Origin of the sequence: Bacteroides sp. 4_1_36 (genome assembly GCF_003466325.1) — a bacterium.
In the GTDB taxonomy this organism is placed as follows: domain Bacteria; phylum Bacteroidota; class Bacteroidia; order Bacteroidales; family Bacteroidaceae; genus Bacteroides; species Bacteroides uniformis.
Genome location: NZ_QSOX01000001.1, coordinates 403,229 through 456,734, shown reverse-complemented (window position 1 = coordinate 456,734; position 53,506 = coordinate 403,229). Strand labels below are relative to the sequence as shown.

The following is a 53,506-nucleotide window of genomic DNA, read 5'->3' as shown; positions in this document are numbered from 1 at the left end:
GGCATTCAGAGAGTGGCGCGAACGTGCCCTCGAAGCGATACGCAAGGCCCTCGAAGCCGCCAAGCCCGAAGAACAGCGTGCCGAAGAGGAATGGCAGAGGGTCAAGGCTGATATCGACGACACGGCCGCCACCATCCGTGGCATTGATACGGGCACATCACGCGGTTATAGCCGCTCCCTTTTCGTCAGCAATCTTGCCGGACGGCTCTCCACATATGCCAACCATGGCAATGTCGAAATAATCGACCGTGCCGTCGCCCGCCTCCGCGAGTGGAACGGCAAGGGCGGGAAACCCGTCGTCACGGAGCGTCATTCCATCTTCAAATACCCCGAGATCGCCCGCAAGGTGCGGGAGAAACAGCAGGAACAGGCCGGTCGTGAGAACCGTGAAATACTGTTTGACGGCGGCAGACTGGTATGGAATTACGAGGAGAACCGACTGCAGATACTTTTCGACGGGAAACCGGACGAGCAGACCCGGACACTGTTGAAAAAGACCGCATTCAAATGGGCGCCGAGCCACCAGGCATGGCAGCGGCAACTGACACTGGCGGCAGAATCCGCCGCACGGCACGTATTGCGTATCGACTTCTAACATACCGGCATCATGAAATACATCATAGATTCACGTTATTTCGACGGGACATGCCTCACGTCGATGTCCGATGACATGCACAGCGACTACGGCGGCGAGACGCTGGAAGCACTGCGCGAAAGGGAGAAGAACCCGTACCTGGTCGCTGTATCACCGGTACGCATGACACTGCTTGTGAAGCGTTATACCCGGGCACTTTGCAAGCCCTTCCATGAAATTACGGAGGAACGTTATTACGAACTGCTGGAATGCCTGCCTCCGGCCCGCATGCAGAGCGACTGGTTCTTTGTCGGGGAACCGTATTACCGAAACCTGTACGCGCTCTGTTTCGAGTCGGACGGCAGGTATTTCCGGGCGGAACGTCCCATACGTCTTTCCAATGCGGAAATCTACCGCCAGATTCGGGAACACATGGAGAAAGTAAACCTGCATCCCGCCATCGTCAAGAAGGCTTCCTTTGTCAAATATGTCAATTGGTACAAAAAGACGGTCACCTACATACCGTACTATTTCGAGTATGGAGGTAAAATATATTTCCTGAAGAACCTCGCCACTCGGACGGGATCCGAATTTGGCGACCGCCGGGAACGGAACGAGATGGCGGCATTGCTGAGGAACCTGCGCGGAAACCGCTACGAATACTGCACTTTCTACTCCCAAAAGAAGGACATCTTCGAGTTTTTTGACTGGCTACGGAAGAACAAATACACGCTGGAAATCCAGGGCGACTTGTTCGACTTTGCGGATGACCGCTCCCACGTGGACTTTCACGGCAATGTATGCGAGTATTCGGCTGTGTTCCATTACCGCATCTATTCACGCGAGCTTTTTGGCCATATCATTAACCAGCTACGCACCGTGAAACGGTATCACGCGTGGCATAAAAGGAGGGAAATACGATGAAAATCTCAAATGAACCTACCCCATACCTCCTGCTCAAGGCAGGAACTGACAGTGCATGGGATTGCTGCGACTTTGCAATCGTGTACCTGTCAAAAGAGTGGAGACAGACACAGTCCGGCAGGCTGGAAGCCGTCAAGCCATTCAAGGATGACATCAGTTTCCAGTCTTTGAACTTTTATGACATATCGGTTGGTTTTTACCAGCCGGACGAGGACGGGATACTGGGCAGCGAGGACTTGCCGGAAGACAATAACTGGTGCTTCGTGGAACTGACCGAAACGGAACTGGAAAGGTTGGTTCCGCCGGACAATGTGCTGGTCAGCCATATCTTGGCGGTATTTGCAAACGGGGAAGCCAGATACCGGGCGTACGGCAAACATACCGACGAGCGATTCTATACTGAAAAATTCCCTTTGCAACAGATTTTGGATATACTGGCGAGTCATGAATCTTAAAATTTCAAAGCAACTATGACAGAAATCATCAAAACGGACGGAACACGCCAACCCGTGCAGCCAGCCAATGGCTCAGACTTCACGCTGGAGGAGATGCAGGCGATTGTCGGCGGCTACATCGAACTGGTGGAACTGGACGGGAGCACGACAATGGTCGTCAACGAGGAAGGCAAACTTATCCCTCTGTCCCTCAATCTTGAAGCGAGCAGGATATTCCGTGCTCATCACCCGGCGTCGAAAGACTTCATCGTTGGGGACGTACTTGTGTGCAATAACAATCAAATCAGATAAAATTATGGATAAAGAGAAAGCAAAAGCGCTCAGCAAGACCCTCGCATGCTACAAAGAATTACAAGAGAATAACAGTGTAAACCTGATCGAGTTCCATACCGCTGACGGGCAGAAACACGGTATCGGCAACCCGGAAGCCATCAAGCTGTTGCTTTCGGTGGCCGTCATCGAACTGGAACGCCAGCTCCGGACCGCACAGTTCGGTGATATTCCGGAAAGCCTGGAGAACAGCCGCGAGTACAAGGCGGCCAAACAGCTGGAATACGCCATGAACGATTTGGGATTCAAGTCCGAACGTTTCGCCCAGGCGCTTCCTTATTTCCACAAGACACTGGAACAGACATTCTTCAGAACTGTAAAAGCCGGTATTCTCGCCATGGCGGAGCGTGACCCGCGCTGTATCGACGGGCGCAACGAGGCTTCTTACGAAATGTGCCGGATGCTGGCCCCCATGTTACAGGATACCAGACTTCCATTCATCTAAAAGGACATGTTCATAGACGAGAGGACACAGAACCGGATCCATGCCATCCCCGGCGAGAGCATTTCCCATAGCACGATGCGTACGCAAGACCTGATCCCGGTGTTCATGGATGTTATCCGTGACACACCGGAGTACGTGCAGGTGATGGATGCCGTCCCCGCCCATGCCATGGAAGACAAGGATGCTGAATGGTGGAACAGCGATGACGCGGCCGGATTGCTGGAATCGCTGTTCGACACGCTTGACAGCTGCTCCCCGGAGGATTACTATTTCGGCGCCCACCCCGGTAACGGCTCCGATTACGGATTTTGGAAAATGGACTAATGAATGCCGGAACATGATACGGATTAAAAAAGACAAGTGGCATGGCATCCTCAAAGACGGGATTTGTATCGGGCAAATCTATCTTGCCCGTGCCGAAAGCAGGAAATTGAGATACTGGGCAATCTCTTGCGTGAGTGGAATCGGTTTCAACACTTTCAATGAAGCCCGCAGTTATGCCAAAAATTTCCTTTAATAAAAGAACCGCATGATAAATTGGATACAACAGATGCTTTTGTGCCGTAAAAAGACGGACAAAGGCAGAATGACACTCGGGAAGGTGCAGGAAGAGTATGGCGGGAACGATGTATGCATGGGAGAACTCCTTGATGCCCTTCCCGCCGACGGACTTTCCATAGAGGAAGCGTTCGGGCTGGCTATCGCCGCCAAGAAATGGGCGGACGGAGACCGTTTCTACCGAAGTATCAACGATGGAGAACCGGAAGAATTGTAAACAACAACAGAACAATGAAGACAAAGAAAAATGGACAGATATGATTTCATAAGATTCGGGGAACAGGTACGCTGGTACAACGAAAGTGAAGACCTGATGGAAACCATGCAGGTGTGCTGCCCCGTATATCCTCCCGTGCAGGGCGACACAAGGGTACAGCTGGTATCCGCCGGAATAGAGGCGCTGCAATCGGGATGCGGGTCGGAAAAGACGGTCAGGGCCTCGCAGCTCGTGCCCTTCATAAGCCACTTCGGCAGGGGATACTGGGAGGCTCTCACACAGGCAGCGGACAATGGGGCAGGCACGGACCTGCTCGAAGCGATGATCAGAAACAGCTGTCTGGGCCTGGGAGAACAGATATGCCTGCTTTGTGGCAAGGTGTCGGCAAGCGTGCACGCTGCATTCTGCAGGGTATATCCCGAAGAGGGAAGCCTGCTCGACGTCATTGAGTGGCAGGGAAAGGAGTACCCCATAAGGAAGCTGACACTGTTCCGGGGGACGGAACAGGAAATGGAAACAACCGTATCGGTCACCGCATTGCAGAGGAAGCTCATCGGACGCAGGAGCGGCGCACCCGTTTCAAAAGCCGCAGAAAGGATCGATGAAGGTATTTATTATTACTGTGAACAGGAAAAGGAGTTCCTCCTCCCGCAAGAAGGCCTCACCGCATTTGTAGAAAGGGGATGAGACAGGGAAATGATACGATATACACAGATAAAGACAATTGAAAATGAAAAAAGAACCGAGTAAAACGCAAGAAAACGGCATATCGGATACCGGCATTCCCATGCCGGACGACATCCTGCCGAGACTTGTCAAGGAAAAAGATGCCGGCAAAGAATATATGGCCGCTACCCGTGAAAAACTTATGCGCCTGCTCAAGGAATACCTTGGGCAAAAATACGGGCGGAAAGTCCGCTTCATCCTTCCGACGGGTGATCCGGCCGGTGACCTGCTGGACGGGAAGGGATTCTATCCCTGTTCGGTGACCATATACGACAAGTACGGTTTTGCAGCCTGCAGCAGTGCCGTATCGGTAGAGCTGACTGCGGAAGGAAAAATTCTCATCCCTACCGACGAGGCCGGAAAAATCCACGACGCGGAAGAGTACCTCTCAAATGACGACCTGCTGTCCTTGTGCGGAACGGTAGAAGAATACGAACGGCTGTTGCCTGAAATCCGCAAGGAACTGGCAGAAAACGGGAACTGGAAAGAATTTGCCCGAAGAATGCTGGAGGAAGAATTCCCGCAGGCAAAAGTTGAGGTACGGGAGGAGTTTATCCGGGACTGCTGGGAGAACCTGCAGACAGAAAGTTATAACCTCCAACACTTTGAACGGTATTGTCAGGAAAAATAATAAAAAATATACGAACCATGTCAGACAAGATATTACAGATGTTCTTCGACATCGGCCGGTGGAAAAAGGCCATTGAGAAAGGCGTGCTGAAAGACATCCGGAAAGACCAGCTTATCCGGCTGACCGACGAGCATACCCGTATGGCCATGGCCGATGCCATGATACAGGGGAAGTACGAAATCGCTCCCCCGCATACCGCACAGATACCGAAGGAGAACGGCGAGTTCCGTACGGTATACATCAACGAGCCCGTCGACCGGGTAGTGCTGGGCATTGCCAACGACCTGCTCTTTGAACTCATGCCGGAAATGGTACACCCCTCGTGTAAGTCCTACCAAAGCGGTATCGGCTGTGGCAGCGTAGTCACCGAGGCCAGCCGCCGGATAGCGGAAACGAGAGGCGGCGGCATTCTGGGCTGGAAGTCGGACCTGAGCAAATATTTCGATAGTGTGCCGATACGGTACATTGACGAGGCGTTCGACAAGGTCGAGGCCAGACACGGACGCTCCTCCTTAATTGACGTGCTCAGGAAGTACTACCACAACGATCTTTACTTCGATGAAGACAACCGCCTTCAAGCCAAGTACCAGTCCCTCAAACAGGGCTGTCCCGTGGCAAGCTGGCTGGCCGACGTGCTGCTCCATGATCTCGACGGGGAACTCTCAGGAATGACAGGCTACTACATCCGATACTCGGACGACATGCTGTTCATCGGGAAAGACTACGGGAAAGCAATGCAAGTGCTGGAACAAAGGCTCGGCGAGAAAAGCATGAAGCTCAACCCGAAGAAGGTGGAATACCTGATGTCCGACCGCTGGTTCAAGTTTCTCGGGTTCAGCATCAAGGGGGACATGATCTCCCCTTCGGCAAGCCGTATCAAGACTTTTCAGAAAGAGATTGAACGCCGCACGATCCGCAATCCCCGCACTACCCCGGCAAAAGCGGTCAATGCAGTCAACCGCTACCTGTATAAGGGCAACGGGGAGTTCAGCTGGGCGACCCAGGTGCTTCCGGTATGCAATGTCCGCAGAGACCTTGACGAACTGAACAAGTTCGTGATGGACTGCCTGCGGGCCGTAAGTACGGGCAAGCGGAAGGTAGGCGGTCTGGGATATGTCAGTACCGGGCAGGACGGCTGCATTGTCCGGGGCAAAGGGCGCAACGTGAAGGCGAACCGGGGCAAGACCCCGGGAATCATTCCGGGCTACCTGACCATAGGATGCATGCGCGGCGCCTTATTGACGAGCCGGGCGGTGTACAATACGCTGGTAGCATCGTTATAGGGCATGCCGGGCACACGGCAGAACGGGTGAACGGGCAGGTTATTCAACGTTACAGGCTTATAACCAGAATCCATATAGGAATTAACCGGTCTAACAGCCGGTTAATCCCACCTTGATTCTGGCTGCGCCTGTAATGTATCGGGAAATTAGAGTCATGTGCCGTCTGTCCCGCACCCGTTACCGGAGCACACCGGGAAAGTTCAAGGAATAGGTTTGGGCATCCCGCGTACCGACGTCTTCTTTCCGAGTCTGAAGGCGGCTGACCGTCGCCTTCGGACTCCGCAGAAGACCCATACGCGGGATACATCGGAAGCATAAAGCCATGTGCCGGTATTATGAGAACTTTCAGTCTTTTCCAGCACGGGAACGTGCGGTTCGGGGGAATGGATTCAGCCCGCTGTCTCCGATAAGCCCGTATCGCGCCGTCGTATCCCTAGCGTCATACGACGGCGCCATTCCGGCTTCCGCCACAGCAGACATCGGACCTGTAAAGGAACGTGCCGGCATTCCGGGAACCGCAAAAAGAACAGCACAGGACAAAGGGGGCAAGGCCGGGATTTCAACAGAGCCGCGATTTACACGGCTGGAACCTTTGTCATCTCCTGCTAACACGACAGATGACACAGGGTCCAGCCGTACTCGCGGCCCGTATCAGGTTTTTAAAGGGATGTGCCGTCCGGATGAGCCCCCTGAACAGAAGGTAGCGCGACCGCATATGCACGAGAGACCCAAATTCAAGATACAGTATTCAAGCTTGGTCCTGAGCCAGGCTACTACCTGGTTCAGGACCGAAGTCCTACTGTATTTATCAGGACTATAAAGATACGCGCCAGGGGTTTGAGTGCCATTAATTGTAAACAGGTGAGAAAATGGAAGATATTTACCGAGAAACCGTCACCGCCATAGAGAACGGCGCAAATTTCCGGATTGATTTCCAGTCCAGAAGTTTAAAAGTAAACGGGAGACACATGATACGGAACGGCAGGCATGATGGCGCTCCGTGGTTGCCGAAGTACGGCTGCGGGGATTTTTTCACGGATGTGGAGGATCTGTACCGCCGCTATAAACATTCGATACCATCGGAGCGCAGCCAGAGCAAGTCCCGCCGGTATTTCATGGCATTGCCCGAAAGTGACCTCGAGGACGGGGACATGCTGTATGGGCAACACCGGGACACCGCTCAATTCGAGCTGGAATTCTATATCCTCTGCCGGATTATGGGCGGGTTCACATGGAATCCCGAAACGATGGGCAAATGGTTCTGGCAAAGCGAAAAAGACAAGGACCTGGTGATACTCAGAGAATGGGTGGAGCCCGGAAGTAATCAACTATTAACAAATTCACAATGAGCAGAAAGAAACAAGAAACAAAAATCCTGTGCCCCGGATGCGGCACGGAATTCGCCATCGCGGACAAGGAATTTACCGCCACGGGCATCGTTATCGGCAAGAATTCGGGTTTGGGCACGGTCTATCCGGCGGTGGCCGGTCATAATCCCCCTGCCGGACTTCCCAAAGGGGCGCGCGAGCGTATCGAGGCGCTCCGAGGCGCCGGTGTGGACGTGAGCTGCCTGTTCGCCATGCAGGGAGCCGGGGGTGGCGAGTACGTCGCCTCCAACAAGGACGGGAAACTTACCATCCTGGATGACAACGACCCGATATTCGGCTGCATCATGGCACAGGGTACCGTTCCCAACAACCGCCTCTTCCGCCGGTGGGTCATGGCGCAGATGTTCCACATGATGTCATATACGCATCACTGCCGGAAAGAGCCGGCAGGGGTGACCGAGATGATCCACAGGAAAGGCTATGATTACCAGTGGAAAATGCTCCTGAACGAGCTACACGCCCAGATGAAGATGGAACACAAGGACATCACAGGTTTTGTAGAGAGAAACCGCTGGTTCAACCGTGATGTGGTTCTGGCCATCGCGAGCGACTATGTCAGCGCGCTGAAAAAACACGTGGGTAACCTGGAAACAAGAAAATGCAAGGGAGTTCCCTACAAGCGTGTATACGGCCGTAATATTTTCGTGGAGGACCTGCAATCCAAACTGTACTACCCGCTTTCCATCGCGATAACCCACATCAGGCACGCGCTGGACGCCGCACAGCTTTACAACGCGGTCAGACAGTTCAATGACCGCCGTATCCGGCTGCCATGGGATACTCCTCAAAGCAAGGCATGGATGGACGCCTATAAGGGCGCCGGGGCGTTCTTTACCATGCAGAACCTGATCCGTTTCCACGGCTGCACAGCCATTGACGATTCGGGGCGCAGGCTGGACAAGTACCAGTCACTGGCGTTCCTGTCAGCAAAAGCGGAAGAGTATAAAAACGGAGAAGGATGGCGGTTGCTGGCAGTCCTGAAAAAAATGCTGGCGGACAACAATATCAACATCAAGAAGAAGATGGCGGCATGGCGTAAGAAGTAGGCCGTCATCTCCATCCGCCCGGTAGGCGGCACGGTGTGGCGGGTCAGAATAAATCAGTACTCCCTCCATTGAAATGATGCTCATCCCTGTTAACACAAGATGAGCTTCTTTCAATGGAGGCATTACATCGAAAACGTAAAGAGATGCCCCCGTTTGACGACCACACCACTATTCTAATCAAAACGACATAATCCTTTATACGATGAGCAAGAAACAACTACGACGCAGGGCTTACCTGCTGTACCGGTTACGAAAACAGGGTATCCGATGCCTGACGCGCTGCCGGACCATCTTCTATCCTTACGGGGAGGATCCGAAATCAGTACCGTACATCCGCAGCCTGATAAGCGAGTTCCATTTCCTGGTCCAATTTGAAATATCCGCCTGACATGCAACCGGGAGACATTGCAACATTGAAAGTGCCCTACAAGGGCTATCGCCGCATAGAGCTGCTGGAACGGCTCCAATACACCTGGCTGGTACGCATCTGTGAGAGCGGGAAGGAAATCGAGGTCTATGAAGACGAGTTCGAAACGGATTAAAGGTACGGAACAATGAAAGGAGAACAACAGGAAGAACGCGTACCGAACTTCATCGGTAATGCCGTCATTATCCTCACGGCCAGCCATCTGGGCTGCAGGGTGGAGATGCTCGCCACCGCACAGGAGGTGTGGCGGACGAAACGCCTGCCCGAGGCGGTGCTGCTGGGCATGTACGAGAAGGCCGCACGCGAGGCCGTGTCGGCTGTCTGGAAGAGAGGCCTGGCGGAACAGGCGGACCGTCTCGGAGAGATATTTTACAAGACGGGGGAATTTCCTCCGGACAAAAAACGGGAACACTAAAAAAGACACCAGTATGAGAGCAAGAACCTTTCAGGAAATATACGACTTCTGTCGTACGGATGACACCTATCGGAGCTATTTCGAAGTATCGGACGAGTCCCGCATCACCGGGGCAAAGGCAAGAAAGTACTATTACGGCGATATTCGCCGCGGCCAGTGCCGCGTGGGAACATTCATCTACTGCCAGTCAATGCGGCAGCTTGAAAGGTTCCTCGGGGGCGCAAGGCAGGATCATTACATCCATATTGACCCGCTGACCTGCCGGGAAGTGAGTCTTAAGGACGATATGTTCCCCCACCGGACCGCCTATATCGTGGTACACGTCAGGCGGCAGGGCGTGCGGATTGAAATCGAGCATCCCCTGCACAAAGGATGGGTAGATTTCACGGCACGTTCCCACCGTCCCTTCACCAGGGAGGGAATCATAGCCGAGGCGAAGTCCTATATTGACAGGCACATCCTGCTGGCACCGGGCAGATACCGGGACTTGCAGCTGGAACATATGGTTTTCAGGGAACAGTTCCCCACATGGTACAGGCAGTATAAAAAGAGACTGCATGACCGGGCGGAAGCCGAACATCAGGACATGGTGGAGAGATACCGGTACAGGAATGACATCACCTACGGGGAAGCCCGTGACATGCTTGCGGCTTCAGGCATATTTTTCGACCTGAACTGCGACGAGTTCGAGCGGGATGAGATTACGGAACAATTTGTACAACTCTGTAACAGAACTTGAAATGGAAACGGACATAGTAAGAAAATGTATTGCGGACTATCTGCACAAGATAGACAGGTACAGGCAGCAACGGGATGAACTGCAAGGAAGGATTGATGCGACCCGCCGGAAAATTGCCTGGCATGAAAAGCGGATCATCAGGCTGTCAGAACAGCAGAAACGTATCGAAAGGCCGTGGTGGACGAAGGAAATCGTGGCTCCCCTCATGCGGGAAGTGGCACGCCTCACCCCGGAGGTGGCATGGAGTGCCGAAAACCTGTACACCCATGGGCTGAGGGCAGCATGTTCTGTTTACGGGGAAGCACAAAACGGCGGGACCGTCGGCCTGACTTTCACGTTTGACGGCGGTGTCCTCAGTTATGACACCGGGGAAGTCACACGCCGATTCGCTCCGGGTACGCTCGGTGATATCAACGGCATGAACAATGTCTGCGCCCCCGTGGAGAGTGTGGACACACTGGTTGCAAAAGTAAATGGACAAAGAGTGGAACTTAAAAGCCAAGCGGATGAACCTGTATAATCAAATCAAATATAACGGATACCACATCAACATCTACTATGATGACGATGCCGGAAGCCCGCGAAAAATGTTCGACAACCTCGGTACGCTCTACACGGCACACCGTCGCTACCGCCCGGAGAAGGAGTTCGATGAGCACTTTGATATCGACAAGGTTTTTGACGGGCGCATCGGAAATTTCCGGGGATCGTTCCTGAAGGAGTATATCGCCTTGCCGGTCTATCTCTACGAGCATAGCGGCACTACGGTATCCACCTCGCCGTTCAGCTGCCCGTGGGATTCCGGATTTTTCGGCATCATCGCGGTACCGTTGGACAAGGTGCGCCGGGAATACGGGTGGAAGAACATCACCGTGGAACGCAGGAAGCGGATCGAGGAATACCTGCAAGGTGAAATCAAAACCCTTGACGACTACTACACCGGAGAGGTCTTCGGATATTGCATAACACCGGAGGATGACGACTCCAACGAACTGGACAGCTGTTGGGGATTCTACGGAACGGACAGTCTGAAAGAGATGGAAGCCGAATGCAGGCATATCATCGACGGACTGGACAAGGCGGCAGCATAAAATAGAAAAAATGATTGACATGGAAGAAAAACAAGATTATAAGGAGATTAAGGTACGCCTGCATCATATAGATCGCGGGAACTGCACGGAAGTCTGGGAAGTACAGACGGAGGAAGGCAAGCCCGGGCGCTATCTGGGACGTGATGACGGTTATGGTCCGAAGGAGTGGTACACGCTCTGCGATGCCCCCTACGGATATTGCGAGAGGGACTGCCACGTAAGGACGGACCTCATCCTTGTCATATGTGACAAGAAATGGAACGAGGTACTGCGTGACGGAATGGACAGGGAACGCTTTCCCGAAAGTTTCCCTTCATTGGACGAGGCATGCAACGAGGCATGGGACAAGGTCGTGAAAGGGCTTCCGCATGTCACACGCAAAGGTTTCGGGCAGTGGATTACCAAACAGTCATTCCTTCCGCTCAGCCAGACCGAGGAGCTGAACTGGCGGGATTGCTACTGTGAGGAAGAGGCAAGCGAGATTCTCTCGCGTTTTACATGGATCAGTGAAGAGTACGCCATCTTCAAGGTCACCCGGCGGCACACCAAATGCGATGCACGGTGGTACGAGTATTACGCGGGCAAGACAAACCGGCAGGAACACGAAAGTTACGTCCGTTTTTTCGGATACGAGTTCCATGACCGACATGTCAGCGACGTAATCGGAACACTCGGCAGGCGGTGTGACGACATCTTCCGTACTGTGGTGGAAACCCGCACGGACCACTACTACGGGCGCACGGTTTCCTATTTCATGGACGAGATCATCGGTTACGACCTGTCCCATGAACAAGTCCGTGACGCCAAGGAATGCAGGTTACGAAAGGCACGGGAAGACTATGATGAGGCGCTCGCCTATTATCATTGGCTGGAAAAGAATGGGAACGGTATCCCACAGAACACAGAACAGGAAAAACAGTCACAATAACTAAAAATACAATTCAAAAGTATAACTACAATATAAAAAACATATATAATGAGAACATCATACGGACTTGAATTCAATACGGTAACAGAAATCAATCCTGAATGGAGCGATTATGACAAGACAATAGCGGAATGCCACCTGGCCAATACCGGTGTGGTCATCGTGGATACGGAGTACGGGCAACCGATAGACAACGAATATGACCTTGAAGAGATCTACCGCCTTCTCGAAAAGGAGAATAAAAAAAGCGCCGCCAGGGTAATCCGGTCTCCCTTCCAGCTTCTTGACGAGCTATGCCTGTTGGAACCCGGGAGCACCATCCACTGTACCTGTCTTCACGGGAAGGACATGGACAATCCCCTGACACTGAAGGAGAAAAACTGCCGCATCGGCGACTGTCCCACGTTCGTACTCGCACATAATGACGGGAGCACGGTCAGGGTTGACGGCGAGCAAATCATGGAAGGCAGCTGCCGTTTCGATCTTCCCGGATGGGAAACCCCTCCCGCCGGGCAACTGCGGTATGTAAACAGGACATACCCTGACGGCATTCCGGTACGGCTGGAAGTATTTTCCTACGATTCTCCCGGAAACCTTTACGTGGGACTTCTCTCACCGGAGAATGACAACGTGACATCATGGGGATCCTTCACCGACGTGACGGTAAACATGCGCCCCCTTCCTCCGTATTATGCCTTCGTCAAGGAGTACAGCGAGAACGAGGGAATGGGCGAGTTTCTCACCCGGAACGGCATCGCCTGCCGCTCCCATGTCATACCCGATATCCAGAACGGATTCGTCACGATGCACGCCTACCTGTTCGACAGGGAACGGCTCGCGCTGCTCGCGCCGGACACTTTTCCCGATTACGAAAAAAGCCTTGTGGAAGAATGATACCGACTACCATGGAAGTAAAGCAGGAAAATAAAGGCATCAGGGTACGCTTGAACCATATCAGACACGGGGAGTGTATGGAAGTCTGGCAACTACAGACACCCGAAGGCAAACCAAAACGCTACGTCTGCCGCGATACTTACGGTGAGAATTGCTGGTACTGGCTATGTGACGCCCCATCCGGCTGTTGCGAACGCGATTACGCAATCAATAACGACATCGCTATAACAGTGTGCGACCAAAGCTGGCGGGAAATCACGCGGGACAGCAATAACCGCAGACGTTACGCGAAAAGTTTTGCGACATTGGAAGATACCTACACCGAAGAGTGGAGGAAGATTGCCGGCAACTATCCGGGAGTGACACGGAACGGTTTCAAGGAATGGATTCTCAAGCAATCGTTCCGCCCGCTCAACGGGACTGAAGAGGCCAACTGGCAATATTGTCGGCATGAAACGGTGGCAAGCGAGACTTTGGCACATTTTACATGGATCGGTGAGAAGTACGCCATCTGCCGGGTCACCCAGAAACATACCGAATGCGACGCCCGGTGGTACGAATATTATGCGAGGAAAGTACAGGGAATATATTACGGACACACCCATTTTTTCGGTTACGAGTTCCATGACCGGCATATTAGCGACGTGCTCCGGACGCTCGGCAAACGGTGCGAGGACATCGGCAGCACCGTGGTGGAGACCCGCTACAGGAAGGGCCACTCTGCCATGTCCTACTTCATGGACGAGTTCATCGGTTACGACTTGTCCTATGAACAAGTCCGTGACGCCAAGGAATGCAGGTTGCGCAAGGCAAGGGAAGACTACAACGGGGCGAACACCTACTATTACAAACTGAAAGAGAACGAGGTGAGTGTCCGAGGCATCGAGGCAATACTGCTTGCCATGAGAAAACAAATGCTAAAAGCGAAAAAACAATAAATATTGATATGGAAACAAGTAAAACTATTAAACCAGAAGAAAATGCCGAAGCATCCGAGATGCTCGGCTATATCATGGGGCAGCTGAAACACAACGGTGGTAAATGGGACCTGACCGATGATGCGGGCAAGCCCGTCATCTTTGATACGGAAAAGAACGTGTATATTCCAGATATCATGCTTTCAAAAGACTGTACTCCGTGTGCGGTAATCCCGCTGGGATATTTCGAGGATGACACGATCCGTGCCATCGTGGAAATGATTTCCTTGTAATAATCCTCCAAATGAGATTCAAGGACAACGGACTGGCCAACCTTCACGACCGGAACCGTGAGGAAAGCGGTTTCTGCTGCATGCAACTGATCACATTCCTTACGGACAATGGAGTGAAAAGCTGGGATGAATGGCACCGGGCGCATACCGACGCGGCCCGGGGCGAATGCAAATACCGGACACGATGCCCGGTTTACCGGCGCAGTAAAAACAAGACAGAATCAGACAAATAAATACTGCAATGAATAAAATAAGGCCCGAACTGTTGGAGCGGATAAGAAAATCCAACGAGGAATACAAAAGGATTGGATCCCTGTTGAAACCTTTGGGATTCACGCTTTGTACGGGAGCGGTCTTTTACGGAGAACGCCCGTTCAGCATGTACTGCGGTAAAATGGAAGACTACCGGTCTTTCATCGACAATATCGACAGTATCAGGGAAAGGTACCGGAAACGGAAAAACGAGAGCCTGGGAATTTATGAAACAAGAAGTCAAAAGCAACATCCGCAGAATCGAAGCGATACCGTACTGCATAAGAAAAAGAAAGACATATGATACTCAACATCGTTAAGAACGGAACAGAAAACACCCGCATAGCGGAAGCTGTCAGGGAGGTATTCCCCGACTCGGAAGTGAAAGTAAAGGAGGATTACGGCATGTCCGTGGACATAGAGATAAGCTCCCAGGAAGGGCTGCACAGCCTGGAAGGCCTCAAAGAGCTGGAGGACTGTTTCAAGGACTATGACATAAGAATATGGTGACCGCCACGCAACGGGCGGCAAACCGGAAATTGTTCAACTACAGATAAAAACAATCAACATGAAACAAGAAAATCCCACAGTACCGGAAACAGACAGAATTTTTCCGGAAGATGATGACGCGCTTTACCGCGAAATGACAGCGCACATGCCCGGTTGTTATTTCCCGACTTCGCTAAGCGAGGATGGCATCCACGAATTTGCCGGGGAGGAATTTCGCCGCATCAGGAACATTGTCTGCCGGCACTATAACTTCGACGAGGACAAATATATCCAAGAAAACGCCGGCGTATCCCCTTTCGATTCCGTCCAAGACAACTTCGAGCTGGAAGTGTACAGGCGTATCCGTAAGGATTATATGCAACTCAGTGTCATCTCCATTAGAGAATCACTTTTGGGGAAAATTCGCCGTGCCGTGGAAAAAGAGAACAATATTATCGGCACGTTTTACCGTAACCGTGGCGTGCATTACCGGGAGTCGGAATCACCGGAGTATGAAACCTCCCCGATAGTGGTGGTCCATAATCCCGTTTTTTACGGATACGGCGGTTACGAAGGTGCGACAGTTTATGAACTTTTCATCAACGGGAACGGCAAACTGCTCTGCACGCTCAACGGTGAGGCCGGCGAGGATTTTGATGAGCCTGCCGAAAACGTACAGACCGAAGGACTGCTCAATATCACCCACTGGCTGGAAGAATACGGGTTTATCCCTGATGATACTGATGACGACGAGATTACCGTATGCGACGAGTGCGGTTCAGACAATATCCAGACACAGGCATGGGTGGACCCGAATACCCGCATATTCATTGGCACTACGGGCATTGACCGTGATGACAACTGGTGTGACGAATGCGAGGATCATCTGCCCTTTACCACGCTTAAAGAATTTAAGGGACGTATGCAGGAATGGTGGGATTCGCTGGATTCAAATCAGATGGAGAAGATTACAGGCTACCGTCAGAACAAGCGTCAGGCATTTGTAAAAGCCTGCAATATATGGTGGGGCAACAAGAACTACGACGAGAAACGTAAAATCTGGAAAGAACATAACAATTATTGACTCATGGTTTACAATCTTCTTAAACGCATACAGAACCTGTTGGTTTCCAAGCCTTCCGGAACAAAGGAGGAATTGGAACTCCTAAGTCTGGTCAACCAGGCGCTTCCTACAATGCTCAATGGGCGTGAGACCGAAACACTTGCCCCCAATGAACTGCTGGTACGGATATGTCCCGACACCAAACATCCGGTCCTCGTATGCCATGACGGCAACGGGCAGTGCCTGTGCCTGCATAACGGGACGACGGAAGAGGATGCCATCGATGTGGACTTATGGCTGCGTTCCAACGGCAGGGAGTGTAACGGCTACAACAAGTTGCAGGAGGCAGTCGTGGACCTTGCCTACAATGCCGGAGCGGACAACCTATGGGAAGATATGGATTCCCGTGCCGTCAATGCCGAGATCGTCCGGTGGGCGGAGGAATTCGAGACTGAACATGCGGGCACTGATTGGGATGCGGGGGACTACTTCCTTGCCATCGACGGGTTTTACAGGAAAAAGGCAAAACAAATGAATCCGGCCGCAATGTCGGCGGACTGAAAAATGGTAACCGAATGGACAAGGAAACTGCAGAAGAAATCATCCGGGAAAACCGTTATCCGTCCGGATATGACATACAAGACTATCTGTCGGACAATAAGGATACGGTGCTTTCTCTGGAGGATGGAACGGAGCTGCTTGACGACTTCGACCTCTGGAAAGAACATTCCGACCTCGAACTTGAGAAAACCATGGACCGGAACTACTGGTCCTCGGCAGGTGGGTATTAGATTAAACACAAAAATAATATTATGGTAAGAGAACTTTATCAACGGCTCAGGGAATATTTCAACAACTTACCCGAACCGACAGAAGAGGAAAAACAATTTATCCGGAAGCTGAACGCCGGGTATTTCCCCATCACGTCCGTCCATCGCGATGACCTGGAAGGGAAAGGTTTCGATGTGAAAAAGATCAGCGATGACGACATGCAGAACCTGGCGAAAAAGATGGCGAACGATTACTATGAACAGTTGTTCTGGCTCAGCATGGAAATTATCGCCGGAGAAATCCTGGGTTTCCCGAAAGTAAAAACAAAAGACATTATCTGTCCGAAATGCAATTCGGAAAATATCCGTTATGATATTCACGAAAGCCGGTTCCACTGCGACAAGTGTTTTCAGGCATGGGATGACAAACTGTATGTGCTCGTGGAATTTCCCGGGGACAGTGCCCCTTTCGAGGAAGAAGGAACCGGTTACCCGGCATGGGAAAGCGGGGACAACGGGGCGCTTTACGTGTCCGAGGAAGACTATGTCCGCCATACCGGCAAATCTCCCGAGCGGGACAAGTGTTACCGGGCCGTATGCTGGCCGGACTCCCAGAAATACATGGGGACGAAGGGCTGTGACCCCATACAGGATGAAAACGGGATACGGGATTTCGGCACATCGGCATACTGGGTGCCGATACTTCTGACGGAAGAAGCGGCAGGTCGACGAATGGACAAGAAAATGGCACCGGTATGCCCCGAATGCGGGGGCACCGATATTGACATTCTTAGTGACGAGGGCGTGGCTGTATGCAACGGCTGCCACCTTGAATGGCCTTACGTGGAGGATTAAGGGATGGAGAAAACAATGACAGTAGACGTATATGCAATCAGTGGTGATTTTGTCACCTGTTCCGATTGCGGCAAAGTGATGCTCCTTCCGCACGGCGCGGACAAATGTCCCGCCTGCCGTTCGGAAGGGACCCTCGCATGGACGGACGACGCATTGCAGGAGACCGACATCGACGGACTGGTCGGACGGCACTGCAACCTGCACCAGAAGGTCGCCCCCACACCGGAGGAATACCTGTCGCTCTCCACGCTGGCGACGGAATACATCCATTATCTGGCCGACAGACCGCAGACAGCGCGTGAGACCCTCTCGCTGATCCTTGAAATCAGCTCCCTTTTCGAGAAGCACTGGCAGGAAACGTGCTGCTTCCAGTCCGAGAACCTGTACACGCCGGCCATCAACAGCCTGCTTGACAAGCTGGACCGGAAACTGAGAGAGGGCGATGCGATCCCGATAGAATACCAGAACTGCCGTTCCCTCGGCGAATTCTTCCGGGTGGTCGCCGACGACCGTCCGGCAAGACAGGAGGTGCTGTTCTCCTCGGACAGGGAGGGCAACTTCTATTTCAACGGGCGGAAAGTCACGGTGGTGCCGTCCATGGACTACGCCTACCGGCTGAGGAAGACCCGGATACACACCAGCTACAACCGTCCGGCGGACTTTTACTTCCGCTTCCTGGCCCGTTACGGCCCGTACGGCACCTACGGGAACTCCTACTATCCGAGCGTCACGGACATGATATGCCGGCGCTATCTTCCCGACGCGACAGAATAAATTCCGGAAGGCGGTGGACGACGCTCCACCGCCTTTCTTATTGTATAACTTTTTAACACCAATCATTATGGCAACAGCATTAGCAACAACGGCTGCCCCCGTGCAGTTCGATTTTCAGAACAACAACGTCGAGGTGATGACACTCGACACGCTCCGACGCACACACAAGGAGAATGACATCTACGGCAACCCGCTCAAGGGAATTTACCATTACGAGGTGATAGAGCGCATGGCGGGTCTCTGCCAGAAACACAACCTGAACTACGAGGTGGAGGAAATCTTCGCCGCCCAGAACAAGAACAAGGCCCAGCCCGGCGTGGTCGTCCTGCCCCAGGTGGAACAGAAGTTCGGAACATCGGCTGTCGAGGCACATATTCTGCGCCGTGTCTACACGACCATCCGCATCAAAGAATGGGAAACGGACGAGTTGACCACCACGCTGGTCGTTGCGTTCCATCAGGACGGCATACAGGCTGCAATAGGCCCCTGCGTTAAAGTGTGCCACAACCAGTGCATCCTCTCTCCCGAACGCAGCGTTTCGAACTATGGGAAAGAAAAGGCCTCCACCGAACAGCTTTTCGAGCGCGTGGATGAATGGTTGTCTAACTTCGAAGTGCAGATGAATGAGGACCGGGAACGTATCCGCCGTCTGAAAGCGAAAGTGATTACCCCCGTGGAAATGTACGCCTACATCGGCCTGCTGACCGCCTTGCGCGTATCACATGACAGTTCCGACAAACGCCTCTCGTCCAAGGTGGAAACCTACCCGCTCAACCAGTCCCAAATTTCAATTTTTACCGAGGATCTGCTCAAACTTGCCGAGGAGAAGAAAACACTTACAGCGTGGGACATCTATAACGTGGCAACCGAAATCTACAAACCCGGTCGCACGGACATCCCAGCCATGATTCCCCAGAACGGGGCATTGGCCGAGCTGATGCTCTCGGAAAACCTGCCTGAAGCCTGACCATGACCCGCATCAGAGGACAACTGACAACAGCGGACTACCTTCCCATGGATATGTTCCGAAAATTGCTCGATGCATTGGAAAAAGACGGTGAATACCTGTGGGCGACCTACTGCTGGCTGTCATTCTGTACGGCATTCCGGGCTTCGGACGTACGTACACTCCGATGGAAAGACGTGCTCGGCCGCAACCAGCTGGTAAAGACGGAGAAGAAAACCCGCAAGAGCCGCATGGTGAAGTTCAGCCGATATGTACAGGAAAAGACGCGGCATCTGTACGGGCTGCAGGGCAGCCCCGATGTGGAAAACCTGATTTTCATGAACCCGCAAACCGGCAATCCGTACTCTCTGGAATACATCAACCGGTTGCTTAAGGTGTTCCGGGTCAGATACCGGATTCCCATACGCGCTTTTTCCACACATACCTTCCGCAAGACCTTCGGGCGCTATGTCTACGAGATGATGGGGCGTTCGGCGGAAGCCCTGATCCTGCTCAACCAGATATTCCGCCATTCCAATCTGGAGACCACACGACGCTACATCGGGCTGGCGCAGGAGGACATCGACAAGGTATTCAATTCCATACATATCTGACAACAATTTCAAGGACGCCCGGAAACCGGATGGTTGGTTTCCGGGCTATGCTTAATATGACAACATCTAAAAAACAACACTGTAAAAATGGATAAACCGATATATACAGACACCTACTTCCGCATCGAATCCGGTTACGAATGGGGACGTGGTATGTCAGAGGAAAAGACAGAGACATTTTTCGCCGAAATCAGAAGCCTGTTCTCGCAAAACGGCTTCACAATCGAGGAGCGCAAATACGGCGGTTGTCCGGATGTCGTGCTGGATAAGACACGGCTCTACTGCCACCCGCAAGAACTCTCCGGTCCCGTAAGGAAAGAACTTATCGGACGCATCGAGAAGATTCTGACGCAAGGTACGACATTCCAATACCTGCGTACCGACACCTACGGGGAAGTCCTCGACCTGACGGAAGAGGAAGAACTGGCGTATTACCGCGAAGTCCATGCCATGGGCATTGAGGGGATATTCAGCGAAGCCTTCCGTACCAGACGCCGGAACTTGTACAAGAGCCGTGAGCAGGTGCAGGAGATACTTGTCGAAAAACTCCGGGTCAAGACGTTCCGTGAGAGTTCCGTCTATTCAAGCACCTCCCCGGCGTGGCGCTATATCCGTGAGATCTACGAAAAGATGCTGGCCGAAGGGAAGCTCGTGGAAGGGTACAAGCATACCGGTTCAGGAAAACTGATGCTCTGCCGTACGGCAACCGACAGGGAAATCCTGCCAGACAAAGCAAAGAAATGACGGGAAGGAACCGTTTGCCATGCACTCTCCGGCCATCGTCATGCCGGTCAAACAACCCTTTTCAGGCGACCGCATGCAAGTAATCCGGCAGATATCAATTTCCAGCCAAAGCTGCAGGTAGAAAGAAAGCAGCCAGATTATACTTTAATAAAAAACAAGACAATGAGCATACAAATCGGGAAACTGTTGCCGGACGGCAGAGTCCGGCACATCAAGGCGCTCCATGAGACGCTTTCGAAAGACCTTGTGAGGAAACTCCGGGTGTTCTATCCTAACGACTGCCGGGTGGACGCCCTGCTTTCGCTGGGCGACATACATAAACTGGGACCGTCACCCTATGGGAAATGGACAGGGGCCGGTGACGTTGTCCATTGCTTTTCAAAGATCCGTGACGGACGGGAGACCCGGCAGCAATCCGTATCACGCATCGCGGACAACACGGACATTTTCAGCCGCATGGAGAACACGTGCCTCCTGTTCGATAGTGGTAAATGGTATATCATAGACAAGGGCGAACGACGTGAACTGCAGCTTTCCGTTGAAGACACGCCCTCCCATGACAGCATGAAGCCGATAACTGTTTATGTAAATAACCGTGCCAGACTCGAGAAGATCGAAACGCCGCATTGGCAGGAGCTTCAGGAGCTTGCCGAACGGGAATCCCGGATACTCTATGTCTACCGCGGTAGCCGTCTTGTGAGAATCGTACGATCATCCAAACTTAAAAAGAAACTGTATGCTACACAATAACATCGTATCGGCCATAGAATGGCTGCCGGACTGCCTGTTCACGGAAGAGATCGTGGAGGCAGCCGTCGAGAGCAAGGAAATAGAGGTGCTGAGCCATATTCCGGGACGCTTCCTCACACCCGAACGTATTGAACGCATCATCGCGGGCAGTACGGACAACTGGCACAGCTTCGAGCTGCGCAATATCCCGGAGGCGTGCCGTTCGGGGGCAGTCTGTGACTATGCCACGCGCAAAAAACCGAAGAACATCACCGCCGTTCCCGAGGCAATGGTTACCCGTGGGATGGCGGAAGCGGTCATACGAAACGGACGCGGTGATTTTGACATTCTCGCTTTCATACCTGAACGCCTCTGGGACGCACAGCTGGCATACTCGGCCTTGCGCAGCTATATTTACGATCCGTATTACACGGACAGCAGGACAGACGCCGTCATGAAAACGGGTCTTATCCTCGGATATGTCCCCGTTGGGGTAAAGACTCAAGGGTTCTATTACGGGATGCTCGACGAGATGAAAATATTAAGCACGGTTACCGACGCCGTTGTGCCGCCGCGCTTCAAAAACGCGGCGTATTACCGCAAGATGGCGGAACATGACCTCTCGCTTGTTCCCGCCCGGTTCTATTCCTATGGGATTCTCCATGCGGCTGTCTGCTCGACCGAAGGGAAAAACTTCATCACAGACCCCCAGTTTTTCAAGCCGTTGTCGGCATATCTGGATGACATGCTGGCGGACCGGCTGATGGAGAAACACCCTTACATGTTCGGGGAGCTGCCGAAGCGGTTCAAGACACCGGAAAGACTGGTCATCGCCATCGATAACAGCAAACGGGAGACAAACTGCTATATCGATGGGGAAACTGAACAATCCCTGCTCACGACGGAAGTATGCAAGGCGTTCGTCCGAAGAAACGGCAACTGTCCCGAATTTCCTGAAAATGTATGGACGCGGGAATTTGTCGACTACTGCATGGAGCACGGGACGTGTTTCCGCTGGTTCCGCCAGATGCCCAAAAAGTTCCAGACCTCCGCGAACACACAGGCGGCGTATGATTACGGTCATTACCATATCTGTGACTTTGCCAAACGGTTCATCACCCCGCAAATGGCGAAAGAGTGCTACCGGGAGCGCAGTTATGCACATGCCATCCCCGGACATTTCCTCACGGAGTTCTGCCGACAGACCGGACTGCCCGAGAAGTTTTACGGCAGGGAAACCACGATGCTGTCGCTGAAAAACAGCCGTGACGACTATACTTACTGCAAAATCGGCAATACCTGTCTGGCTTTTTACCTGAAAGAACGATACGAGCCGTCCTCGGCACACCTGATGATGACCCGGTCGGATTCAAAATACTGCACGCCGGAGAAGGTGTTCGACGTGCCTGTCGGAACCTTCCACCGCACGTGGCTGGAAAAGAACGTGGCGGAGAATGACCCGCGTTTCGTCAAGCCCCGAGTGGACAAGTCGCTGAAAGCCGTACAGGCAATCTGTTATTACGGTGTCGAGAAATTGAAGGACCTGAACCGTACGGAAATCTTCCGCAACACCTTCATGGGCGAGACCGTCGGTTACTGCGCCCGGCGCGGGAGCCTGACCTACCACAGCGACAACTGCGGGACCCTTATCGAGGGGCTGAAGTTCAAGATCCGGGGAATGGCCGTCCCCGTAACCCTGGCGGAAGACATGACTCCTTATACGGCCGACATGCTGCACCAAAAATTCGGATTCTGCTATGTCGGCATGACGGCATTCGCCACGGACTACGATCTGGACATGGAGAAGGCGTATACCTTTGCACAGATGCGCCAGATCGTAAGGGAGAAAGGGCACAAGCCGTCATTGAGAAACTACAAACGTGAACTGAAACAAATAAACATCATCTGATATGAAAAAATACCGGATAGCTATCGAAGAGACACTCCGCAAGGTCGTGGAGATTGAAGCGGAAACGCCCGGACTGGCCGTCTGCCGGGCGGAAGACGAATACAATGAAGAGAAACACGTGCTGTCGGCCGACAATTTCGCTGGGGCCGATATCGCGCTCTCGGCCGATGACACCACGCTCATGGAGGCACTGGGCAATACGGATTTCATGGAGTATGTGCAGTGCCGGTTCGAGGAATACCGGGAATCCATATCCATCGAGGACAAGATCAGGCTGGCGTTCGGAAGTTTCGACAATGCCCTATTCGAGTTCGGCGAATACCGCAAGGAGGCGGCCCGGAACCGTCCGCAGGTCTACCTGCTGTACAGGAGCGACGCCTGGCACAGCCGTTCTTCCATGGAACTCATAGCCCCGTTCTCCTCCCTCGAAAACATGATGGAGTACCTGCGGCGCAAGAAAAAGGAATTCCGCCTGACAGAAAGTGACCTGGAAGAGTTCGAGAACAACCGGCAGACGCAGGGACGTGACGGGAACTACCTGTACGAGTCGGATTATCTGGATGTGCTGCCGGAACAAGAACCCGAACTGCCGCCGAAAGACGACGCTTTCTATGACAAGGTTTTCACTTGCGGGCAATCCGAGCTGTCACGCAGGGAGCTGGAATCCCTGCCGGAGCCGTTCAACACCTGCCATGTTACGGACGAACAGATGGAACAGATTGTGTACGAAACGGAAATGGAGACCCGCGACCGGCTGCGGCTCGGTGAAGGCGAGTCCATCGATTTTAACAACGACCGCCATAGTGAAATCTGGTGGGAAGAAATGGAAAAAGCACTGGTTAGGCACGGTGTACCATACTACGAAGACGAATAACGGAAACAGAACCTGTTCATCACATGCCATAATGATGACGGGCCGTCGCGGCTACGGCTGCGGCGGTCTTTTTTTTCACAACGAGGTGAATATTCCACCCCTTATACAAAACGATTACCTACTCTTAAAGAAACGGATTTATGAAACAGACAAGACAGGATTTCTTCACGGCAAACGGGGAAGGAATCAAAATCATGACGTTCGCGGAGTTCGCCCGGCATATCCTGCATATGGAATGCGGGGAAAGTCTGGAACTGTATGCCACTGTGAACCGGCAGACACGGGAGTGTTCCCGGCCGCTCTCTGTCAGAAAGGAACAATGGAACGGCACGCCCTTTTACCTGCTCGGCGGGCACAGGCAGGAAGTCCGTACCATCAATTTTGCGGGTCGCCCGAAAGAGGAGTTTGAAACGACCTGCCATGATGCCCTGGACAGCTACGATGCCGTGGAAAGTATCGGGGCGGTCGTGTCGAGACTGCGTGAATTATCCCCCGAAGAGCTGCATAAGCGGATTGCGGAAGAGATGAAGGCCGGCTGTAAATACCTGCTGGTCTACCGCAGCGAGGAGGAAATGGCGGCTGCACTCGACGGCAGGATATACGCCGTCAGCGACACGGACGGTAAATATCTTTGCGACCTGTACCAGCCGGATTACCTCCATTTGGAAAACGAGGGCGATATTGTGGACACCGCATCCATTCCGGACATGCGCTTCCATTCCGATTGGGCAATCGCCAACCCCACGGTACGCGACAAGGTGCTGTCCTCCCGGATGGTGATTATATATACCCACGAAACGATAACGCTATGATAGAAATTGGCAAAAGGATAGAAACGCCGGAAGGTGTATTCTATGAACTGGAATACGGAGGGGAAGGAAACATCTACAAGAACGAGGATGCCTTTCTCTACCGCCCCGATGAAGTGTGCTATATACCTGAATACGCGGCAGAAGACCATGAGGGCTGGCGTGTACCGGAGAGCAGTAACGGCTGTTTCACGCATAACTCACTGCTCGCCCTGTGCAAGGGTAATGAAGAGGTGTGCCAGGACCTGTTTTACAGCCTTGAATGGACGTATCCGACCACCTTGCTGGAAGAATGGGACTCGAACGGCTATTTCGATGATATCGGGGGCTGGTATGACGATAACGGTTAAATGGAACGGTACATCATGGACAGGAAATACAGAATTACATACTCGAGGAAGATCACGAACAAGACCCCAAGCTATATATTGGGCCTGCGGGCGCATCTGAAAGGCGTCTTCCCTGAAACGGAACGGTACGGCAAGGAAGAATTCGACCACGTGCTTCATTGCATCAGCTCGTTCATTGATGATTTTACCTTCAAGGTACGCAATTCCCGATACCGGGGCAATATCCTGAAAAGGACTATCCGGAACGACTGCCTGGAAGTCTTCAGCCTGGGTGACGGGAAAGTGATACTGACCGTCTCCTTTACCCTGCTGGAAACATGAAACCAATAACATGACAGATATGGATAAAATACAGAAAGACAATGCGGAGCCGGGTAAAGCCCCGGACAAAATGAGTGCCGACGAGCTGCACCTGTTCGCCGTCCAGTACGCCTTTATCGACGAACGGCTGCACGAGGCCGGGCAGGCCATGCTGAAATTCATGCTCGAATTTCTAAAACGATACGGCCGCGTATCGCTCGGCCTCACGGAAGAGGAGGAACTCGATGACAACAACTTCCCTGTCACGACAACCCTGTACGGGAAGCACGACACGCCCCGTATTAAACTCACCGACGTATACCTGACAAACGGGCAATACCTTCATGCCGACGGAATAGATGCAGAAACCGGTGAGAAACGGAGCGGTTTTTACATATACAGTGAGCAGTATGCCGATATCTTTCAGTTTATCGGCTACGCCTCCCAAATGAATTGACAATCGAATGAATAACCATAAAACCAAGCATCGATGAACAGCATTGAAAATTTACAGACTGCAATCCGCAATATCCTGACGAGCAACCGCCTTACGGAACTCTGTCTGGGAGAACCCGGCGAACTGGAGGATCCCACCTATATCATCTGGTATGACAGGCACTGTGAGCCTAACGAAGACCCGGTATTGAAGGTTTGCCTTGAAGATGAGGGCATTGCCGTTGAGGTCGAAGCCCGTAGTTTCGGGAACACGATAACCGTCTACGATTATGACATAGACCGTATTGAATGGTGGGAAGGCATTCATGCCAATATTCTGGAAGTACTGGAACGTGACGGCAAGCGTCGATGTCCGGCCTGTGGCAGGACGGTCAAGGGGAAGCAGCGGTATTGCGGTACCGGATGTCGTGATTTCATGATTCCCGGACCGACAGTAGAACAGGTGGCGGAAAAAGCCAACCGGAATATCCGCAAGCTGGCAAGCCTTGCCGCCGGAAAGGACAAGGCGTACCGGAAACGGCTGATAGAGAAATATACCGTCGGCCTGTCATAGGCCGGCTTTGTTACACTAATAATATACGATACAATGGCAACAAGAACCATTTACCTGACTGTACGGCTTGATATCGACAACCCGAAAGTCGATGAAATAACTGACGAAGAGGTTGACGAAATCATCAGCGAAATAGATTACGAATTCAAAAAATACGGGGATTATGAAATCGACACGGAAATCTGCGGACGAAATGACGAGGATGGTCTTTAGACGCTATCCCGACGGACAGGTCATCGCCCTGTTCCCGGACATACCGTGGAGCGGACGGCGGGGTGAGGCAACCTCCTACATGCACGTCGGCCAGCATGGCGCGGCGGATTACAGCCATGTCGTCGCCACGACCAAACCGGTAACGGAAAAGGAATATGCCGGCCTGCTGGATGAATTGAGGCAGACCGGCTATGACAATATGAGAATTGTAAAACGGGCAAAAATTCAGAACTATGAACAAAGATAACCAAAGGACAATACTTGCAGGCCATTATGAAGGCAGCCTTGATTTCCGGAAGGGACAGGGCAAAGATGAAATTACAGCTATGGAACCGGCCCTGCGCGGACCTGGAAACGCTGCGGAAACGGCGGACGGGATTGTGGCGACAACACCTGAACCTGACGATGAGAATGTCCGCCGCTGCGACCATTGCGGGAAACCCATGAAAGAAGGATATTATCTGGGCGGGGAATTCGCCTGTTCCGACGAGTGCGCGCTCGCCCTTTACCACGGGGACAAGGCTCAGATGGACGAAGACCTGAGCCACGCGGACGAAGCGGACGGAGAGTGTTACTGGACGGAATGGGATTCCGTTTACTTTGATTGAAATACCGGGGCAATGAGAAAATTTGAAAAAGGACAAAAAGTCTTCTGGAATGACCCTGCCGGTGAAACTTTCGGGGAATACAAGGTCTATGATGCCTTTGAAGAGAGATATGCGGACCTCACAGACGAAGATTTGGAAGCTCTGGAGGAATTCGACGACCGCATCATCCTGATCGGTGACGGGGTAAGTGAGGCGGAAGTCTACGCAGCCGAACTTGAAATCCTGTAAGGAATTCATTTCAGGAACAAGAATAATAGAATATCAAATGACAACGACCATCAAAAAAGGACAAAAAGTGTGGTGGGACGATCCCGCCCGAGAAAAATCCGGCGAGTACGATGTGCTTGCCGTAGATTACGTCAAAAATATCGTGAAAATAGGTGACGGAAAGGAGACTTTCGAGTTGCCGTCGGAACACGTGGAGATTGCCTGTCCGGTATCGGAAGAAGACCGGTTGCAGCTTGACAAACTGGGCCAACATTACCGTATGCTGGAAAAAGACATGCTGGAACTGATGCGGAAAATCGTCTCCCGTTTCGATGACGGGGAGTTTTCCGTCGAGGGGTATTCCGTACAGGTTTGCGACGAGGACCATGACCCCTGCTGCGTTTACGGTTTTACGGTGGACAACGGGGAATTGTATGCCGAACTGGATTACGAAAGCGGGGATATCCGCAAGGTTCCGGCCAAGGATTTACACACCGGGGCACTCTTTGAGGCTTTCTGTGAATTGGTCGAAAATCTATAAAACATCTCATGAAAGAACTCTATATTAAAAATCTTTGTATCGAGATTACCCGGCGCTGCAACATGTGCTGTGCCCACTGCATGCGAGGAGATGCCGAGCCCGTGGATATCCCTTTGAAACATATAAGCAACCTGCTGCGGCATGTCAGGCATATCCACCATTTCAACATCACGGGCGGCGAGCCTTCGCTTAACGTCCGGGCCATCCGCCATATCCTTGATCGGGTACGCGCCTACGGCATTACTGTCAATGACTTTTATATCGTAACCAACGGCTCTGCCACATCCCGTTCGGAGGAATTCATAGAAGCCTGTGCCGCGCTGTACGAGTACCAGGAGGAAAAGGAGCAGGACTCCGGCCACATGCTCGAAATGAGCGACGACCGTTTCCATGATCCGGCAGAGCATGCCGCCACGCTCGCGGCACTTTCCCCGTATCCCTTTTTCGGAGTCAGGGGACAGGCCGAACGGATCTTCCTTTTCCGGGAAGGTCGCAGTACGGAGGGACATCCGAATCCCGTTCATAGGATTTACCTTACGGAGGAGAACTACGTTTATGGCGATCTCTGTCTCAATGCCGAAGGCATGATTCTCTCCAACGGTGACCTGAGCTATGCCCGCCAGCGGGAACATGCCCTGTGTCCTTGCGGAAAGCTCATGAAATATCTCCGGAATACCCTGAAAGAGCGTAGAAAAGAAAGATTATACAAATAAACCATTCAAAACAAAAAGACATATGATAAAGATAACCATGATTTTTGGCGAGGATGCCGTAAGAAAATATGACGAGAGCAAGGAACTGCCTTCCGAGGAATGGCTGATGGACAACGGGGGTGTCGTGGACGAGAAAGAGTTCAAAACTCTTGAAGAATATAACGCCTATGTCGCCGGGTTGAATGACGGTGACGGCTGGAGCGATTACCAGATCATACGTCATGAGGACGAACCGGAAGATACGGACACCCAGTGTGAAGAGTCAGTATGGATGCGCCTTGGTGCCACGGTAACAGGCAAGCGTGAGGAAATCGAAAAAATACTGAAAGGTCATGTGGATACGCTCGCGCAGCTGTTGGCGCGGGGAAAGTTCGAGATAAGCGGTGAAACATATATTCCCGCAACGGTCATAGAGGAATACAATAAAGAACACCTGACCGATTTCGAGGAAAAGGATATGGATTTTCACTTGTCATAAAAAACGATTGCCACGATCATGATAACAGTGACACTTTTGCCCGGTAAGGACACCGTAAGCATATACAAGAAAACCGGGATCATCCCGCCGGAAGAGAATACCGCCGACTCCGGCGGTCACGTGATAACCAGGCAATTCGGGACTGAAGCGGAATATAGGGCCTACGCAATGGCAGTGGAAGACCTGGAAGGACATAGGGGCCGGCAGATGCCGGCTCCCGTCACGAGTCCGGCACCATCATTCCGCACCGGGGATTTCGTACGCCTGACGGACGAGACGGTCGGTTCGATACGCCGAAGTTTTGGAGACGGACCAGCGGCTTACCGCAAGGAAATGCTGCTTGAAGTCATATACTTACGGCCGAGTAGCGAGAATCCGACCGTAGGGGTGCGGGATATACACGAGGACGACGTCCAGGAATTCAACGCCGTTTCCCTCCGTCCCCTGACCGCCGAAGATCTGTTGGGAATTTTCTCAACGGTATAAGTTCACTAATACATAGAAATGAATGGCACATTATACCTTTGAGATTTTTAAATATAAGTGGATAACCGACAAGGACGGAGATACTTATAGAGATTATATAGATGAGATGCCACACTTGATTGTAGAAGCGGAAAATTATATCGAAGCGACTTTTAAGGCACAAAAGAAATACCCGTCGGATAAATACACGCATATGCTTATAGATACGGACGTGGAAAAATGGCCTGCCGATATATCAATGTTTTAGTTTAAATACGAACAAAAAGGAGATAAAGTATGGAATCAGAAGTATTAAAAACAGGAATGAATTTAATCATGGAGAAACAGATTATTCCCAATCCTATTTGCCCGAATGGTTGCATTTATCGATTAATACACAACAAAAGAATTAAAAATGAAAATACAAACTACAAAAATCACATTACCGCCGATTGGCCTTGACACACAAATTCAAGATGCAATCGAAGGCGAAAATGAAGAAACTAAGTTGGCCGTTCAGGACAAGAAAGAAAAGGTAAAAATCAATCTCAACAGGATAGTAAGTATTAATAACTCTCCGGTACGTGAGTGTTGGATAAAAGAGGAAAATCTCCACTATTATATGGCTAATGGTAAGGGTGTTGAATATTACTTCCCTATAAAGTACGCTTCGATTGGAATTGACATTGACTCAGGACCAACGATAACTTGTTTGTGACAAGAAACTCTCAAATGACATGAAAGAAAAAGATATAAATAATTTAGTAATGAATAAAGATGTTTTAGTAGCACATGCCTCCGATGGAATGGGATGTGCTTATGAAAAAGAAGTAACTTCCATATCTGTATGGATAAACGGAAAATGTAGGCACTGCGTTAATGATGAAAGTGTTTCCGCTTTACTTAAAGAGGCGAAGAAGTCCGGTAAAATTCAAATATACATCTGTGGTAATAAGAAAATGGACGGAAATATAGATGCGTTTGGAAGTACTCCTCTGTACACTAATGGGCAATTCAGCGTAAATGAGTTGATATACAACGGAAATGCTGTTTGGTCAAGAATTAAATCAAAATCAAATAGATATGAACTGTAAAAAAAATCAGGCTATTACGACTTTTATTCATGGAATGCAAACGATAAACAGACACAGCCATGCCATACAGAAGCACGGGAATAACCATTTGCGGGACACGGTATGACCGCAGGCAAAAACTGACACCCGAACAGCGGGCAGAGATTTTCCACCGTTACATGACGGAAGATGTCAGTCAGCGCCAGCTGGCACGCGAGTACGGTGTAAGCCGCCGCCTGATTACGTTCATCGTGAATCCCGAAAGGGAGAAGCGTAACAGGGAGCTGCTGAATAAGCGCAAAGCGAAGGGGCTGTACAAGCCTGACCGAAAAAAGCACACTGAAATTATCCGTGAATACCGGCGCTACAAACAGAAGTTATTCAAAGAAGGCAAAATCCAATTAAATACTGACAGAAAATGAAATTACAGGAAAAACAGAAAGAACTGGAACAGGAGATTATCGCCAATCTCAGGGCGATTCCAAAAATGCCGGAGGGCTTGCTGCCCCACACGGTCTATGTCGAGGAGGAAGGCGAGGACGATGAACATCACGGCATACCGGTATATACCGCGTACAAGCTGGAAGAGATCAGGTCGGACGGGAGCTGCATGCTCTATAATCCCGACAGCCGGGAGCGTTTCCCCTGCCGTCATCTTTACGAAATCAATATCGACTGGCTGGTTACCGTCTGGGAACGGTATCTGGAACTATGCGTCGGGCAGAAACTCTGGAAACAGAACGCCGTCGCTTTCCTGAAAGAAAGCACGGATAAAACGGAGGCGGAGATCTCCGCTTTCGTGGACTCTGGCTGGGACAGATGTTCGGCTTACACGGACAACCTGAAACGATTTCTCGGGAAAGATGAGGTCAAAGAGGTGTGGGTGTTCTCTTTCCCTATGGATGATTTCGGGCGTGACGCTCCTGACAAGGAGATCATTCTCGATTACGAGAACAACCCGCATACAGAGGTTGAAAAGATGACACCGCTGGAGTTCACGGCAAGAATCAATGACGAGATGTTCAATGACCAGGATAATTGGGTTCGGGCCATTGAACTTCCCGAGCATAAGTAATAACCACAAAACAATTTAATATGATTACCCAAAGAAATATTCAAGACGAGAACTTTGACTCTATGACTGTCAACGGTATACCGGCATTGTTCACCAATTTCAAGATTGACCGCAATGCCGTGCCGGAAGGACTGCATGCGTATGATATCCGGGAGTCGGATGACGGCGGGCGTTTTGCGACCATTGAACCGGAGGTAATGGTAAACCGTGCCGGAACAATCCTTACAAGAGAAAAGCTGGTCATGGGAGAAAATGGTTACGTGCGGATTGAAGAGTACGGATTTGAAGATTCCATGACACTGGACGAATGGCTTGCAGAGTATAATTAAAACGATGGAAACAGGTGTTAAAGAACTGACAGAAAAATACCGTAAACGTTTTGAGGCTTTTTATCATACGGAAGGAAGCAATACCGACAGAAAAGGAAGCGGGAGGAAGAGAACGGAAGAAAGTCCGAGCTTTCTAAAAGAGGTCATACGCCCGATACTTGACACGCTACCGGAACTGTTACCGAGATATGGCCTTATCAAAACCACGGGTGATTACGCTATGTACGGAAAATATTGTCGTATTAAAGCAGGCGCTGTCCTTATTGGTGGATTTTCTATAAGCGAGAACTTGGGCTACTTTTTACACCTCTGTTCCATGGTAAGGCCTGTAGTAAAAGCCATAGGATAGACAATATGAACAATTCGTTAAAACCATCAGTGAGGAGTTTGAAAAAAGGAGGTGAAAATGAGAGAATAGTTCCGCTTATAAAAAGTGGGGCGAGTCCGCAATTTATTGTATATTTGTCCAATAAAAAAGTCTGTATATACCTTTCGGATGAACTCCCAACAACTGAATTGGTTGCAGGTACTTTTTATGTTTGGCAGACACCAAACCATACACATATATTATATGAAAAAGGAACAGATTATCCGTCAGTGTTACGGAGGTATGAAAGAAAAGCATGGCGTGGAAACCATTACCCTTTTCCATGTAGGTGATTCATACGAAGCGTATTTTGAAGACGCCGAAACGATTTCCCGGATCATGGTAGCGCCTCTTTTCAAGATGACGGCGGCGAATATTCCTGCTGTCAGGATATCAGATACTGCCATGGAGGAATGTCGAAACCGGTTGTTGGATGCAGGACATGAAGTATGCGTGTCCGAGTTCCGGGGTGCATCCGGCCGCCACATCCTCAAAATTCTATGAAACAGTTAAGAAAGCAGGCTGATGAGTTTGTTTTCATGACAACTACAATCGGTCCACGGGCGATATTGGTATTTCTTGTCATTGTGGTAGGGCTGTTACGGATGTGTATTCCCGATAAGACTGATCCAATGGACAACAGTATCAACAAATCTTCCGAGATAGTGGCCCATGTCATGGTCAGGGACAGTACGAACAATGGCTTCCGGGTGGTATATGCAACAGCCGAACCTGTAACAGATGAACGGTTTGCGGAAATATGCACACGGACAAGCGTACGGAATGGTTTTGAAAGTCTGGAAAAGGAAGCCCCGATACATTTTGGAAACAATCTTTTGGAGACGGATATTTGCGACTTCGCCCTATATGTTTACAGGTTTCCGATTGACAAGGATATCCGCGTACATAACATTTTCGTGACAGGGAAAGAGAAGATGGATTTTTATGTCCGGGACAACCCTAATCTGCCGGGATGTGCCAGATGGATGCATCACGGCACAGAACAGGGAAACCAATATCTGAACGCTGACGATATAAATTACTATATACCTAACGGTGGGCGGATTTACCGATATTGGAAATGCCGTTATCTTCTGCAAACCTCTGATACAGATGAACGTTTCAGCCATTTTACAGAGGAAGAAAGACTGTACTGAGTGCAGTCTTTCTCTATATATTCGTACATAATTACCTGAAAACTAATGATTAAAATACTTTGTCAACACGCTTATTTGATATATATTTGCATGATAAAGTGAGTTATTAAAGACATATTGTTAATTGAAAGTAATAGATTGAATATGAAAGACCTGTAATATGACATCGGAAAAATCGCAACTGAAGTTTGCGAAATCGGAGCGGACAGGCGAACTGATCGGATTCGTTTCGCGCCACTCCAAAACACGTAAATTGATGGGAGTTCGTGAAGACTCAAGATTTGGCAAACAAATATGTGTTCTTTCAGAAGATCTGAAAGGAACTATTGAGCCAAACATCCTCTATTCGGTAGAGTTGAAACCCATGCACAACGCCAAAGGATATGTAGTGGTTGCTGCTACCCCTGTCTTGTTTCAAGCGCATGTGGAAACAATAATTGTCCCGAAAACATTGTATCAAGTAACTGTGACATTCGGCAACAAAAAGATTTTCTTCGATCCCAAGGACGGAAAGAGTGCTATGAGCCGTACAATAGACGGTGTATTGGAAATTCTCAAAGGGCGCAAGGATATCAGGCATCAGGAGAGTGTAATCAACGATTACCTAAACCAAGCACAGGCTTTGGTACGACGCATGGAATCTGACGGATTCATCCACACGAAAAACGGACATTCGGGAAGAAGCAAATGAAAGGAAAACCAAAGGTAGGCATAGCGACCGATGGTACCCATAAGGCAAAAGAGAGATTGACACGCTTCCGGGCTGTCGACCTCTCTTCCGGAATGGAACTCTTTTCGGAATCAATTGGCAATTGGACAAACAATATCGGGGAGTTTCTCGGTATTGTGACAGCTGTCAAGTATATTTTAGAGCATCCGGGGACTCCGCACACAATCTATTCCGACAGTATAACGGGTATTACATGGTATAATAATAGACAGACCGCTTCCTCACGCACATGCCCGGCATTACAGAAAGCGGAGATATTTCTCAAGGTAATGGAAGCAAGGATAGTGGATATAGAGGTATTGTATTGGGACAAGCACTTATGGGGCGAGATTCCTGCTGATTTCGGAAATAAATAATAAAGACAATTAATGATATGGCAAAATTGAAATCCCAGTCACAAAAATATGTTGAGCTGAAAGAGGAGGACTACTTACAGCTGGTTGAGAATACCATTAAAATGGAAGCTCTAAAGATTGCTGGCATTGAGAAGATGCCCATCTACAAGGCTATGAAGCATATTCTTGAACACGAGCACATCGACTTGCTTATCAAACCCGTTTCAAGGAGATATTCCTAATCTTTAAGTGGACAATACTATACTCCCAATACCGGAATAATTGTATATAGTCCATTATTTTATTTATTATTTATTGAAAACCCAAGAGAATGTGTAAAAATTATATTCACAGATTACACGGATTTACGCAGACAAATATTACAGAGTATCATCTGTTTGTTAAATTTAGTCTATGTACATCTGCGTAATCTGTGGTAAATTATGACACATTTCTGTTGTATTTCGTCATCACACCTTTCCGTACACTGTCCGTATTTTACCATCCACCAGCATCTTGTTCGACCGCACAATCCAGGTTCCACCGTCACTCAATCCGCATTTCAGTGCTTTCTCATCACCTCCGACCAGTATCGGTACGGTCGTTACCGTGATTTCGTCCGCCAACCCGTTATCCAAAAGCAGAGTTCCAATCTCCTCACCGTAAGCCACCACCGTACCGTCGCCATCCTCTTTTATTCTCTGCAGTTCTGCCACTACATCCCCTGTAATAAACTGCACTCGTTCATTCTCAGTCAGGTTGATAGCATTGTTCGTTACAACCAAAGTCTCTTTCGCTGTAATTGGCCAGCCCAAATGATTCATATAAATGCGCAGGTAAGTTTCTTCATCAATCAGCACGCAACCGGAGGCATCCACCGCTGTATCGAAATACTTGTCCGAAGAAGCCTGACAACCGTCGATAGATTGGTACACGTACAAAGTAATTTGTTTCATATCAATAATATTTTAATGGTTATGTTCGCCTTGTACCCAAAAGAACAGCGTGAACTCATTTTATATAAGCATACACAGCATGAACATTGCGTATACATCTTGCCTTTTTGAAAAGTGCAAGTTTATCTATACCAAGACGTTCAGCGAACGTACAATATGTATATCCCCCCGTCTATTTTCGGGCTGGGTATGAAGACGGCAGGAATCATACCCAGCCTGTCGTCTTCATTGCAACAAAGATAGCGAAACTTCCCGAATAATAAAACAATAGCCCTGTCAAATCCGGCTTCATCCATTAAAATATCCGGAAATTCTAACTTGTTGGTTGCTACTTTAGAATACAGAATTCATTTTTGTCAATAAGGTTTCGCCTTCGGTAAACTTGTAATAGTGCTTAAAGATTACCGCAACACTGTTTCCTGCTTGTTCTGCCGTAACAGCCGGAGAACAACCGGCATCTACCATACGGGAGATAAATGTACCTCGTGCGGAATACCAAGTTATATTCTCTTTTATATCCAGAATATTGCAAACTTTAGTCAACGTTTTGCTGACTCTATTAGAGATTTGAATGACTCTATTACGCATTTTGGCCTCCGTGGTATGTTTTTTTGTGAATACAGGGAATACATAGTTGTCAATGCCTTGACCTTCATATTTCTCAATAATTTGTTTTGATTTCTCTATCAACAAGGGTTTTCCAATTTTCGGGAATTTCATCCGTTCATAGATAACCTGGTTTCCTTGAATCATATTGTACGTCAAATGGCAGACATCCACATTGGCCATACCTCCTGTGTAATAACTGAAAAGAAATAAATCCAAGCAAAATTCCTCTTTAAGTGTAAGCAAGCTTCTATCCACATTCTCAATTAACTGTATCACTCTCTTGGAAACAGTTCTCGGTTCAAACTTGTGCCATTTCATCTTATCCTCCACACAGCCGAATATTTCCGGATCAGCACCGTGCATATTCAGCCCTTTGGCATAGTTGACTATGGCTCTTAGTTTACGCAACTTCTGGTTCAAGCCTGCTTTATTACCATTGGCAATCCCTTTTTTTTGTGTATATAGAACAAAATCCAAGAGGAACTGTTTTGTTATGTCACTGAAATAAAACACGGATAATGGTTTATTGTATTTCTTTTGTGTGAACTCTTCCAAAGCCTTCTTTATGATTTTATAGTCCTTTACACTCGCCAGGCTTTTCACAATCTTGCCGTTTTTCTCTTTTTCCTTTTCAGAGAATTTTTTAATCAAATAATCAATCATCTGGGAAACGGACAGAGAACGGTCTTCCTCTTTCATTTCCTTCCCTTTCTTTTTATCAAGACTAAGTGCCAGTTCGGCCGGACTCCATTTACGTCCTTCCTCTTCCCATTCTTCCGCAATCTTCTGATACTTTAATTTCAGATCAAGCAACATCTTGTTCTTTTTGATAGCATCGCTTGATTTGGAAATAAATGATTGTGACGCATTGTCCCAGTCTTTGATGGGACCGGTGATATTTAGCACTTTAGAAACTCTGTTGTAGCCTGTTTGGAAGAAGATCATTTCCAGTTTCACCAGTTTTTTGTCTTTTGAGGTCACTTTTCCTTTAATGTTGATCGAATACATTTTAATTAGGTTTTACGTGTACTCATGTAGACCAATTTTTTGCCTACATAACAGCCTACATAAGAATAGAGGTTACCCGCTATTTTTGTTTATTTCGGCTATTTATCCGTTCTACTACCTTTAATTAATTGTTTGACAATCAGAATGTTAAGATTTCCTCTTTATATATGGGCAAAAAAAAAGGCTATCTATCCCAGACAGCCAATCTTTTTTATTAACCTTAAATCTAATACTATGAAAAACACATTGCAAAGGTACGGATTTGTGGGAGTTGTGCAAATTATGAGCCTTTGTGCTGCTATCTTATAACATGGTTTAGTAGGTAGATGTATATGTTGACTATTAATGCTTTAATTGTCAAATAAGGCTTTGGAAAATCAGAATATCATTATCTTTTTCAGGTAAAAAGAGTGCTATATGTATTGAAAGCTTCTTTCAGTACTAATGATGGGTCAATGTCCGGTACTTCTCCTTTTGCAAAGTCTACTATTCCTATATTGATATTGATTATTGCTTTATATTCTTTATTGTAATAAGTGTACTCACCTTTTTCAAAATTGTGATAATCAGCTAATGCTATAAATATTTTCAAAATATACTCAGATTCTTCAATGCTGAAATTTGATTTATTAAGTTTGTTTATAGCAGATTCCATATCCTTTATTGTGCTAAACATTGTCCGAATAAAATCGAAAACAACCAAATTGGGAGACATATATACTGGTGTTCTCCTTCGTCCTATATAAACCAATCGATCTCCTTTAAAATCTTTATTAATATATTTCAGTAATGTTCTTATATTAATAGACCCATTTTTGACAAATGCGGATAATATACTACAGCAGGTTATATGTGAATAATAGCTATTGTTATTTAGACCCACTTCTTTATCAGATTTGGTTGTTGCAAGAATATGTGCTATGGCTTTTATAATTTCATTTGTATTATTAAAATGGTATATTTCTTTACTATAGAATTTATCAATGTATCCATTGAAATCTACATTTATTCCATATTTGGCACTATAAATGTTTCTTATATTATCAATATCGCATACTAAAATTATTTTGTCAAATCCAAATTTGTGCTCTTTAGTACCACAAAAATCATTATGTACTGATAATATATTTAATATTCTAAAGATATGTTCAGGGTCGATACGGTCTAAATCATCAATAATGAGGACGATTTGCTTATTGGGACTATTATCGGTTTTGGGCTTGATACAATAGAACGGATGATTTGAGTTATTGTATTATCTTCATAGATGCTTCCTTTCTCTATGCTAATGCTATCGAAGAATTTCTTGACATGGGATTCTTCATTTTTCGAATTATCTTTTGCATATGTTTCGATGTTTTCTTTCAGTGCGATACACCTGTCTATGATATCTGTGCCAAAAGTAATTTTTTCTGCTATAGAAAAAAAATTCCCCCAAAAATCTTTAGGATGATTTACCATATAAAAATATGCGGCATTGCTTAATGATATTTTTTGTTTCTCAAAATCATAGGGGACTTTTTCTAATAACTGCATTAATATGTCCACTTTGATATACTCAAAAATATCTTCGTTATTAGCAACAGAGTAATTAATTGGGGTTAAATATATTCCAGTGTATTTATCTTTGTGCTGATTAAAAAAATTATTTAGAAAATATGATTTTCCTATTCCAAAAGCTCCAGAAAAGATAATGTTCTCATTGTCTTTTTGTTTTAGGAAATCAGCAAAACGTTCGGTTTCTTTAGATATACTTATTTCCATTTTTATATTGATATTTGATTTGTCTCAAAGTTAATATCTTTTTTCATATTAAGCAAAACCTTCTGCCAAATCTTGTCAGTAACTTCTTTGATACCAGATAGTCCGTTCGTGGATTATTCGGTATCTTTATTTTCGTAACGTAAAATAGTGTGCCAATGGAGATAATTTATAGAAAAATAGAAGACCTTAAAAAACTGGGTAACAATCCCAGAACCATATCAGAGGAGCAGATGCGGATACTCAAAGAGTCTATTCATAGTAATCCGGACTACTTCGAAGCACGTCCCATCATACTCTCTGACCGGACTGGGGAACTGGTGATTATAGCCGGAAACCAACGGTATGAGGCCAGTGTAGAACTAGGACTTTCTGATGTGCCGACGGTTCTGCTTCATGGGTTGACAGAAGAACGAGAACGGGAGATTATTATCCGTGATAACGTGAATAATGGTACATGGGATGAAAAACTGTTGAAGGAGTGGGACGCAGAATCTTTGATGGGTTGGGGATTAAACTTTGATTTTGACTATGATAGTCTGGTAGATAGTGAAAGTGATGCCCGGAATAAATACACGAAAAAGATAGAAGCTCCGGTGTATGAGCCTAAAAGCCCTGTATGCCCGGAAATAAATTCTCTCTATGATAAAAGCAAATATGAAGAACTGATTTCGGAAATAGATAATTCAAACGTTCCGGAAAATGTGAAGTCTTTCCTTCGGATAGCTGCATTGAGACATATTGTATTCGATTACGGACGGATAGCAGAGTTCTACGCCCATCAGGAGAAAGAGATTCAGGAACTGATGGAAGCGTCTGCGCTGGTGATAATAGACTTTGATAAGGCGATAGAGAACGGTTATTCCAGATTCAAGGAAGATATTTATGAAATAATGCTGGAGGATACTGAAGATGAGGAGTGATTTTGCAGCATTCATACTGACGCATGGCCGTGCCGGTTCCGTCATTACAGATAAGACACTGCGGAAGTGTGGCTATACGGGACCGATTGTTTATGTGATAGACAATGAAGATAAAGTGGCCGCAGAGTATTACGCGAAATATAAAAACGTTGTAATGTTCGATAAACCAAAGATTGCAAAGACTTTTGATGAAGCGGATAATTTTGATGATCGCAGAGCTATTGTTTATGCGCGTAATGCTTGCTTTCAGATAGCAAGAAAACTTGGCTACAAATACTTCATAGAACTGGATGATGATTACGATGTGTTTTCTTTTACTTATGGTAGAGATGGTATAGTCAAACAGAGGGCGATAAAGCAATTGGACGTGGTATTTGAAGCTATGCTACGTTTTTATGAAAGTATTCCGGCTCTCACTTTGGCTATGGCTCAGAGAGGCGATTTTGTAGGAGGAAAGGAGAACGATATTTTGAAAGGCGAGAAGATGAAACGGAAAGCGATGAATTCTTTCATCTGTTCCGTAGATAGACCGTTCCAATTCGTTGGTCGCATTAATGAAGATGTGAACACCTATACCACGCTTGGTAGCAGGGGATGTCTGCTTCTGCAGGTTCCACAAGTGGCGCTAAACCAGAAGCAGACACAGAAGAATAAGGGTGGGATGACAGATATATACATGAGTCAAGGGACATATGTCAAGAGTTTTTATACGGTTATGATGATGCCATCCTCTGTGAAGGTGGGCGTGATGGGCCATAGCGAGGAAACGAAAAGATTGCACCACGTGATTAATTGGAATAACACTGTTCCTAAGATATTGGACGAACGATTCAAGAAGAAATAAGATGGCGGCACCAACTGGAAATAAATTTTGGATGTTAAGGAGCAAGCATGGGAGGGATAAACTTTTTTCCACGCCAGAACTCTTATGGGAGGCGGCATGTGAGTATTTCCAATGGTGTGATGAAAACCCATGGTTATCTAAAAAGGCCATTCAAAAGACTGTTCCGGTAAGAAGGAAAAAAGGAAAGAAAGTGGAGACAGTCAATGAGCAACAAGTACAACAAGAAGTTTCCCCGACTTCCCGTCCGTATTCCCTTACCGGTTTCTGTATTTATGTAGGTGCTTCTTCCAAGTGGTGGAGCACTTTTCGTTCCGAATGTAGAAATAAGAATGATGAAGATTTTTTGGAGGTCATCGCACGCGTGGAGGAAACCATCGAAACGCAGCAGTTTGAGGGAGCGTGCGTTGGAGCTTTCAATGCGAATATCATTGCCCGTAAACTTGGACTTTCCGACAAACAAGAGGTGGACTATACGAATGCAGGAAAAGAGTTCAAAGGATTTAAATTTCTACCATATACAGAAGATGCGGAGAAAGTCAAGTAATGGGATATAAGGTCAATATAAAGCAGAGGTTAGCCTATAACTACCTTCGTGACGATGTTACGAAGTTTCTGTGTTATGGTGGCGCCGGTGGAGGTGGAAAGTCATGGCTTGGGTGTGAATGGCTTATGCAATGTGCTTACTATCTCCCGGGCACTCGATGGTTTGCTGGCCGGAATAATTTGAAAGATAGCCGTGAGTCTATCTCTGTCACTTTCGACAAGGTGGCAAAGTGGCATCGATTCACTGATTACAAGCAGACCAATGACGGTATACTTTTGGGGAATGGGTCGGAAATCATCTTTCTTGACTTGACATATTATCCCGTCAAAGACCCGATGTATGAGCGATTGGGCTCTAAGGAGTTTACTGGAGGGTGGATTGAAGAAGCCGGGCAGGTTCACTACCTCGCATTTGAGGTTTTGAAGACGCGTATAGGACGGCACTTGAATGATGTGTATGGAATATCCGGAAAGATACTTATCACTTGCAATCCGAAGAAGAACTGGCTTTATCGTGAGTTCTATAAACCGTGGAAAGAAGGCAGGCTGGAAGCCCCATACGCTTTTATTCAAGCATTGGTGCAGGATAATCCCTACGCTACCGAGGACTACATAGATACGCTCCGTAATACCAGGGACAAAGTGACAAAGGAGCGCTTGTACTATGGTAATTGGGAGTATGACAACGACCCGACAGCACTCTGTGATTATGATGCTATTTGTGACCTATTCGCAAATGAGCACGTAAAACCGATAGGATTATCGACGGGAGCAGCTGACCTTGCCATGAAAGGACGTGACCGCTTTGTCGGAGGGCACTGGGTAGGCAATGTGTGTTATATCCGGTTAGACCAGGAATATAGCACGGGTAAATCTATTGAGACGGACCTTAAAAACATGATGATACAGTGGAAGATTCCACGTAGCATGATGGTCGTTGATAGTGATGGACTTGGAAGCTACCTTGAAAGTTATTTGAATGGCATCAAAGAATTTCATGGTGGTAACCGACCTATTAATCCAGAGTACGACAATCTGAAGTCTGAATGTGCATTTAAGCTTGCAGAGCTAATAAATAATCGGCAGATAAGAATTATATGTACGGAAGCGCAAAGAGAGCGCATAATGGAAGAATTGTCCGTCTTGAAGCAAGACCATATAGATGCCGATACCCGGAAGAAAGGGATAATCAGCAAGGAGAATATGAAAGATATACTCGGGCATTCTCCGGATTACCTCGACATGTTGATAATGGCAATGCTTTTTCGTATAAAACCGATACCTAAAAGACCAAAAGCAAAATTAGGACAGATATGACAGTAAAAGAGTTTTTGATATTGAGTGACGTGGCGAGCAATGCTGCTGAATTGTTGGAGCAGATAGGAAAGTTGCCTAAACCGGACTTTGTCGCAGGTGTCAGAGTTCCGGAGACTCTGAACGACCTCACCATAGGTCAGTTGATGGAACTGCAATCCGTACGCAATGTAATAGACTGTATAATGGTTCCATGTCGTGTTGTCCTCGGTTTGCCTATTGATAAGATAGAGAAGTATGAAGCAGCGGATATTTTGGGATTCTCCACATGGGTAACTAGGGAAGTTGAACGTATTACCAAGCTCTTTGAAACTACAAGCGTGGCACCGACTCCGGAAGAAAGACGTGCCGGAGTGGATAAGCTTTCGTTCGGGTTGTTTGGCTTGGTAGATTACTATGCTACCCGTATGGGGATAACTGACCATGAGCAGGTAGAGAGTGTTCTATGGGTAAGAGTGTACAAGTGTCTTGATATGGACGCGGAGAAAATACGTTATGAACGTCGATTACGAGAAATATATCAGAATAAGCAATGAATATAAGTGTAGAAAGGAAAATCGCTTCTATCGCAGAGAAGCTGGAAGGAGTTACCTATTTATTTGATAACTGGGTGACCGCCAACGTTCGGCTGGATAAGATGCCATTGCCGGCCATTATAAATCTGCTTCCTGCATCTGGGAAGTTCGTCATATCAAGGACTCAGTTAAGAGATTGCCCAAATTGCATGATTGCTTTTGTAGACAAGACGGCGTTTGATTTTGACGGGGTGGAGAATGATGAGGTTATTGAGAGGTGCAAAGGGTATGCAGTTCAATTTATCCGTGAGTTGAATAGGAGCGGGCTGTTTGAGTGGGTAAGCGATGAGGTCCCTTATTCCGTTTTCTATGATAAGCTGGATGTAAATGTTACTGGAATAGTAATAGAATTGAAATTGAAAGAGGTTCAAGGAGCGCCCATGTGCTAGTTATGGAAGATAGGAGGAAAGAGGTAAAGGCGATATTGTGTGAGGAGTTGGATAATCTTCGGCAGCGCATCATAGAAAATCATATACGGGCTGGGCAGCGTGCAAGTGGCAAAACTATCAAGAGCCTGCACGTTGTCGTGGATGATAATCATGGTACTCTTTATGGTCGTCAAGCGTTCGGAGTTCTGGAGGTGGGACGTGCCTCGGGGAAAGTACCGAAAGGATTCTATAAGATTATTCAGCAATGGATGATAGACAAGGGTATCCAAGTGGAGAGACCAAGGTCATTTGCATACCTTGTGGCCCGGAAGATAGCAACAGAGGGCACATCACTTTATCGCTCTGGTACGTACGAGGATATATATACAACGGACGTGGAGCAAACAATACGGGACATTATGGACCGTGTGTTTGATATACTCGTTGATGATGTGACACATATAAATCTACATAGTAATGAGAACTCATAAGATAGGGGAAACAACCATAGAATATCCGGATGAAATATCTTTCTGTTTTAATCCGGTAGTGATAAACATTTACGGGCATGCTTGGGATTACGTGGAGGTGACGGTGACTGATATCGTTTCTGAAATTTCATACAAGGAGAAGAGGGCTCTGTTTAATAATGCATGCTTTTTTGATGTGTCGTTTTACATGCAGTCTACATTTGACACTGTAGAATTTGGGAAAATTGATTATTCACAGACGATTCCGAAAGATAGCGGGGTAGGACGTGTGTTCTCTGTAGATATTGACTTTTATTCGGACAGTTCAATGTCTGAAAGTTTTCAATTCAATACGTTCATCATTTGGGGGGCAATGAAGGTGGGTGAACGGTATAATGGAAATCGTATATTGACGTGGTTTAAAAACCTTCCGTTTACGGTAGGAATGTATACGGCCGGTAATGCTAATGTGAGTGTGACCGCTGACAGCATTTCTTTACCAGCTATTACATTGTCTGAAAGAAAGGTGTATAATATTACTTTGAATGGAATTGATGCAAACAATGAGGTCGTATTGAAATTGCCGGGAACGAGTGTGGGGGCAAACGTGTTCGACAATACATTTGATTTTACTTTTCATGCATTGACGAATATGGCTGTAAACGTGAGGCTTTTAGTTGATGAATGCACGGATGGAATTTATTTACGTTGGATAAATCGTCATGGCTTTTATTGCTATTGGTTGTTTAAACGTGGTGATGAGAGTAAACAAATTGCCAATGATGGTGAATTTATTCGTAATAATATGCAAGACTATAACTATGTTAATGGCTATCATGGAGGTTCAGGACGTAAGCAGAGAAAAACAGAAGAGAATACATTGTTGGTGTGTGCTCCTTTAGTGGACTCTGAAACGTTTGACTTCTTGTTTCAACTCGCGTTGTCACCCATCGTTGATATGTATGCAGGTAAAAATGTGAATGGAGTTGATAGCTGGAAGGCGGTGAATGTATCTGTTGGTAACTTCAATAAGACAAGAGCCGTATTGCAGGATTTCGTAGCAACAATCATATTACCAGAAACAAGAGTACAAAGCTTATGAGAAATGACATGCTATTTATTGATGGTAAGTTGGTAGACTTGGACGATAATACCAAGATTACACTTAATTTCAAGAGCAATATTTTTACAGACTTGAGTAAAATTGTGAGCAATAATAGTTATACAATCAAATTACCTAAGACAATAAGGAATCAACGTATCATATCGCATGCTGAGCTTCCATCTGCAGACTCCGGTTATCCTCGGAAATATCATGATGCAAGATATTTTCGTAATGGGGTAGAGGTTATTCCAACTGCTAAGGCTGTACTTATATCTATATCTGATAAGATTGAGATTGCCATGACGTGGGGAAATATAACAGCACTATCATCAATGCTTGAAAGTGGAAAAAGCCTGAGAGATATGGATGCTGGTGAATATGTGGGAGGTATATATTATCCGAAATATATTGAATGGAAAGATTGGGGAGAAAATGATCGTGTATATCCAAAGGTTGACTATGGTTTCAGAAATGGAGATTCAATGGTGTGGTATCATCCTGTTCAGTCTGTAAAACAAATCATGGAATACATAGAAGAGGATAACGGCATATCTTTTATTTTTCCAAAAGACAAAGAGGCTTTATTGGAAAACATGTTTGTTCCATTATTGGAAAAAAATCCAAGCGAAGAGTATGCAGAAATCGAAGCTATAACCATTGATTTAAAGGGCGTTGCAGAGGATAGGGCTGGCAAGACAAACATATACTTCAACGATATGGGAAATGTTGGTTCGTTTTATGGAAACCTTGCAGTAATAGGAAACGGAGTGAGTGGAGGATATTACAATGGCTATAGGTCTAAAGTCATAAATGCTGTACCTAAGATATCGGGTAATTTTAAAGTTAAAGTAAATACAAATGTGGCTCCATTATCTGCTACATTGGAAGTTTATAATTACAACTTCAATGAAGTCGGTAGCGAACTGGATACAAGTACTGTACTTACAATTCCATTACTGAATGTAAATTTTATAAGTGACGGTGTATATGAGGTCTTGTTTCAATTTGAGAATAGGCAAACAGAGATGCTTTCTACTCTACATTCTTCTATTCCTCATCTGAAATTTGCTTTGCAGAATATAGGCAAGCCATCTGATGTCGTTTCTATTAGCGGCACGTTGAAGATAACGAATATAGAGCAAGAAATATTATTGGGTGGTAGATATTGGATAATACCTAATCTGCCAGATATAAAGCAGTCTGATTTTATTAAAGCTATATCGGCAATCATAGGTACTTTCCCTTTGTTCACAGAAAGTAACGGCCTTGTGTTTGTATCATTTGATACAATTATGTCTAATAAGGCGAAAGCGTTGGATTGGACCCGTAGGCTGGTTGCTACATATAAAGATAATAAACCTAATGCGATTGCCTATTCTCTTGATGATTTTTCTCAAAAGAATTTTTATAGATGGAAGGAGGATGATACGGTAGTGGGGAAATATGATGGGTATTTGTTTGTAGAAAACGAAACGATAGAAAGTGAAAGAGATGTTGTTGAATTGCCGTTTGCTGCTAGTGACCAATTCTCGGATGTAGCCAAGATACCAATATATTCATATGATGAGGAAGGTAATTTGGAATACAATTCAGTTGAGCCAAGATTATTGGCTTATAATGGTGTGAAAGGGGTATTTACTGGTCTTGATTGGAATACACTCCTTTCTATGTATTACCAAACATACCAATCTATCATACGAAGGCCTATTGTTATTACAGAAAAGATAGAAATAAATGATATTGAGTTGAGAGACTTAGATATGACTGTTCCAATTTATTTGGCCCAATATGGTAGATATTATGCCATTATTTCCATTAAGGCAGAAGATACGGGAATATGTGAATGTAAATTGTTACAATTGGAGGTGTAGTTATGGGAAATGCGGAAGAGAAAATATTAGAGATTAAAGTGAGGTATGATAAAGCCATTACTAAGATAGCTGAATACAGTACTGAACTTGATAAATTAAAAGCAAGGGAAAAGCAGTTGAAGGAGGATGTGAGTAAAGGGCGGATAGAGAGGGAAAAATACAACTTAATGATGGCAGAAACAAAGATAGCCGCCAAAGAATACACCGAATCCATCCGTGTACTGAATAAACAAATTCAAAATGAACGTAAAGAGCAGACAGAGATGGAAGGAAGCCTTGTTAGGTTGCGGGCTGAGCTTTCCAATCTTACCGCTGCTTATGACAGATTAAGTCGTGTAGAGCGTGAGGGGGGCGAAGGCAAAGAGCTGCAAGATAAGATAAATGCCATTACCGATGAACTGAAAGGTGCGGAAGAAGAAACGCAGCGCTTTTATCGGAATGTGGGTAATTATAAAGATGCGATACTTCAGGCTACAGAAGCCCAAGTACCTTTTGTTTCCATATTGCGCAGTGGCGTTAGCGTCTTGCGAGGTACAAAGGAATTTGTTGGTGGTTTGAAGGATGAATTGGTTAAAATAACAGTCCAGTACAAAGCAGGAACGGTCACTGCGAATATGTTCTCTGGTGCTCAAAAAGCAGCGGCTATAACAAGTAATTTGTTATCTGCAGCTTTAAAAGTGTTGAAACTTGCACTAATTTCCACTGGTATTGGGACTATTGTTGTTTTGTTGGGCTCATTGGTCGCATGGTTGGCTAAAACGCAAAAAGGTACTGAATTTCTTTCTAATGTAATGTCCTCTTTTGGGGCAATTATTGATGTGATTATAGACCGGATTGCAAAGTTTGGTGGAGCTATTGCTAAATTCTTCTCTGGTGATTTTTCTGGCGCAGCAAAGGATATGAAGGATAGTTTTTCCGGTATTGGAAAAGAAATTTCAAATGATGCGAAACAAGCGTGGGCACTGAATGATGCATTGCAACAGTTAGAGAAATCGGAAACAATGCTTAATATGAAGCGTGCGGCAAGTCGCTCTGAGATTGAAAGATTGAAGCTCATTGCGGATGATACTACAAAAAGCCTGAAAGAGCGTACTGATGCGGCTACAAAAGCATACGATATGGAAAATAAACTTCAGCAGGAAAGTATTGATATTGGCCGAAAGAAATTGGCAAATCTTCTTGGGCAAATAGAACTTACTGGTGAAGCTAATAAATTGCTTGATGATATGGCACAAGGTGCAATAACGGCTGATGAGGTTATTAGCCGATTGGGTATATCAGAAAGTACAGTGAAAGATTTAAAGGAATTCTCTCAAGTTTTTTCGGACGTAGCTCAAAAGGAAATGGAGAGCTATACCCGTAATAAGGAAACCCAGAATAAAATAAATGCGATGCGGAAAGAATCAGTAGATAAGGCTAAAGTTGTAAAAGAAAAAGAACTTTCAGAAATTCGTAAGGCTGAGGATGAAATGCTTAAGCTGGTTAAGGACAGTAGAGAGAAACAATCCATTGAGATAGAACGTCAGTTTTCTCGTCAAATAGAAGATTTGCGTGTTCGCTTGATTGAGGAACAAGACCTTACAACGAAAGCACGTGGAGCTATAAATAATCAGATTATTGCACTTGAACAGCAAAAAAATGATGCATTACAGCAATTATCGGAAGAACAACTGATGAAGGAGGTGGAGAACCGGCAGAAACTAATCTCTCTGCAACTTGAATCCGTAAAAGCTGGAAGTGAGCAGGAATACCAACTCAAAATACAGCAACTTGTTGTCCAACGTGACGTAGAACTTCGTCAGAAAGAGCTTACTGAACAGATGAAGCTTGCTGTCACGGAGAAGTACAATAAAGAGATTGATGATTTGTCCGTTCAACATGAGAATGATACAGCAAAGAAACAAGCTGATGCACTCAAACTTCGATTGGATAATGAATTGGCAGAAGCTAAATTGAATGGAGATAGTGAACTTGAGCTTCTTCGTATGCAGGAACAGCAGAAGCTTGAACTGAAAGACAGCTTGAGACGGATGGGAGAGGAGAGTGATGCCGAATTCCGGGCCAGGCAGCTTGCTGCAGACCAAGAATACTTGAATGCAAAGCAGGCGGTCATTGACAAGGAAGTGGAGATGCAGCAAAATAAAGGTGAATCCCTTTCTGTCTTGGCAGGGAATCTTTCTGATTTGTTGGAACAAGCGGCAGGAGATAACGAGAATATGGCTCAGTTGGCGAAAATACTGGCTATTGCGGAGGTTTCTATCGCGCAAGGGGTAGCCATTGCCAAAGCCGTAGAAACAGCTACCCGCTCATCTGCAACATGGATTGACATGCTTGCTGCGATAGGTACTGTAGTGGCATCTGTAACTACTGTTATGGGAAAGGCTATGAAATCGGTGAAAAGTGCTAAATTTGCACAAGGAGGTAAAGTTGAAGGGCCAGGTTCCGGTACAAGCGATTCCATACCTGCTATGTTGTCCAACGGTGAAAGTGTAATGACGGCTGCTGCAACCTCGATGTTTGCTCCGTTATTGTCGGCTTTCAATCAGATAGGAGGAGGTATTCCCATTAATGTAACAGCTTCTTCCAATCAGGCGTTAGGAGAGGACATGCTGGCCAAAGCTGTTGCAAAAGGTATGATGATGGCGCCTGCTCCGGTGGTTTCTGTGGAAGAGTTTACCTCTGTTGCTAATAGGGTTAAGTACGTTGAAAATCTTGGTAGTATATGAAAGCATATGAACTATTGATATTGAATAAGAGTCTTCTTCAAATGATGGGGGATGCTTCGCTTGATGTCGGGGATGTGAAATATATTCCCGTGTATCAAGAATATGTCCGTCTGTCAAAGGAGGGACATAAAAAGACTTATATCATGCAATATTTATCCGATGAGTATAATATTGCGGAAAGGACAATTTATCGGATAATAGATAAGTTCTCAAGTAAGGTGGATGTTTAGGGGGGGCGGAATTATTCCGCTCTTTTTTTGTTTTGAAAAAGTTGCTGACAAAGCGTGTCAGTGGAATAGACTTCTTATTTTCTTCAAGCCGTATCATGTTTTCTACCTTTGTTACAAACAATTATGTGATATGGCTAAATTATACATTAACAAGGACATTGTAGCTGATAAGGATAAAATGGAAAATTGGTATTTGACCGGTGACGAGGGGCTTTCGTTTCCGGATATCCAATACTTCCTTTCATGGCTTGACCCGGCTGACCCTAAAATTGACATTGAAATCCATTCGTGCGGCGGTGATACGGTTGAGGGGTATGCTATTTATGATGCATTACGTGCGTCGGGCAAGGAAATATCTTGTACCGTTGTTGGACGATGTGCTTCTATGGCTACCATCATTTTGCTTTCTGCTCCACTTGAACGCAGAAAAGCTTATCCTCATGCAAAGTTTCTCATCCACAAACCATATTTGGCAAGATATGATGATTTATTGGACCTTGAAACTATAGAATCCATCAAATCAAGTCTGGAAGCGGAAAAGGATAAGATGATGGCTGTATATGTTGAACGGACAGGAGTTGAATCGACCATTTTGGAGGTCCAGATGAACAAGGAGGCATGGTTTGGCGGTGAGGTTGCAAAACAACTTGGATTTATATCTGATGTTCTTATACCGACTACAGCAAAAGGAACTGATTATAAACTTAATAGTGAGAAAATGAACAAAGAGAAACAAGTAACGGTAAAGCAATCTATCATTGACAGACTGCTTGCGAAATGTGGCTACCAGAAGATAGAAGACATTCCGGTAGTATCTATGGAACTGACAGATGCCGAAGGTAATACACTGACGGTGGAACGTGAAGAAGGAGAACCGCAGGTGGGAGATGCGGCATCCCCCGATGGCGAGCATGTTATGCCCGATGGTAAGACTATCATTGTAACAGACGGAGTGATTACAGAAATCAAAGACCCGGAAGAAGCAAACGGTGACGAGGAGATTGAAGCTTTAAAGGCGCGCATTGAAGAACTTGAAGAGGAAAATGCGGCATTGAAAACCAATGCCCGTACAGTTGAGGACAATAAGATACTGAATGCTGTAAAGATGGCAGGAGGTGAGAATTGGCTAGCAAAACATTGTTCAACCTATAGAGTCTCTTTGCGTACCCAATCCTTCAAGAATACTGTTGAGACACAAGCAAGTGCAGAGGAGACACCTATTCAAAGAAAGTTGAGAGAGGAAAGGGAGAAGAGAACTAAAAAGTAAAGAAAGGAGAATTGAGTATGCCTATTTTAGATTTTTCAAAATTGACGCCAGACAATCAGGCGGTGAAGGATTTGAAAGACTTGATTGAACTGACAGTCTTTCAAAATGAGGATATGGAGCGTTTTATGACGTTCATGCCTAAAGTGACCAATGGCAAGAAAGTTGGCTTCATCGGTGAGATGGAGGATGTAGGTATCGCAGGTGCCGGATGTGACCCTGAATATCAAAAAGTGGCTATCGCTGCCGCCCAGAAAGTATGGGAAATTGGCGACTGGCAAGTTCCGTTGGAAATGTGCTATGAGGATTTGGAGAATACTATTGCAAAGTACTGCTTGAAGACCGGTACCAATATTGCGGACCTTACTTCTACTGAATATATGGATGGGATTGTCCTTCCAAAACTGACGGAAGCAATGATGAAAATGTTATGGCGCTTCACTTGGTTTGGAGACAAGGATGCCGCTAATATTGACGGTTCCGGTCAAATTACGGATGGATTGAATGTAGAATTGTTCAAGACATGTGACGGTTTCTTTAAACGCCTGTTTGCCATATGTGCAGAGAATTCCGGTCAGCATACCGTTATATCAGCCAACTCTGAAGCATCTTATGCTTTGCAGAAGTCCAAGATGAAAGAATTGGGGGCTGCTACATCTGTGTTTGACACGATGCTTGAAGATGCGGATAGCCGTATTTTCCAGAAGTCCGGACATGCAATTTTTGCTACAAAATCATTATGTGATTCTTTGTCACGTGATGTGAGGGAGAAATATAAGGTTATTATGCCTTGGACGGTCATTTTTGACGGCCTTGAAGTAGGAGAGTATGACGGCGTTACGGTCGTAAAATGTTCTATTTGGGATAGATTTATTCAAGCGTATCAGAACGATAAAACGAAACTGAACCTTCCTCACCGTGCGGTTCTATGTTCTCCGGACAATTTAATGTACGGTTGTGAAGGCGATAACCCGATATCTGACCTTGATATCTGGTTTGAAAGAAAACCCCGTAAGAATTATATCTATTCTACTGGTAAACTCGGTTCTATGATTGGCGAGGACAACTTGGTGCAAGTAGCATATTGACAAAAGGAGGTATTCTATGGGAGTATGTGATGATATTTTAAAGAAAGATATTGTTCCGTCGTGTGATGATCCAGTAGTACAAGGATTGGAGCAGGAAGGGGTAATAATGAATCGTGCGGATGTGGACTTTGCAGCCACAGTATTCAATTCTACAAAAAAGAATGTGATTGAAACGCTGGCTATGAAAACCGGGAAGAAGGCTTATAAGGTTGTTGTTCCTGGTAAAAATCCATTTACGGGTACAAAGACCTCATTAGTGGCTGGCACATATCGTAGTTCGTTTACCAATACTGTCGCGATTGTGATATTGGCAAACGACCCGGATGTATGCGCTGATGTTATTGACGGATTGGCTAACGGTACCTATGTTGTGGTGTTGGAGAATAAATATAAGGGTTTACAGAAAGAAGGAAACCCTGGTGATGCCGCTTTTCAGGTGTATGGTTACTACCAAGGGCTTACAGCTACAGCTATCGACAACGATAAGTATAGCGAGGATACTGAAGGTGGATGGGCTGTTACCTTGGAAGAGCAGAAAACGCCTAAATCTGCATTATTCTTGTTCAAGACGAGTTATGAAGCAACTAAGACTGCTGTCAACACTTTGACGGCTGAACCGGCAGCATAGGAGGGAATATGCTTGTCTTGGAGATGGTTGATAAGTTGAAGAGATTGGGGGATAAGGTCTCCCTTTCTTCTTCTGATAAATCAGACATTGAACTGATGTTTCATGAAGTTCTTGGTAGGACATTTACCAAGACCTCATGTGGTGATTGCTATCGTGACGCTGTG

At 47.1% G+C, this 53,506-nt stretch carries 81 protein-coding genes and 1 pseudogene (2 of these 82 cut by a window edge); 76 read left to right on the top strand and 6 right to left on the bottom strand.

Features of this window, described 5'->3' with window-relative positions; translation table 11 throughout:
- The 11 genes from DXD65_RS02185 to DXD65_RS02135 form a co-directional block, all read left to right on the top strand.
- Positions 1-595, top strand: the 3' portion of a protein-coding gene (locus DXD65_RS02185; protein ID WP_117887320.1) for a hypothetical protein. It extends 503 nt beyond the left edge of the window; 595 of the gene's 1,098 nt are visible here — the last part of the coding sequence; its start codon lies off the left edge, out of view; its stop codon occupies positions 593-595.
- A gap of 12 nt (positions 596-607) precedes the next feature.
- A complete protein-coding gene (locus DXD65_RS02180; protein WP_032577791.1) occupies positions 608-1,498 on the top strand; it encodes a hypothetical protein in 891 nt (296 codons plus the stop codon).
- On the top strand, positions 1,495-1,953 hold the full coding sequence (locus DXD65_RS02175; protein WP_008143016.1) for a hypothetical protein: 459 nt from the start codon (positions 1,495-1,497) through the stop codon (positions 1,951-1,953). The genes DXD65_RS02180 and DXD65_RS02175 overlap by 4 nt, the downstream gene beginning before the upstream one ends.
- A 15-nt stretch (positions 1,954-1,968) precedes the next feature.
- The gene (locus DXD65_RS02170; RefSeq protein WP_008143017.1) at positions 1,969-2,244 is read left to right on the top strand and encodes a DUF3846 domain-containing protein; all 276 of its coding nucleotides are present in this window, start codon (positions 1,969-1,971) and stop codon (positions 2,242-2,244) included.
- A 4-nt stretch (positions 2,245-2,248) separates the two neighbouring features.
- On the top strand, positions 2,249-2,728 hold the full coding sequence (locus DXD65_RS02165; protein WP_117887319.1) for a hypothetical protein: 480 nt from the start codon (positions 2,249-2,251) through the stop codon (positions 2,726-2,728).
- 105 nt (positions 2,729-2,833) lie between these two features.
- A complete protein-coding gene (locus DXD65_RS02160) occupies positions 2,834-3,052 on the top strand; it encodes a hypothetical protein (RefSeq protein ID WP_230372782.1) in 219 nt (72 codons plus the stop codon).
- Between the two features lie 13 nt (positions 3,053-3,065).
- Complete coding sequence (locus DXD65_RS02155) at positions 3,066-3,245, top strand: hypothetical protein (protein ID WP_032534373.1); 180 nt, start codon at positions 3,066-3,068, stop codon at positions 3,243-3,245.
- Positions 3,246-3,257: 12 nt separating this feature from the next.
- Positions 3,258-3,503 carry a hypothetical protein gene (locus DXD65_RS02150; protein ID WP_057279729.1) on the top strand — a complete coding sequence of 82 codons (246 nt, stop codon included), beginning with the start codon at positions 3,258-3,260 and terminating at the stop codon, positions 3,501-3,503.
- A gap of 30 nt (positions 3,504-3,533) precedes the next feature.
- A complete protein-coding gene (locus DXD65_RS02145) occupies positions 3,534-4,190 on the top strand; it encodes a hypothetical protein (RefSeq protein ID WP_032534375.1) in 657 nt (218 codons plus the stop codon).
- Positions 4,191-4,233: 43 nt separating this feature from the next.
- Positions 4,234-4,860, top strand: coding sequence for a hypothetical protein (locus DXD65_RS02140; protein ID WP_101602783.1), 627 nt, complete (start codon positions 4,234-4,236; stop codon positions 4,858-4,860).
- A 17-nt stretch (positions 4,861-4,877) separates the two neighbouring features.
- Entirely contained in the window at positions 4,878-6,143 is a 1,266-nt protein-coding gene (locus tag DXD65_RS02135) for a reverse transcriptase domain-containing protein (RefSeq protein ID WP_101602784.1), read from the top strand.
- A gap of 345 nt (positions 6,144-6,488) precedes the next feature.
- Here DXD65_RS02135 and DXD65_RS21085 read toward each other — a convergent pair whose 3' ends face one another.
- Positions 6,489-6,755 (bottom strand): hypothetical protein, encoded by a 267-nt coding sequence (locus tag DXD65_RS21085; protein ID WP_182424289.1) that lies wholly within the window; start codon positions 6,753-6,755, stop codon positions 6,489-6,491.
- Between the two features lie 257 nt (positions 6,756-7,012).
- Between DXD65_RS21085 and DXD65_RS02125 the strand changes: the two genes are divergently transcribed.
- From DXD65_RS02125 to DXD65_RS01880, 50 genes are all read left to right on the top strand, one after another.
- On the top strand, positions 7,013-7,492 hold the full coding sequence (locus tag DXD65_RS02125; RefSeq protein WP_101602786.1) for a hypothetical protein: 480 nt from the start codon (positions 7,013-7,015) through the stop codon (positions 7,490-7,492).
- Positions 7,489-8,577 (top strand): ubiquitin carboxyl-hydrolase, encoded by a 1,089-nt coding sequence (locus DXD65_RS02120; protein ID WP_101602787.1) that lies wholly within the window; start codon positions 7,489-7,491, stop codon positions 8,575-8,577. Before DXD65_RS02125 ends, DXD65_RS02120 begins: the two co-directional genes overlap by 4 nt.
- Positions 8,578-8,948: 371 nt before the next feature.
- Entirely contained in the window at positions 8,949-9,119 is a 171-nt protein-coding gene (locus DXD65_RS20955) for a hypothetical protein (RefSeq protein WP_153882929.1), read from the top strand.
- A 12-nt stretch (positions 9,120-9,131) separates the two neighbouring features.
- Positions 9,132-9,419: a hypothetical protein gene (locus DXD65_RS02110; RefSeq protein ID WP_101602789.1), complete on the top strand. Its 288-nt coding sequence runs from the start codon at positions 9,132-9,134 to the stop codon at positions 9,417-9,419.
- A 13-nt stretch (positions 9,420-9,432) separates the two neighbouring features.
- On the top strand, positions 9,433-10,158 hold the full coding sequence (locus DXD65_RS02105) for a hypothetical protein (protein ID WP_101602790.1): 726 nt from the start codon (positions 9,433-9,435) through the stop codon (positions 10,156-10,158).
- 1 nt (position 10,159) lies between these two features.
- Entirely contained in the window at positions 10,160-10,678 is a 519-nt protein-coding gene (locus DXD65_RS02100; RefSeq protein ID WP_101602791.1) for a hypothetical protein, read from the top strand.
- A complete protein-coding gene (locus tag DXD65_RS02095) occupies positions 10,665-11,249 on the top strand; it encodes a hypothetical protein (protein ID WP_048697822.1) in 585 nt (194 codons plus the stop codon). Before DXD65_RS02100 ends, DXD65_RS02095 begins: the two co-directional genes overlap by 14 nt.
- 19 nt (positions 11,250-11,268) lie before the next feature.
- Positions 11,269-12,177: a hypothetical protein gene (locus DXD65_RS02090; RefSeq protein ID WP_101604281.1), complete on the top strand. Its 909-nt coding sequence runs from the start codon at positions 11,269-11,271 to the stop codon at positions 12,175-12,177.
- A gap of 48 nt (positions 12,178-12,225) precedes the next feature.
- Entirely contained in the window at positions 12,226-13,071 is an 846-nt protein-coding gene (locus DXD65_RS02085) for a DUF4313 domain-containing protein (protein ID WP_101602792.1), read from the top strand.
- Positions 13,068-14,009 (top strand): hypothetical protein, encoded by a 942-nt coding sequence (locus DXD65_RS02080; protein WP_229093120.1) that lies wholly within the window; start codon positions 13,068-13,070, stop codon positions 14,007-14,009. Before DXD65_RS02085 ends, DXD65_RS02080 begins: the two co-directional genes overlap by 4 nt.
- A gap of 8 nt (positions 14,010-14,017) precedes the next feature.
- Positions 14,018-14,281, top strand: coding sequence for a hypothetical protein (locus tag DXD65_RS02075; RefSeq protein WP_101602793.1), 264 nt, complete (start codon positions 14,018-14,020; stop codon positions 14,279-14,281).
- An 11-nt stretch (positions 14,282-14,292) separates the two neighbouring features.
- Complete coding sequence (locus tag DXD65_RS02070; RefSeq protein WP_057279717.1) at positions 14,293-14,514, top strand: hypothetical protein; 222 nt, start codon at positions 14,293-14,295, stop codon at positions 14,512-14,514.
- 8 nt (positions 14,515-14,522) lie between these two features.
- On the top strand, positions 14,523-14,837 hold the full coding sequence (locus DXD65_RS02065) for a hypothetical protein (protein ID WP_101602794.1): 315 nt from the start codon (positions 14,523-14,525) through the stop codon (positions 14,835-14,837).
- Positions 14,834-15,043: a hypothetical protein gene (locus DXD65_RS02060; RefSeq protein ID WP_057279715.1), complete on the top strand. Its 210-nt coding sequence runs from the start codon at positions 14,834-14,836 to the stop codon at positions 15,041-15,043. Before DXD65_RS02065 ends, DXD65_RS02060 begins: the two co-directional genes overlap by 4 nt.
- A 58-nt stretch (positions 15,044-15,101) precedes the next feature.
- Positions 15,102-16,106 carry a hypothetical protein gene (locus tag DXD65_RS02055; RefSeq protein ID WP_101602795.1) on the top strand — a complete coding sequence of 335 codons (1,005 nt, stop codon included), beginning with the start codon at positions 15,102-15,104 and terminating at the stop codon, positions 16,104-16,106.
- A 3-nt stretch (positions 16,107-16,109) separates the two neighbouring features.
- On the top strand, positions 16,110-16,646 hold the full coding sequence (locus DXD65_RS02050; protein ID WP_101602796.1) for a hypothetical protein: 537 nt from the start codon (positions 16,110-16,112) through the stop codon (positions 16,644-16,646).
- A gap of 14 nt (positions 16,647-16,660) precedes the next feature.
- Positions 16,661-16,876: a hypothetical protein gene (locus tag DXD65_RS02045; protein ID WP_101602797.1), complete on the top strand. Its 216-nt coding sequence runs from the start codon at positions 16,661-16,663 to the stop codon at positions 16,874-16,876.
- Positions 16,877-16,897: 21 nt separating this feature from the next.
- Positions 16,898-17,710 carry a hypothetical protein gene (locus DXD65_RS02040; RefSeq protein WP_101602798.1) on the top strand — a complete coding sequence of 271 codons (813 nt, stop codon included), beginning with the start codon at positions 16,898-16,900 and terminating at the stop codon, positions 17,708-17,710.
- 15 nt (positions 17,711-17,725) lie between these two features.
- Positions 17,726-18,484, top strand: a complete 759-nt coding sequence (locus DXD65_RS02035; RefSeq protein WP_229093119.1) for a hypothetical protein — start codon at positions 17,726-17,728, stop codon at positions 18,482-18,484.
- Positions 18,485-18,551: 67 nt separating this feature from the next.
- A complete protein-coding gene (locus tag DXD65_RS02030) occupies positions 18,552-19,451 on the top strand; it encodes a DUF932 domain-containing protein (RefSeq protein ID WP_101602800.1) in 900 nt (299 codons plus the stop codon).
- A gap of 2 nt (positions 19,452-19,453) precedes the next feature.
- Entirely contained in the window at positions 19,454-20,044 is a 591-nt protein-coding gene (locus DXD65_RS02025) for a tyrosine-type recombinase/integrase (RefSeq protein WP_101602801.1), read from the top strand.
- A gap of 87 nt (positions 20,045-20,131) precedes the next feature.
- Complete coding sequence (locus tag DXD65_RS02020; protein WP_101602802.1) at positions 20,132-20,788, top strand: hypothetical protein; 657 nt, start codon at positions 20,132-20,134, stop codon at positions 20,786-20,788.
- Between the two features lie 162 nt (positions 20,789-20,950).
- On the top strand, positions 20,951-21,538 hold the full coding sequence (locus tag DXD65_RS02015) for a hypothetical protein (protein WP_101602803.1): 588 nt from the start codon (positions 20,951-20,953) through the stop codon (positions 21,536-21,538).
- Positions 21,525-23,426 (top strand): hypothetical protein, encoded by a 1,902-nt coding sequence (locus tag DXD65_RS02010; protein ID WP_101602804.1) that lies wholly within the window; start codon positions 21,525-21,527, stop codon positions 23,424-23,426. The genes DXD65_RS02015 and DXD65_RS02010 overlap by 14 nt, the downstream gene beginning before the upstream one ends.
- A 1-nt stretch (position 23,427) precedes the next feature.
- A complete protein-coding gene (locus DXD65_RS02005; protein WP_117652805.1) occupies positions 23,428-24,300 on the top strand; it encodes a DpnD/PcfM family protein in 873 nt (290 codons plus the stop codon).
- 140 nt (positions 24,301-24,440) lie between these two features.
- Positions 24,441-25,112 (top strand): tyrosine protein kinase, encoded by a 672-nt coding sequence (locus DXD65_RS02000; protein WP_101602806.1) that lies wholly within the window; start codon positions 24,441-24,443, stop codon positions 25,110-25,112.
- Positions 25,109-25,459: a thrombopoietin receptor gene (locus DXD65_RS01995; RefSeq protein ID WP_101602807.1), complete on the top strand. Its 351-nt coding sequence runs from the start codon at positions 25,109-25,111 to the stop codon at positions 25,457-25,459. Before DXD65_RS02000 ends, DXD65_RS01995 begins: the two co-directional genes overlap by 4 nt.
- Positions 25,460-25,780, top strand: coding sequence for a hypothetical protein (locus tag DXD65_RS01990; RefSeq protein WP_101602808.1), 321 nt, complete (start codon positions 25,460-25,462; stop codon positions 25,778-25,780). It abuts the gene before it with no gap.
- A 19-nt stretch (positions 25,781-25,799) separates the two neighbouring features.
- The gene (locus DXD65_RS01985) at positions 25,800-26,216 is read left to right on the top strand and encodes a hypothetical protein (RefSeq protein WP_229093118.1); all 417 of its coding nucleotides are present in this window, start codon (positions 25,800-25,802) and stop codon (positions 26,214-26,216) included.
- A gap of 33 nt (positions 26,217-26,249) precedes the next feature.
- Positions 26,250-26,768: a hypothetical protein gene (locus DXD65_RS01980; protein WP_101602810.1), complete on the top strand. Its 519-nt coding sequence runs from the start codon at positions 26,250-26,252 to the stop codon at positions 26,766-26,768.
- A gap of 33 nt (positions 26,769-26,801) precedes the next feature.
- Complete coding sequence (locus DXD65_RS01975; RefSeq protein ID WP_101602811.1) at positions 26,802-26,981, top strand: hypothetical protein; 180 nt, start codon at positions 26,802-26,804, stop codon at positions 26,979-26,981.
- Positions 26,932-27,228, top strand: coding sequence for a hypothetical protein (locus tag DXD65_RS01970; RefSeq protein ID WP_117652804.1), 297 nt, complete (start codon positions 26,932-26,934; stop codon positions 27,226-27,228). Before DXD65_RS01975 ends, DXD65_RS01970 begins: the two co-directional genes overlap by 50 nt.
- The gene (locus DXD65_RS01965; protein ID WP_117652803.1) at positions 27,215-27,589 is read left to right on the top strand and encodes a hypothetical protein; all 375 of its coding nucleotides are present in this window, start codon (positions 27,215-27,217) and stop codon (positions 27,587-27,589) included. The genes DXD65_RS01970 and DXD65_RS01965 overlap by 14 nt, the downstream gene beginning before the upstream one ends.
- A 12-nt stretch (positions 27,590-27,601) precedes the next feature.
- Positions 27,602-27,817: a hypothetical protein gene (locus tag DXD65_RS01960; protein WP_101602814.1), complete on the top strand. Its 216-nt coding sequence runs from the start codon at positions 27,602-27,604 to the stop codon at positions 27,815-27,817.
- A 37-nt stretch (positions 27,818-27,854) separates the two neighbouring features.
- Entirely contained in the window at positions 27,855-28,337 is a 483-nt protein-coding gene (locus DXD65_RS01955) for a hypothetical protein (RefSeq protein WP_101602815.1), read from the top strand.
- Between the two features lie 8 nt (positions 28,338-28,345).
- On the top strand, positions 28,346-29,050 hold the full coding sequence (locus DXD65_RS01950) for a radical SAM protein (protein ID WP_101602816.1): 705 nt from the start codon (positions 28,346-28,348) through the stop codon (positions 29,048-29,050).
- Positions 29,051-29,072: 22 nt separating this feature from the next.
- A complete protein-coding gene (locus DXD65_RS01945; protein ID WP_101602817.1) occupies positions 29,073-29,528 on the top strand; it encodes a hypothetical protein in 456 nt (151 codons plus the stop codon).
- A gap of 120 nt (positions 29,529-29,648) precedes the next feature.
- Entirely contained in the window at positions 29,649-30,014 is a 366-nt protein-coding gene (locus DXD65_RS01940) for a hypothetical protein (protein ID WP_230372819.1), read from the top strand.
- Positions 30,015-30,036: 22 nt separating this feature from the next.
- Entirely contained in the window at positions 30,037-30,261 is a 225-nt protein-coding gene (locus DXD65_RS01935; protein WP_101602819.1) for a sulfate transporter, read from the top strand.
- A gap of 147 nt (positions 30,262-30,408) precedes the next feature.
- Positions 30,409-30,711, top strand: a complete 303-nt coding sequence (locus DXD65_RS01930) for a hypothetical protein (protein ID WP_101602820.1) — start codon at positions 30,409-30,411, stop codon at positions 30,709-30,711.
- Positions 30,712-30,730: 19 nt separating this feature from the next.
- Positions 30,731-31,087, top strand: a complete 357-nt coding sequence (locus DXD65_RS01925; RefSeq protein WP_101602821.1) for a hypothetical protein — start codon at positions 30,731-30,733, stop codon at positions 31,085-31,087.
- 59 nt (positions 31,088-31,146) lie between these two features.
- Entirely contained in the window at positions 31,147-31,488 is a 342-nt protein-coding gene (locus tag DXD65_RS01920) for a hypothetical protein (RefSeq protein ID WP_101602822.1), read from the top strand.
- Positions 31,485-32,141: a hypothetical protein gene (locus tag DXD65_RS01915; RefSeq protein ID WP_117887318.1), complete on the top strand. Its 657-nt coding sequence runs from the start codon at positions 31,485-31,487 to the stop codon at positions 32,139-32,141. The genes DXD65_RS01920 and DXD65_RS01915 overlap by 4 nt, the downstream gene beginning before the upstream one ends.
- 20 nt (positions 32,142-32,161) lie before the next feature.
- Positions 32,162-32,470, top strand: a complete 309-nt coding sequence (locus DXD65_RS01910) for an LPD28 domain-containing protein (protein ID WP_101602824.1) — start codon at positions 32,162-32,164, stop codon at positions 32,468-32,470.
- 4 nt (positions 32,471-32,474) lie between these two features.
- Complete coding sequence (locus DXD65_RS01905) at positions 32,475-32,819, top strand: hypothetical protein (RefSeq protein WP_229093117.1); 345 nt, start codon at positions 32,475-32,477, stop codon at positions 32,817-32,819.
- Positions 32,820-33,041: 222 nt separating this feature from the next.
- Positions 33,042-33,341 (top strand): hypothetical protein, encoded by a 300-nt coding sequence (locus DXD65_RS01900; RefSeq protein ID WP_057279731.1) that lies wholly within the window; start codon positions 33,042-33,044, stop codon positions 33,339-33,341.
- On the top strand, positions 33,338-33,994 hold the full coding sequence (locus DXD65_RS01895; protein ID WP_101602825.1) for a hypothetical protein: 657 nt from the start codon (positions 33,338-33,340) through the stop codon (positions 33,992-33,994). The genes DXD65_RS01900 and DXD65_RS01895 overlap by 4 nt, the downstream gene beginning before the upstream one ends.
- 160 nt (positions 33,995-34,154) lie before the next feature.
- Entirely contained in the window at positions 34,155-34,685 is a 531-nt protein-coding gene (locus DXD65_RS01890) for a hypothetical protein (RefSeq protein ID WP_057279688.1), read from the top strand.
- The gene (locus DXD65_RS01885) at positions 34,682-35,080 is read left to right on the top strand and encodes a ribonuclease H (protein ID WP_032532837.1); all 399 of its coding nucleotides are present in this window, start codon (positions 34,682-34,684) and stop codon (positions 35,078-35,080) included. The genes DXD65_RS01890 and DXD65_RS01885 overlap by 4 nt, the downstream gene beginning before the upstream one ends.
- A gap of 17 nt (positions 35,081-35,097) precedes the next feature.
- Positions 35,098-35,301 carry a hypothetical protein gene (locus DXD65_RS01880; protein WP_101602826.1) on the top strand — a complete coding sequence of 68 codons (204 nt, stop codon included), beginning with the start codon at positions 35,098-35,100 and terminating at the stop codon, positions 35,299-35,301.
- Between the two features lie 228 nt (positions 35,302-35,529).
- Here DXD65_RS01880 and DXD65_RS01875 read toward each other — a convergent pair whose 3' ends face one another.
- The 5 genes and pseudogenes from DXD65_RS01875 to DXD65_RS01860 form a co-directional block, all read right to left on the bottom strand.
- The gene (locus DXD65_RS01875; RefSeq protein ID WP_057279686.1) at positions 35,530-36,015 is read right to left on the bottom strand and encodes a dihydrofolate reductase family protein; all 486 of its coding nucleotides are present in this window, start codon (positions 36,013-36,015) and stop codon (positions 35,530-35,532) included.
- Positions 36,016-36,348: 333 nt separating this feature from the next.
- Positions 36,349-37,632, bottom strand: coding sequence for a phage integrase SAM-like domain-containing protein (locus DXD65_RS01870; RefSeq protein WP_101602827.1), 1,284 nt, complete (start codon positions 37,630-37,632; stop codon positions 36,349-36,351).
- Between the two features lie 397 nt (positions 37,633-38,029).
- The gene (locus DXD65_RS21185) at positions 38,030-38,287 is read right to left on the bottom strand and encodes a hypothetical protein (RefSeq protein WP_233556111.1); all 258 of its coding nucleotides are present in this window, start codon (positions 38,285-38,287) and stop codon (positions 38,030-38,032) included.
- A 270-nt stretch (positions 38,288-38,557) separates the two neighbouring features.
- Positions 38,558-38,776: pseudogene (locus DXD65_RS21550) on the bottom strand (hypothetical protein); the annotation flags it as partial.
- Between the two features lie 20 nt (positions 38,777-38,796).
- On the bottom strand, positions 38,797-39,396 hold the full coding sequence (locus DXD65_RS01860; RefSeq protein ID WP_117887317.1) for a hypothetical protein: 600 nt from the start codon (positions 39,394-39,396) through the stop codon (positions 38,797-38,799).
- Between the two features lie 155 nt (positions 39,397-39,551).
- On the opposite strand from DXD65_RS01860, the gene DXD65_RS01855 reads away from it, so the two are divergent.
- From DXD65_RS01855 to DXD65_RS01785, 15 genes are all read left to right on the top strand, one after another.
- Complete coding sequence (locus DXD65_RS01855; RefSeq protein WP_117887316.1) at positions 39,552-40,316, top strand: ParB N-terminal domain-containing protein; 765 nt, start codon at positions 39,552-39,554, stop codon at positions 40,314-40,316.
- Positions 40,306-41,160: a hypothetical protein gene (locus tag DXD65_RS01850; RefSeq protein WP_117887315.1), complete on the top strand. Its 855-nt coding sequence runs from the start codon at positions 40,306-40,308 to the stop codon at positions 41,158-41,160. Before DXD65_RS01855 ends, DXD65_RS01850 begins: the two co-directional genes overlap by 11 nt.
- Before the next feature lies 1 nt (position 41,161).
- A complete protein-coding gene (locus DXD65_RS01845; protein ID WP_117887314.1) occupies positions 41,162-41,704 on the top strand; it encodes a DNA-packaging protein in 543 nt (180 codons plus the stop codon).
- Positions 41,704-43,020, top strand: coding sequence for a phage terminase large subunit (locus DXD65_RS01840; RefSeq protein ID WP_117887313.1), 1,317 nt, complete (start codon positions 41,704-41,706; stop codon positions 43,018-43,020). The genes DXD65_RS01845 and DXD65_RS01840 overlap by 1 nt, the downstream gene beginning before the upstream one ends.
- A complete protein-coding gene (locus DXD65_RS01835) occupies positions 43,017-43,553 on the top strand; it encodes a hypothetical protein (RefSeq protein WP_117589275.1) in 537 nt (178 codons plus the stop codon). The genes DXD65_RS01840 and DXD65_RS01835 overlap by 4 nt, the downstream gene beginning before the upstream one ends.
- On the top strand, positions 43,550-43,981 hold the full coding sequence (locus tag DXD65_RS01830; RefSeq protein ID WP_117589274.1) for a hypothetical protein: 432 nt from the start codon (positions 43,550-43,552) through the stop codon (positions 43,979-43,981). Before DXD65_RS01835 ends, DXD65_RS01830 begins: the two co-directional genes overlap by 4 nt.
- Positions 43,975-44,451 (top strand): hypothetical protein, encoded by a 477-nt coding sequence (locus DXD65_RS01825; RefSeq protein ID WP_147335289.1) that lies wholly within the window; start codon positions 43,975-43,977, stop codon positions 44,449-44,451. The genes DXD65_RS01830 and DXD65_RS01825 overlap by 7 nt, the downstream gene beginning before the upstream one ends.
- Positions 44,438-45,532: a hypothetical protein gene (locus DXD65_RS01820; RefSeq protein WP_117589272.1), complete on the top strand. Its 1,095-nt coding sequence runs from the start codon at positions 44,438-44,440 to the stop codon at positions 45,530-45,532. The genes DXD65_RS01825 and DXD65_RS01820 overlap by 14 nt, the downstream gene beginning before the upstream one ends.
- Positions 45,529-47,406: a hypothetical protein gene (locus tag DXD65_RS01815; protein WP_117589271.1), complete on the top strand. Its 1,878-nt coding sequence runs from the start codon at positions 45,529-45,531 to the stop codon at positions 47,404-47,406. Before DXD65_RS01820 ends, DXD65_RS01815 begins: the two co-directional genes overlap by 4 nt.
- 2 nt (positions 47,407-47,408) lie before the next feature.
- Positions 47,409-50,132 (top strand): hypothetical protein, encoded by a 2,724-nt coding sequence (locus tag DXD65_RS01810; protein ID WP_117589270.1) that lies wholly within the window; start codon positions 47,409-47,411, stop codon positions 50,130-50,132.
- The gene (locus tag DXD65_RS01805; protein WP_117589269.1) at positions 50,129-50,362 is read left to right on the top strand and encodes a hypothetical protein; all 234 of its coding nucleotides are present in this window, start codon (positions 50,129-50,131) and stop codon (positions 50,360-50,362) included. Before DXD65_RS01810 ends, DXD65_RS01805 begins: the two co-directional genes overlap by 4 nt.
- A 130-nt stretch (positions 50,363-50,492) precedes the next feature.
- Positions 50,493-51,629 carry an ATP-dependent Clp protease proteolytic subunit gene (locus tag DXD65_RS01800; RefSeq protein ID WP_158573894.1) on the top strand — a complete coding sequence of 379 codons (1,137 nt, stop codon included), beginning with the start codon at positions 50,493-50,495 and terminating at the stop codon, positions 51,627-51,629.
- A 17-nt stretch (positions 51,630-51,646) separates the two neighbouring features.
- Positions 51,647-52,714 carry a hypothetical protein gene (locus DXD65_RS01795; RefSeq protein WP_117866139.1) on the top strand — a complete coding sequence of 356 codons (1,068 nt, stop codon included), beginning with the start codon at positions 51,647-51,649 and terminating at the stop codon, positions 52,712-52,714.
- A gap of 16 nt (positions 52,715-52,730) precedes the next feature.
- Positions 52,731-53,342, top strand: a complete 612-nt coding sequence (locus DXD65_RS01790; RefSeq protein ID WP_117589266.1) for a hypothetical protein — start codon at positions 52,731-52,733, stop codon at positions 53,340-53,342.
- Between the two features lie 23 nt (positions 53,343-53,365).
- Positions 53,366-53,506, top strand: partial view of a hypothetical protein gene (locus DXD65_RS01785; RefSeq protein ID WP_129643886.1) — the beginning only. 444 nt of this gene lie beyond the right edge of the window; the window shows 141 of its 585 coding nt (coding positions 1-141); its start codon is at positions 53,366-53,368; its stop codon lies beyond the right edge, outside the window.

Bases quoted from the DNA above. Each gene is read 5' to 3' on its own strand.
- DXD65_RS02180 (WP_032577791.1), top strand. From the start codon at position 608: ATGAAATACATCATAGATTCACGTTATTTCGACGGGACATGCCTCACG.
- DXD65_RS02175 (WP_008143016.1), top strand. From the start codon at position 1,495: ATGAAAATCTCAAATGAACCTACCCCATACCTCCTGCTCAAGGCAGGA.
- DXD65_RS02170 (WP_008143017.1), top strand. From the start codon at position 1,969: ATGACAGAAATCATCAAAACGGACGGAACACGCCAACCCGTGCAGCCA.
- DXD65_RS02165 (WP_117887319.1), top strand. From the start codon at position 2,249: ATGGATAAAGAGAAAGCAAAAGCGCTCAGCAAGACCCTCGCATGCTAC.
- DXD65_RS02160 (WP_230372782.1), top strand. From the start codon at position 2,834: ATGGATGTTATCCGTGACACACCGGAGTACGTGCAGGTGATGGATGCC.
- DXD65_RS02155 (WP_032534373.1), top strand. From the start codon at position 3,066: ATGATACGGATTAAAAAAGACAAGTGGCATGGCATCCTCAAAGACGGG.
- DXD65_RS02150 (WP_057279729.1), top strand. From the start codon at position 3,258: ATGATAAATTGGATACAACAGATGCTTTTGTGCCGTAAAAAGACGGAC.
- DXD65_RS02145 (WP_032534375.1), top strand. From the start codon at position 3,534: ATGGACAGATATGATTTCATAAGATTCGGGGAACAGGTACGCTGGTAC.
- DXD65_RS02140 (WP_101602783.1), top strand. From the start codon at position 4,234: ATGAAAAAAGAACCGAGTAAAACGCAAGAAAACGGCATATCGGATACC.
- DXD65_RS02135 (WP_101602784.1), top strand. From the start codon at position 4,878: ATGTCAGACAAGATATTACAGATGTTCTTCGACATCGGCCGGTGGAAA.
- DXD65_RS02125 (WP_101602786.1), top strand. From the start codon at position 7,013: ATGGAAGATATTTACCGAGAAACCGTCACCGCCATAGAGAACGGCGCA.
- DXD65_RS02120 (WP_101602787.1), top strand. From the start codon at position 7,489: ATGAGCAGAAAGAAACAAGAAACAAAAATCCTGTGCCCCGGATGCGGC.
- DXD65_RS02110 (WP_101602789.1), top strand. From the start codon at position 9,132: ATGAAAGGAGAACAACAGGAAGAACGCGTACCGAACTTCATCGGTAAT.
- DXD65_RS02105 (WP_101602790.1), top strand. From the start codon at position 9,433: ATGAGAGCAAGAACCTTTCAGGAAATATACGACTTCTGTCGTACGGAT.
- DXD65_RS02100 (WP_101602791.1), top strand. From the start codon at position 10,160: ATGGAAACGGACATAGTAAGAAAATGTATTGCGGACTATCTGCACAAG.
- DXD65_RS02095 (WP_048697822.1), top strand. From the start codon at position 10,665: ATGAACCTGTATAATCAAATCAAATATAACGGATACCACATCAACATC.
- DXD65_RS02090 (WP_101604281.1), top strand. From the start codon at position 11,269: ATGGAAGAAAAACAAGATTATAAGGAGATTAAGGTACGCCTGCATCAT.
- DXD65_RS02085 (WP_101602792.1), top strand. From the start codon at position 12,226: ATGAGAACATCATACGGACTTGAATTCAATACGGTAACAGAAATCAAT.
- DXD65_RS02080 (WP_229093120.1), top strand. From the start codon at position 13,068: ATGATACCGACTACCATGGAAGTAAAGCAGGAAAATAAAGGCATCAGG.
- DXD65_RS02075 (WP_101602793.1), top strand. From the start codon at position 14,018: ATGGAAACAAGTAAAACTATTAAACCAGAAGAAAATGCCGAAGCATCC.
- DXD65_RS02070 (WP_057279717.1), top strand. From the start codon at position 14,293: ATGAGATTCAAGGACAACGGACTGGCCAACCTTCACGACCGGAACCGT.
- DXD65_RS02065 (WP_101602794.1), top strand. From the start codon at position 14,523: ATGAATAAAATAAGGCCCGAACTGTTGGAGCGGATAAGAAAATCCAAC.
- DXD65_RS02060 (WP_057279715.1), top strand. From the start codon at position 14,834: ATGATACTCAACATCGTTAAGAACGGAACAGAAAACACCCGCATAGCG.
- DXD65_RS02055 (WP_101602795.1), top strand. From the start codon at position 15,102: ATGAAACAAGAAAATCCCACAGTACCGGAAACAGACAGAATTTTTCCG.
- DXD65_RS02050 (WP_101602796.1), top strand. From the start codon at position 16,110: ATGGTTTACAATCTTCTTAAACGCATACAGAACCTGTTGGTTTCCAAG.
- DXD65_RS02045 (WP_101602797.1), top strand. From the start codon at position 16,661: ATGGACAAGGAAACTGCAGAAGAAATCATCCGGGAAAACCGTTATCCG.
- DXD65_RS02040 (WP_101602798.1), top strand. From the start codon at position 16,898: ATGGTAAGAGAACTTTATCAACGGCTCAGGGAATATTTCAACAACTTA.
- DXD65_RS02035 (WP_229093119.1), top strand. From the start codon at position 17,726: ATGACAGTAGACGTATATGCAATCAGTGGTGATTTTGTCACCTGTTCC.
- DXD65_RS02030 (WP_101602800.1), top strand. From the start codon at position 18,552: ATGGCAACAGCATTAGCAACAACGGCTGCCCCCGTGCAGTTCGATTTT.
- DXD65_RS02025 (WP_101602801.1), top strand. From the start codon at position 19,454: ATGACCCGCATCAGAGGACAACTGACAACAGCGGACTACCTTCCCATG.
- DXD65_RS02020 (WP_101602802.1), top strand. From the start codon at position 20,132: ATGGATAAACCGATATATACAGACACCTACTTCCGCATCGAATCCGGT.
- DXD65_RS02015 (WP_101602803.1), top strand. From the start codon at position 20,951: ATGAGCATACAAATCGGGAAACTGTTGCCGGACGGCAGAGTCCGGCAC.
- DXD65_RS02010 (WP_101602804.1), top strand. From the start codon at position 21,525: ATGCTACACAATAACATCGTATCGGCCATAGAATGGCTGCCGGACTGC.
- DXD65_RS02005 (WP_117652805.1), top strand. From the start codon at position 23,428: ATGAAAAAATACCGGATAGCTATCGAAGAGACACTCCGCAAGGTCGTG.
- DXD65_RS02000 (WP_101602806.1), top strand. From the start codon at position 24,441: ATGAAACAGACAAGACAGGATTTCTTCACGGCAAACGGGGAAGGAATC.
- DXD65_RS01995 (WP_101602807.1), top strand. From the start codon at position 25,109: ATGATAGAAATTGGCAAAAGGATAGAAACGCCGGAAGGTGTATTCTAT.
- DXD65_RS01990 (WP_101602808.1), top strand. From the start codon at position 25,460: ATGGAACGGTACATCATGGACAGGAAATACAGAATTACATACTCGAGG.
- DXD65_RS01985 (WP_229093118.1), top strand. From the start codon at position 25,800: ATGGATAAAATACAGAAAGACAATGCGGAGCCGGGTAAAGCCCCGGAC.
- DXD65_RS01980 (WP_101602810.1), top strand. From the start codon at position 26,250: ATGAACAGCATTGAAAATTTACAGACTGCAATCCGCAATATCCTGACG.
- DXD65_RS01975 (WP_101602811.1), top strand. From the start codon at position 26,802: ATGGCAACAAGAACCATTTACCTGACTGTACGGCTTGATATCGACAAC.
- DXD65_RS01970 (WP_117652804.1), top strand. From the start codon at position 26,932: ATGAAATCGACACGGAAATCTGCGGACGAAATGACGAGGATGGTCTTT.
- DXD65_RS01965 (WP_117652803.1), top strand. From the start codon at position 27,215: ATGAACAAAGATAACCAAAGGACAATACTTGCAGGCCATTATGAAGGC.
- DXD65_RS01960 (WP_101602814.1), top strand. From the start codon at position 27,602: ATGAGAAAATTTGAAAAAGGACAAAAAGTCTTCTGGAATGACCCTGCC.
- DXD65_RS01955 (WP_101602815.1), top strand. From the start codon at position 27,855: ATGACAACGACCATCAAAAAAGGACAAAAAGTGTGGTGGGACGATCCC.
- DXD65_RS01950 (WP_101602816.1), top strand. From the start codon at position 28,346: ATGAAAGAACTCTATATTAAAAATCTTTGTATCGAGATTACCCGGCGC.
- DXD65_RS01945 (WP_101602817.1), top strand. From the start codon at position 29,073: ATGATAAAGATAACCATGATTTTTGGCGAGGATGCCGTAAGAAAATAT.
- DXD65_RS01935 (WP_101602819.1), top strand. From the start codon at position 30,037: ATGGCACATTATACCTTTGAGATTTTTAAATATAAGTGGATAACCGAC.
- DXD65_RS01930 (WP_101602820.1), top strand. From the start codon at position 30,409: ATGAAAATACAAACTACAAAAATCACATTACCGCCGATTGGCCTTGAC.
- DXD65_RS01925 (WP_101602821.1), top strand. From the start codon at position 30,731: ATGAAAGAAAAAGATATAAATAATTTAGTAATGAATAAAGATGTTTTA.
- DXD65_RS01920 (WP_101602822.1), top strand. From the start codon at position 31,147: ATGCCATACAGAAGCACGGGAATAACCATTTGCGGGACACGGTATGAC.
- DXD65_RS01915 (WP_117887318.1), top strand. From the start codon at position 31,485: ATGAAATTACAGGAAAAACAGAAAGAACTGGAACAGGAGATTATCGCC.
- DXD65_RS01910 (WP_101602824.1), top strand. From the start codon at position 32,162: ATGATTACCCAAAGAAATATTCAAGACGAGAACTTTGACTCTATGACT.
- DXD65_RS01905 (WP_229093117.1), top strand. From the start codon at position 32,475: ATGGAAACAGGTGTTAAAGAACTGACAGAAAAATACCGTAAACGTTTT.
- DXD65_RS01900 (WP_057279731.1), top strand. From the start codon at position 33,042: ATGAAAAAGGAACAGATTATCCGTCAGTGTTACGGAGGTATGAAAGAA.
- DXD65_RS01895 (WP_101602825.1), top strand. From the start codon at position 33,338: ATGAAACAGTTAAGAAAGCAGGCTGATGAGTTTGTTTTCATGACAACT.
- DXD65_RS01890 (WP_057279688.1), top strand. From the start codon at position 34,155: ATGACATCGGAAAAATCGCAACTGAAGTTTGCGAAATCGGAGCGGACA.
- DXD65_RS01885 (WP_032532837.1), top strand. From the start codon at position 34,682: ATGAAAGGAAAACCAAAGGTAGGCATAGCGACCGATGGTACCCATAAG.
- DXD65_RS01880 (WP_101602826.1), top strand. From the start codon at position 35,098: ATGGCAAAATTGAAATCCCAGTCACAAAAATATGTTGAGCTGAAAGAG.
- DXD65_RS01875 (WP_057279686.1), bottom strand. From the start codon at position 36,015: ATGAAACAAATTACTTTGTACGTGTACCAATCTATCGACGGTTGTCAG.
- DXD65_RS01870 (WP_101602827.1), bottom strand. From the start codon at position 37,632: ATGTATTCGATCAACATTAAAGGAAAAGTGACCTCAAAAGACAAAAAA.
- DXD65_RS21185 (WP_233556111.1), bottom strand. From the start codon at position 38,287: ATGGAATCTGCTATAAACAAACTTAATAAATCAAATTTCAGCATTGAA.
- DXD65_RS01860 (WP_117887317.1), bottom strand. From the start codon at position 39,396: ATGGAAATAAGTATATCTAAAGAAACCGAACGTTTTGCTGATTTCCTA.
- DXD65_RS01855 (WP_117887316.1), top strand. From the start codon at position 39,552: ATGGAGATAATTTATAGAAAAATAGAAGACCTTAAAAAACTGGGTAAC.
- DXD65_RS01850 (WP_117887315.1), top strand. From the start codon at position 40,306: ATGAGGAGTGATTTTGCAGCATTCATACTGACGCATGGCCGTGCCGGT.
- DXD65_RS01845 (WP_117887314.1), top strand. From the start codon at position 41,162: ATGGCGGCACCAACTGGAAATAAATTTTGGATGTTAAGGAGCAAGCAT.
- DXD65_RS01840 (WP_117887313.1), top strand. From the start codon at position 41,704: ATGGGATATAAGGTCAATATAAAGCAGAGGTTAGCCTATAACTACCTT.
- DXD65_RS01835 (WP_117589275.1), top strand. From the start codon at position 43,017: ATGACAGTAAAAGAGTTTTTGATATTGAGTGACGTGGCGAGCAATGCT.
- DXD65_RS01830 (WP_117589274.1), top strand. From the start codon at position 43,550: ATGAATATAAGTGTAGAAAGGAAAATCGCTTCTATCGCAGAGAAGCTG.
- DXD65_RS01820 (WP_117589272.1), top strand. From the start codon at position 44,438: ATGAGAACTCATAAGATAGGGGAAACAACCATAGAATATCCGGATGAA.
- DXD65_RS01815 (WP_117589271.1), top strand. From the start codon at position 45,529: ATGAGAAATGACATGCTATTTATTGATGGTAAGTTGGTAGACTTGGAC.
- DXD65_RS01810 (WP_117589270.1), top strand. From the start codon at position 47,409: ATGGGAAATGCGGAAGAGAAAATATTAGAGATTAAAGTGAGGTATGAT.
- DXD65_RS01805 (WP_117589269.1), top strand. From the start codon at position 50,129: ATGAAAGCATATGAACTATTGATATTGAATAAGAGTCTTCTTCAAATG.
- DXD65_RS01800 (WP_158573894.1), top strand. From the start codon at position 50,493: ATGGCTAAATTATACATTAACAAGGACATTGTAGCTGATAAGGATAAA.
- DXD65_RS01795 (WP_117866139.1), top strand. From the start codon at position 51,647: ATGCCTATTTTAGATTTTTCAAAATTGACGCCAGACAATCAGGCGGTG.
- DXD65_RS01790 (WP_117589266.1), top strand. From the start codon at position 52,731: ATGGGAGTATGTGATGATATTTTAAAGAAAGATATTGTTCCGTCGTGT.